General features: G+C 53.9%; 58 protein-coding genes (1 of these 58 cut by a window edge). 22 read left to right on the top strand and 36 right to left on the bottom strand.

The genetic code is table 11. The features are described from left to right. Both B880_RS0114760 and B880_RS0114755 read left to right on the top strand, forming a co-directional pair. Positions 1-1,401, top strand: the 3' portion of a protein-coding gene (locus tag B880_RS0114760; protein WP_017348208.1) for a GMC family oxidoreductase. Its footprint begins 369 nt before the window's first position; 1,401 of the gene's 1,770 nt are visible here — the last part of the coding sequence; the start codon falls outside the window, past its left edge; its stop codon occupies positions 1,399-1,401. Between the two features lie 11 nt (positions 1,402-1,412). Continuing rightward, entirely contained in the window at positions 1,413-2,675 is a 1,263-nt protein-coding gene (locus tag B880_RS0114755; RefSeq protein WP_017348207.1) for a c-type cytochrome, read from the top strand. Positions 2,676-2,746: 71 nt separating this feature from the next. On the opposite strand, the gene B880_RS0114750 is transcribed toward B880_RS0114755, so the two are convergent. From B880_RS0114750 to B880_RS25660, 6 genes are all read right to left on the bottom strand, one after another. Then, positions 2,747-5,146 carry a membrane-bound PQQ-dependent dehydrogenase, glucose/quinate/shikimate family gene (locus B880_RS0114750; protein WP_036646074.1) on the bottom strand — a complete coding sequence of 800 codons (2,400 nt, stop codon included), beginning with the start codon at positions 5,144-5,146 and terminating at the stop codon, positions 2,747-2,749. A gap of 307 nt (positions 5,147-5,453) precedes the next feature. Continuing rightward, a complete protein-coding gene (ydfG, locus tag B880_RS0114745) occupies positions 5,454-6,203 on the bottom strand; it encodes a bifunctional NADP-dependent 3-hydroxy acid dehydrogenase/3-hydroxypropionate dehydrogenase YdfG (RefSeq protein WP_017348205.1) in 750 nt (249 codons plus the stop codon). Positions 6,204-6,217: 14 nt separating this feature from the next. Then, entirely contained in the window at positions 6,218-6,403 is a 186-nt protein-coding gene (locus tag B880_RS0114740) for a tautomerase family protein (protein WP_017348204.1), read from the bottom strand. 3 nt (positions 6,404-6,406) lie between these two features. Continuing rightward, positions 6,407-6,964, bottom strand: a complete 558-nt coding sequence (locus tag B880_RS0114735; protein WP_017348203.1) for a YbhB/YbcL family Raf kinase inhibitor-like protein — start codon at positions 6,962-6,964, stop codon at positions 6,407-6,409. Positions 6,965-6,982: 18 nt separating this feature from the next. Next, positions 6,983-7,276 (bottom strand): putative quinol monooxygenase, encoded by a 294-nt coding sequence (locus B880_RS0114730; protein WP_017348202.1) that lies wholly within the window; start codon positions 7,274-7,276, stop codon positions 6,983-6,985. Between the two features lie 17 nt (positions 7,277-7,293). Continuing rightward, on the bottom strand, positions 7,294-7,875 hold the full coding sequence (locus tag B880_RS25660) for a cupin domain-containing protein (RefSeq protein ID WP_017348201.1): 582 nt from the start codon (positions 7,873-7,875) through the stop codon (positions 7,294-7,296). Between the two features lie 167 nt (positions 7,876-8,042). On the opposite strand from B880_RS25660, the gene B880_RS0114720 reads away from it, so the two are divergent. Beyond that, positions 8,043-8,375, top strand: a complete 333-nt coding sequence (locus B880_RS0114720) for a PadR family transcriptional regulator (RefSeq protein WP_017348200.1) — start codon at positions 8,043-8,045, stop codon at positions 8,373-8,375. Position 8,376: 1 nt separating this feature from the next. Beyond that, positions 8,377-9,006 carry a hypothetical protein gene (locus tag B880_RS0114715; RefSeq protein WP_017348199.1) on the top strand — a complete coding sequence of 210 codons (630 nt, stop codon included), beginning with the start codon at positions 8,377-8,379 and terminating at the stop codon, positions 9,004-9,006. Here the strand turns inward: B880_RS0114715 and B880_RS0114710 are convergent. From B880_RS0114710 to B880_RS0114700, 3 genes are all read right to left on the bottom strand, one after another. After that, a complete protein-coding gene (locus B880_RS0114710; protein ID WP_017348198.1) occupies positions 9,003-9,839 on the bottom strand; it encodes an aldo/keto reductase in 837 nt (278 codons plus the stop codon). The two genes, B880_RS0114715 and B880_RS0114710, sit on opposite strands and share 4 nt — an antisense overlap. Then, positions 9,836-11,164 carry an NTP/NDP exchange transporter gene (locus B880_RS0114705; protein ID WP_017348197.1) on the bottom strand — a complete coding sequence of 443 codons (1,329 nt, stop codon included), beginning with the start codon at positions 11,162-11,164 and terminating at the stop codon, positions 9,836-9,838. Before B880_RS0114705 ends, B880_RS0114710 begins: the two co-directional genes overlap by 4 nt. Positions 11,165-11,323: 159 nt before the next feature. Continuing rightward, on the bottom strand, positions 11,324-11,902 hold the full coding sequence (locus B880_RS0114700) for an XRE family transcriptional regulator (protein WP_017348196.1): 579 nt from the start codon (positions 11,900-11,902) through the stop codon (positions 11,324-11,326). Positions 11,903-11,965: 63 nt separating this feature from the next. Here B880_RS0114700 and B880_RS0114695 point away from each other — a divergent pair, with 63 nt between their 5' ends. Together B880_RS0114695 and B880_RS0114690 are read left to right on the top strand one after the other, a co-directional pair. Further along, entirely contained in the window at positions 11,966-12,463 is a 498-nt protein-coding gene (locus B880_RS0114695; RefSeq protein ID WP_017348195.1) for a GNAT family N-acetyltransferase, read from the top strand. Positions 12,464-12,539: 76 nt separating this feature from the next. Beyond that, positions 12,540-13,184, top strand: coding sequence for a RipA family octameric membrane protein (locus B880_RS0114690; RefSeq protein ID WP_017348194.1), 645 nt, complete (start codon positions 12,540-12,542; stop codon positions 13,182-13,184). Between the two features lie 34 nt (positions 13,185-13,218). On the opposite strand, the gene B880_RS0114685 is transcribed toward B880_RS0114690, so the two are convergent. From B880_RS0114685 to B880_RS0114670, 4 genes are all read right to left on the bottom strand, one after another. Continuing rightward, the gene (locus tag B880_RS0114685; protein ID WP_017348193.1) at positions 13,219-14,316 is read right to left on the bottom strand and encodes an alkene reductase; all 1,098 of its coding nucleotides are present in this window, start codon (positions 14,314-14,316) and stop codon (positions 13,219-13,221) included. Between the two features lie 121 nt (positions 14,317-14,437). Continuing rightward, positions 14,438-14,641: a hypothetical protein gene (locus B880_RS0114680; RefSeq protein WP_017348192.1), complete on the bottom strand. Its 204-nt coding sequence runs from the start codon at positions 14,639-14,641 to the stop codon at positions 14,438-14,440. 3 nt (positions 14,642-14,644) lie between these two features. Further along, positions 14,645-14,911: a hypothetical protein gene (locus tag B880_RS0114675; protein WP_017348191.1), complete on the bottom strand. Its 267-nt coding sequence runs from the start codon at positions 14,909-14,911 to the stop codon at positions 14,645-14,647. A gap of 205 nt (positions 14,912-15,116) precedes the next feature. Beyond that, a complete protein-coding gene (locus tag B880_RS0114670; protein ID WP_017348190.1) occupies positions 15,117-15,950 on the bottom strand; it encodes an oxidoreductase in 834 nt (277 codons plus the stop codon). 108 nt (positions 15,951-16,058) lie between these two features. Here B880_RS0114670 and B880_RS0114665 point away from each other — a divergent pair, with 108 nt between their 5' ends. Continuing rightward, a complete protein-coding gene (locus tag B880_RS0114665) occupies positions 16,059-16,997 on the top strand; it encodes an AraC family transcriptional regulator N-terminal domain-containing protein (protein ID WP_017348189.1) in 939 nt (312 codons plus the stop codon). Positions 16,998-17,143: 146 nt separating this feature from the next. Continuing rightward, a complete protein-coding gene (locus tag B880_RS0114660) occupies positions 17,144-17,866 on the top strand; it encodes an alpha/beta fold hydrolase (RefSeq protein ID WP_017348188.1) in 723 nt (240 codons plus the stop codon). A 113-nt stretch (positions 17,867-17,979) separates the two neighbouring features. Here B880_RS0114660 and B880_RS0114655 read toward each other — a convergent pair whose 3' ends face one another. Then, positions 17,980-18,633, bottom strand: a complete 654-nt coding sequence (locus tag B880_RS0114655; RefSeq protein WP_017348187.1) for a LysE family translocator — start codon at positions 18,631-18,633, stop codon at positions 17,980-17,982. A gap of 136 nt (positions 18,634-18,769) precedes the next feature. Here B880_RS0114655 and B880_RS0114650 point away from each other — a divergent pair, with 136 nt between their 5' ends. Beyond that, positions 18,770-19,465: a DJ-1/PfpI family protein gene (locus B880_RS0114650; RefSeq protein WP_026042669.1), complete on the top strand. Its 696-nt coding sequence runs from the start codon at positions 18,770-18,772 to the stop codon at positions 19,463-19,465. A 245-nt stretch (positions 19,466-19,710) separates the two neighbouring features. Continuing rightward, entirely contained in the window at positions 19,711-20,628 is a 918-nt protein-coding gene (locus B880_RS0114645; RefSeq protein WP_051005706.1) for a Kdo hydroxylase family protein, read from the top strand. A gap of 70 nt (positions 20,629-20,698) precedes the next feature. Here B880_RS0114645 and B880_RS0114640 read toward each other — a convergent pair whose 3' ends face one another. The 7 genes from B880_RS0114640 to B880_RS0114610 are packed head-to-tail and all read right to left on the bottom strand — an operon-like array spanning position 20,699 to position 26,798. Continuing rightward, positions 20,699-21,628: a hypothetical protein gene (locus B880_RS0114640; protein ID WP_017348184.1), complete on the bottom strand. Its 930-nt coding sequence runs from the start codon at positions 21,626-21,628 to the stop codon at positions 20,699-20,701. Between the two features lie 48 nt (positions 21,629-21,676). Further along, positions 21,677-22,111, bottom strand: coding sequence for a hypothetical protein (locus B880_RS0114635; protein ID WP_017348183.1), 435 nt, complete (start codon positions 22,109-22,111; stop codon positions 21,677-21,679). Further along, positions 22,111-23,109 carry a hypothetical protein gene (locus tag B880_RS0114630; protein ID WP_017348182.1) on the bottom strand — a complete coding sequence of 333 codons (999 nt, stop codon included), beginning with the start codon at positions 23,107-23,109 and terminating at the stop codon, positions 22,111-22,113. The genes B880_RS0114635 and B880_RS0114630 overlap by 1 nt, the downstream gene beginning before the upstream one ends. A gap of 4 nt (positions 23,110-23,113) precedes the next feature. Further along, the gene (locus B880_RS0114625; protein ID WP_017348181.1) at positions 23,114-23,383 is read right to left on the bottom strand and encodes a hypothetical protein; all 270 of its coding nucleotides are present in this window, start codon (positions 23,381-23,383) and stop codon (positions 23,114-23,116) included. Next, positions 23,383-23,658, bottom strand: coding sequence for a hypothetical protein (locus B880_RS0114620; RefSeq protein ID WP_017348180.1), 276 nt, complete (start codon positions 23,656-23,658; stop codon positions 23,383-23,385). Before B880_RS0114620 ends, B880_RS0114625 begins: the two co-directional genes overlap by 1 nt. Further along, positions 23,645-26,440 (bottom strand): FtsK/SpoIIIE domain-containing protein, encoded by a 2,796-nt coding sequence (locus tag B880_RS0114615; protein WP_017348179.1) that lies wholly within the window; start codon positions 26,438-26,440, stop codon positions 23,645-23,647. Before B880_RS0114615 ends, B880_RS0114620 begins: the two co-directional genes overlap by 14 nt. A gap of 13 nt (positions 26,441-26,453) precedes the next feature. Continuing rightward, positions 26,454-26,798 carry a hypothetical protein gene (locus B880_RS0114610; protein WP_017348178.1) on the bottom strand — a complete coding sequence of 115 codons (345 nt, stop codon included), beginning with the start codon at positions 26,796-26,798 and terminating at the stop codon, positions 26,454-26,456. Positions 26,799-27,795: 997 nt separating this feature from the next. Here B880_RS0114610 and B880_RS0114605 point away from each other — a divergent pair. Together B880_RS0114605 and B880_RS0114600 are read left to right on the top strand one after the other, a co-directional pair. Beyond that, positions 27,796-29,289, top strand: a complete 1,494-nt coding sequence (locus tag B880_RS0114605; protein WP_017348177.1) for a UbiD family decarboxylase — start codon at positions 27,796-27,798, stop codon at positions 29,287-29,289. Between the two features lie 106 nt (positions 29,290-29,395). Beyond that, complete coding sequence (locus tag B880_RS0114600) at positions 29,396-29,839, top strand: MarR family winged helix-turn-helix transcriptional regulator (RefSeq protein ID WP_017348176.1); 444 nt, start codon at positions 29,396-29,398, stop codon at positions 29,837-29,839. A gap of 35 nt (positions 29,840-29,874) precedes the next feature. Here B880_RS0114600 and B880_RS0114595 read toward each other — a convergent pair whose 3' ends face one another. Genes B880_RS0114595 through B880_RS0114580 form a run of 4 tightly spaced genes read right to left on the bottom strand, consistent with a single transcriptional unit; the run spans position 29,875 to position 33,340 of the window. Next, positions 29,875-30,099 (bottom strand): hypothetical protein, encoded by a 225-nt coding sequence (locus B880_RS0114595; protein WP_017348175.1) that lies wholly within the window; start codon positions 30,097-30,099, stop codon positions 29,875-29,877. Beyond that, the gene (locus tag B880_RS0114590; RefSeq protein ID WP_017348174.1) at positions 30,096-31,796 is read right to left on the bottom strand and encodes a sodium:solute symporter family protein; all 1,701 of its coding nucleotides are present in this window, start codon (positions 31,794-31,796) and stop codon (positions 30,096-30,098) included. The genes B880_RS0114595 and B880_RS0114590 overlap by 4 nt, the downstream gene beginning before the upstream one ends. A gap of 33 nt (positions 31,797-31,829) precedes the next feature. After that, positions 31,830-32,471: a nucleoside/nucleotide kinase family protein gene (locus B880_RS0114585; protein WP_017348173.1), complete on the bottom strand. Its 642-nt coding sequence runs from the start codon at positions 32,469-32,471 to the stop codon at positions 31,830-31,832. Continuing rightward, positions 32,468-33,340, bottom strand: coding sequence for a sugar phosphate isomerase/epimerase family protein (locus B880_RS0114580; RefSeq protein ID WP_202813422.1), 873 nt, complete (start codon positions 33,338-33,340; stop codon positions 32,468-32,470). Before B880_RS0114580 ends, B880_RS0114585 begins: the two co-directional genes overlap by 4 nt. A gap of 163 nt (positions 33,341-33,503) precedes the next feature. Between B880_RS0114580 and B880_RS25080 the strand changes: the two genes are divergently transcribed. The 3 genes from B880_RS25080 (at position 33,504) to mazF (ending at position 35,363) form a co-directional block, all read left to right on the top strand. After that, positions 33,504-34,670, top strand: a complete 1,167-nt coding sequence (locus B880_RS25080; protein ID WP_017348171.1) for an ROK family transcriptional regulator — start codon at positions 33,504-33,506, stop codon at positions 34,668-34,670. Between the two features lie 115 nt (positions 34,671-34,785). Further along, positions 34,786-35,037, top strand: a complete 252-nt coding sequence (locus B880_RS0114570; RefSeq protein WP_026042667.1) for an AbrB/MazE/SpoVT family DNA-binding domain-containing protein — start codon at positions 34,786-34,788, stop codon at positions 35,035-35,037. After that, positions 35,031-35,363, top strand: coding sequence for an endoribonuclease MazF (gene mazF, locus B880_RS0114565; protein ID WP_192841085.1), 333 nt, complete (start codon positions 35,031-35,033; stop codon positions 35,361-35,363). The genes B880_RS0114570 and mazF overlap by 7 nt, the downstream gene beginning before the upstream one ends. Positions 35,364-35,554: 191 nt before the next feature. Here mazF and B880_RS0114560 read toward each other — a convergent pair whose 3' ends face one another. After that, the gene (locus tag B880_RS0114560) at positions 35,555-35,965 is read right to left on the bottom strand and encodes a helix-turn-helix domain-containing protein (RefSeq protein WP_157060562.1); all 411 of its coding nucleotides are present in this window, start codon (positions 35,963-35,965) and stop codon (positions 35,555-35,557) included. Positions 35,966-36,444: 479 nt separating this feature from the next. On the opposite strand from B880_RS0114560, the gene B880_RS0114555 reads away from it, so the two are divergent. Then, positions 36,445-37,065: a response regulator transcription factor gene (locus B880_RS0114555; RefSeq protein WP_017348167.1), complete on the top strand. Its 621-nt coding sequence runs from the start codon at positions 36,445-36,447 to the stop codon at positions 37,063-37,065. Here the strand turns inward: B880_RS0114555 and B880_RS0114550 are convergent. The 3 genes from B880_RS0114550 to B880_RS0114540 form a co-directional block, all read right to left on the bottom strand. Beyond that, the gene (locus tag B880_RS0114550; RefSeq protein WP_017348166.1) at positions 37,062-42,626 is read right to left on the bottom strand and encodes a trifunctional serine/threonine-protein kinase/ATP-binding protein/sensor histidine kinase; all 5,565 of its coding nucleotides are present in this window, start codon (positions 42,624-42,626) and stop codon (positions 37,062-37,064) included. The two genes, B880_RS0114555 and B880_RS0114550, sit on opposite strands and share 4 nt — an antisense overlap. Further along, positions 42,623-43,006, bottom strand: coding sequence for a response regulator transcription factor (locus B880_RS0114545; RefSeq protein ID WP_017348165.1), 384 nt, complete (start codon positions 43,004-43,006; stop codon positions 42,623-42,625). The genes B880_RS0114550 and B880_RS0114545 overlap by 4 nt, the downstream gene beginning before the upstream one ends. Positions 43,007-43,087: 81 nt before the next feature. Further along, positions 43,088-43,780, bottom strand: coding sequence for a hydrolase (locus B880_RS0114540; protein WP_017348164.1), 693 nt, complete (start codon positions 43,778-43,780; stop codon positions 43,088-43,090). A 253-nt stretch (positions 43,781-44,033) separates the two neighbouring features. Between B880_RS0114540 and B880_RS0114535 the strand changes: the two genes are divergently transcribed. From B880_RS0114535 to B880_RS0114525, 3 genes are all read left to right on the top strand, one after another. Next, the gene (locus B880_RS0114535) at positions 44,034-45,911 is read left to right on the top strand and encodes an amidohydrolase (protein ID WP_017348163.1); all 1,878 of its coding nucleotides are present in this window, start codon (positions 44,034-44,036) and stop codon (positions 45,909-45,911) included. A 94-nt stretch (positions 45,912-46,005) separates the two neighbouring features. Beyond that, on the top strand, positions 46,006-47,634 hold the full coding sequence (locus tag B880_RS0114530; protein ID WP_017348162.1) for an MFS transporter: 1,629 nt from the start codon (positions 46,006-46,008) through the stop codon (positions 47,632-47,634). 57 nt (positions 47,635-47,691) lie between these two features. Further along, the gene (locus tag B880_RS0114525) at positions 47,692-48,513 is read left to right on the top strand and encodes an alpha/beta fold hydrolase (protein ID WP_017348161.1); all 822 of its coding nucleotides are present in this window, start codon (positions 47,692-47,694) and stop codon (positions 48,511-48,513) included. A 47-nt stretch (positions 48,514-48,560) separates the two neighbouring features. On the opposite strand, the gene B880_RS0114520 is transcribed toward B880_RS0114525, so the two are convergent. Together B880_RS0114520 and B880_RS0114515 are read right to left on the bottom strand one after the other, a co-directional pair. Continuing rightward, complete coding sequence (locus B880_RS0114520) at positions 48,561-49,943, bottom strand: APC family permease (RefSeq protein ID WP_017348160.1); 1,383 nt, start codon at positions 49,941-49,943, stop codon at positions 48,561-48,563. 154 nt (positions 49,944-50,097) lie between these two features. After that, positions 50,098-50,931, bottom strand: coding sequence for an AraC family transcriptional regulator (locus B880_RS0114515; RefSeq protein WP_017348159.1), 834 nt, complete (start codon positions 50,929-50,931; stop codon positions 50,098-50,100). Between the two features lie 207 nt (positions 50,932-51,138). Here B880_RS0114515 and B880_RS0114510 point away from each other — a divergent pair, with 207 nt between their 5' ends. The 3 genes from B880_RS0114510 to B880_RS0114500 are packed head-to-tail and all read left to right on the top strand — an operon-like array spanning position 51,139 to position 54,080. Continuing rightward, positions 51,139-52,278: a tyramine oxidase subunit B gene (locus B880_RS0114510; protein WP_017348158.1), complete on the top strand. Its 1,140-nt coding sequence runs from the start codon at positions 51,139-51,141 to the stop codon at positions 52,276-52,278. A 35-nt stretch (positions 52,279-52,313) separates the two neighbouring features. After that, the gene (locus B880_RS0114505) at positions 52,314-52,736 is read left to right on the top strand and encodes a RidA family protein (protein WP_017348157.1); all 423 of its coding nucleotides are present in this window, start codon (positions 52,314-52,316) and stop codon (positions 52,734-52,736) included. Between the two features lie 51 nt (positions 52,737-52,787). After that, positions 52,788-54,080, top strand: coding sequence for an NAD(P)/FAD-dependent oxidoreductase (locus B880_RS0114500; protein WP_017348156.1), 1,293 nt, complete (start codon positions 52,788-52,790; stop codon positions 54,078-54,080). 156 nt (positions 54,081-54,236) lie between these two features. Here B880_RS0114500 and B880_RS0114495 read toward each other — a convergent pair whose 3' ends face one another. The 5 genes from B880_RS0114495 to B880_RS25655 all read right to left on the bottom strand — a co-directional run. Beyond that, positions 54,237-55,199 (bottom strand): D-2-hydroxyacid dehydrogenase family protein, encoded by a 963-nt coding sequence (locus B880_RS0114495; protein WP_026042664.1) that lies wholly within the window; start codon positions 55,197-55,199, stop codon positions 54,237-54,239. Continuing rightward, positions 55,168-55,608, bottom strand: a complete 441-nt coding sequence (locus tag B880_RS25075) for an RHS domain-containing protein (RefSeq protein ID WP_017348153.1) — start codon at positions 55,606-55,608, stop codon at positions 55,168-55,170. Before B880_RS25075 ends, B880_RS0114495 begins: the two co-directional genes overlap by 32 nt. 150 nt (positions 55,609-55,758) lie before the next feature. Further along, positions 55,759-56,001, bottom strand: a complete 243-nt coding sequence (locus tag B880_RS25070) for a hypothetical protein (protein WP_237761016.1) — start codon at positions 55,999-56,001, stop codon at positions 55,759-55,761. 431 nt (positions 56,002-56,432) lie between these two features. Then, positions 56,433-56,864 (bottom strand): Imm26 family immunity protein, encoded by a 432-nt coding sequence (locus B880_RS0114480; protein WP_017348150.1) that lies wholly within the window; start codon positions 56,862-56,864, stop codon positions 56,433-56,435. Further along, positions 56,861-57,379: RHS repeat-associated core domain-containing protein (locus B880_RS25655; RefSeq protein WP_337589568.1), on the bottom strand; the 519-nt coding region annotated here is incomplete at its 5' end. The genes B880_RS25655 and B880_RS0114480, both read right to left, overlap by 4 nt.

Raw genomic sequence — 57,379 nt, 5'->3', positions numbered from 1 at the left:
GACGCCCACTTCAAACCGGGCCAGTTGGATGAAGAGCTGCGTATCGCGGACTTCCCGGTTGACTGGCAAGAACTTGAGCCGCATATGGATTTCTTCGACCAGGTGTGTGGTTCTTCAGGTGAAACCGGCAATTTACGCGGCGTTATCCAGCCCGGCGGCGATCCCCTGGAGGGACCGCGTTCTAACCCGTTCCCAAATAAGCCGCTGGAAGACAGCCTCAACAGCGCCCTGTTCCGTAAGGCCACTGCGGAAATGGGTTATCACCCTTACTCTATGCCCTCGGCCGCTGTTTCAGTGCCTTATACCAACCCGTATGGTCAACAGCTTGCACCTTGCAACTATTGCGGCTTCTGCCAGTTCTACGGTTGCGTTAACTATTCTAAAGCGTCCCCACAGACGGCGATCCTTGACCGCCTGAAGTTGATGCCAAACTTCGATTACCTCACCCATGCCAACGTTATCCGCGTGGAAAAACAGCCCGATGGCAAAACGGCCAGTGGTGTGACGTATATCGATGGCGAGGGCAATGAAGTGTTCCAGCCCGCTGACATCGTCATTCTTGCCACCTTTGGTCTGAACAACGTCCGTTTGTTGCTGAACTCCGGTATTGGCGAGCCTTACAACCCGATTACGGAAACCGGTGTCGTGGGGCGCAGCTACACCCACCAGTACGGTGGCGGATACACGCTGTTCTTTGATGATATGGAATTCAATCCTTTTGCCACCGCAGGACCGACCGGCACGGTAATCAGTGACTTCGGCACCGGCAATATCGATACCTCGGCACTGGGCTTTATTGGTGGCGCGAAGATTTACAGCTCCCAGCCTACCGGCACACCGATGGCAGCACCCGTGCGTAAAGGCGCACCGGCCTGGGGCACTGGCTGGAAAAAAGCGTTGAAACAGAGCTATGGCCACTCCATGGGCGTCAAGCTGGAAGGCAGTAACATGGCGACCCGTGGCAACTACCTCGATCTCGACCCGGTTTATAAAGATCGTTTCGGCATGCCGTTGCTGCGCGTGACCTATGACTACGTGCAGAACGATCTGCGGATGTTGCAGTTTATGAAGGAGAAGATGGAGGCAATCACCAAACACCTCAATCCGAGCCAGTACTCGCACAACATTCTGAAGATGGACAGCCACTTCGCCAGCTCGCCGAACTACGTCAATACCCACAACGCCGGGGGCGCGATCATGGGTAGCGATCCTCGCACTTCGGTACTTAATCGCTACTTACAGTGCTGGGATGTTCATAACGTGTTCGTGCCTGGGGCTAATGCCTTCCCACAGAACTTCTATGCCAACCCGACCGCCGCCGTTGCCGGGCTGACCTACTTTTCGGTAACAGCCATTCGCGAGCAGTACCTGAAAAATCCTGGCCCGATGGTACAGGCATAAGGAGCAAAAGGATGAAGACAACTTTGCGTTATCTGGCCGCGATGACATTGCTGGCACTGGGACAATCGGCCGCACATGCGGACGATGCTGCGCTGATTAAACAAGGTGAATACCTGGCCCGTGCCGGAGACTGCACGGCCTGCCATACCCTCAAAGGCGGTGAAGAATTTGCCGGTGGCCTGGCGATCCACAGTCCAATGGGGATTATCTACTCCACCAATATAACGCCAGACCCTGAGGCGGGGATTGGGCAATACAGCGAACAGGAGTTTGCTGATGCAGTACGTAAGGGGGTTCGTCGTGATGGCAAGCACCTCTACCCGGCAATGCCATACCCAGACTATCGCGGCATTACCGACAGCGATATCCATGCGCTGTATGTTTACTTTATGAAAGGCGTGAAGCCGGTTGCGGCGAAAGCTACGGCGACTGATTTGATGTTCCCGTTCAACCAACGTTGGGGCATGGTGTTTTGGAACTTTGCCTTTGCAGAAGATAAAGACTATCACCCGGTCACGCCAGCCGATCTGGACCGGGGCAAATACCTGGTGGAAACACTGGGACACTGCGGTAGTTGCCATACCCCAAGGGGGATTGGTATGCAGGAGAAGGCGCTGAATGACAGCAGCGATACCTACCTGTCGGGGGGAGAACTCAACGGCTGGCCAGTCCCTGCTCTGCGCGGTATGCCAGGCTGGTCGGTGAAAGATATCACTGACTATCTCGCGACCGGACGTAACGATTTTGCCGCCGTAGGCGGTGAGATGACCGGTGTGGTTGAACACAGCATGCAGCACATGTCTGATCCAGACCTGCAAGCGATTGCCGGTTACCTGAAGTCACTGCCTGCCGGGCCACAGGTGAACTACCACCGTCAGGATGCGGACAAAGCGACACAGCAAACGGTGGATACCCTGACGCAGGGCCAGAACCTCAGCGCCGGTCAGTTGTTATATATGAACAACTGTGAAGCCTGTCACTGGACCGACGGTAAAGGTGCCAAAGGGATCTTCCCACGTCTGAACGGCGGTGATGTGGTGCTGGAAGAGAACCCCAATGCGCTGATCAACATCATCCTGCAAGGTACGGAAACCCCGTCAACGCCGAAAGCGCCGTCGGTGCTGACCATGCCGGGCTTCTCTCATCGTTTGAGCAATAAGCAGGTGGCAGACCTTGCGACCTTCGTGCGCAGCGGCTGGGGCAACAATGCGCCACCGGTGACGGAGAAAGACGTGCGGAAGGTGCGTGAAGCGCAGGAAGCTGAGCAGAAGTAAAATGTGGGGCGGCTGTATTGCCCCACAGGAGAGTAATACAAGCCGCTGCCCATTTGAGCAGCGGCTTTTTGTTATGACTTATTCGGTAATGCGTAAGCGATAACCGAGTCACCTTCCGGCGTCATCATACCGTGGTGCCCCCCCGCCATGATGATAACGAACTGCTGACCGTTCACTTCATAGGTCATTGGGGTCGCCTGACCGCCCGCTGGCAATTCATCTTTCCACAGCGTTTTACCGCTTTTCACGTCGATAGCGCGCAGATAGTCATCGGTGGTGGCACCGACGAAAGCAACGCCACTGCGTGTGGTCAGCACGCCGCCGTTGTTTGGCAGCCCAATCTGCAGTGGCAGCATTGAGTGCAGACCCCATGGACCATTACGCTCAGCGGTGCCTAACGGACGATCCCACAGGGTTTTACCGCTGGTCAGATCGATAGCTTTGATCATCCCAAACGGCGGCTGCTTACAAATTACACCAAGGTTAGACACCCAACCGGTATTCACATCCTGACCGTAAGGCAGGCCTGCCTGCGGACGGTTGCGGCCCGGTGGTGGGTTTTTATAGCGCGCGTCTCCCATCCAGAAGACACCCAACGCATCATCAACGGCGCGCGGCACCAGCTTCGAATAACTCGGCAGATCGTTGTAGTTTTCAATGATCACGCCGTTGTGCACATCCACCGAGATACTGCCCCAGTCGGAACCGCCGTTGTTGCCAGGGTACTCAATCCAGGGTTTGTCCGCACTCGGTGGAGTGAAAATGCCCTGATAGTTAGCGGAACGATACTGAATACGACACGCGAGCTGATCAAACGGCGAGATCCCCCACATCATCTGCTCAGTCAGGTCAGGCTTTTGCGTGTGGCTGTACAGCGAGCGTTTTTGCGTTGCCGCACGCTCAGCAGGCTCGACACCGCCCTGAGGCGCTGGCTGCTCTTCCACTTTATGTAATGGCTGACCGGTACGACGATCCAGTACCCACAGGTCACCCTGCTTGGTGGTTTGAATCAAGGCTGGCACCAGCCCTTTATCGGTCGGGAAATCCACCAGACTTGGCTGTGCCGGGGTGTCATAATCCCAGACGTCGTTGCGGATAAACTGATAGACCCAACGTGGTTTACCGGTGGTGACGTCCAGCGCAGTCACGGAAGAGCTGTATTTAAGCTCCTCTGCGGTACGGGTCGAGCTGTAGTAATCCCCGGCGGAGTTGGCCATTGGCAGATACACCAGGCCTAACTTCTCATCCGCGACGGCGGTCGACCACATGTTTGGCGTACCCGGCGTGTAGGTTTTCCCCTCGGGTGGCGTGGTGGTGATGTCTGGCTGTTCCATGTCCCAGGCAAAACGCAGCTTACCGGTAACGGCATCATAACCGCGCACCACACCCGAAGGCGCTGAACGCAATTGCCCATCCATCACCTGCTGGCCCGTGACCACAACACCACGTACCACGGTTGGTGCGGCGGTGACAGAGACCATGCCTGCTGGCCACTTGCCCAGCCCCTGCATCAGATCCACAAAGCCGTGATCGCCGAAATCTTCACAAATGGCACCGGTATTCGCATCCACCGCCGCCAGTTTTGCATCCAACGTACCGACGATAATGCGCTGTGCACACTGCTGACCCGCAGTCGCTGCCGGGTCGGCATAATACGCCACACCGCGACAGGCTGAGTTAGGTGGTGAAGACGTTGCAGGCGTTTTTGGATCGAACATCCACTTCTGCTTACCGGTGGCCGCATCAATGGCAAAGATCTTATGGCGAATGGTACAGCCATAGATCGCATCGCCCACTTTAATGGGCGTCAGTTCATTACCGAAGTTGGCGCTATGCGCTTCACCGGTATGATACTCCCATACGCGTTTCAACTGGCTGACATTGGCCGGTGTGATTTGCTGCAGCGCTGAATAACGCTGGGCTCCGTAGCCACCACCATAAGTCGGCCAGTCCTGTGCCGCGGGGGTGGTCTGCTCATCATAATAGTGACCCGCCGGGGTGCTGTTTGCCTCAACCTGCCACGGCTTTTGCGCCAGCGGGACGGCAACCACCAACCCCACCACCGTCAGCACCAGAACAGCGATACCATAGCGACGATAGCCCTTTGCACCATCGCGATGATATTTTGGCATCAGCAAGACGGCAAAAATGAGGTACACCAGCGGTAAATCCAGGCGCGGCACCAGCGCCCAACCATCCAGACCGGATTCCCATAAAGACCACACCAGGGTGGCAATAAAACTCAGCGTATAGAGATATAAACCAGACGCACGGCGCAGAAACACCAATATACCGGCAATCGCCCAGACCGCCCCCGCTAATACATACCAGGCACTGCCATGCAGTGTCAGGAGTTTATAGCCGGGCACCACTAAAATAATCCCTGTCAGAAATAACAATAGGCCAAATAGCCGTAACCCGAGGCTTCTCAGGCGTGACGGCTGCGCGGCAGCAGATGCAGATTCGTTCATGTTAGCGCTCTTTGAATGGAGTGTTCGATTAAACGACATGGCAACGTTGCAACATTGCGAAACGTTTAATAACCTGATATTTATGTGGGAATCAATGCGTTAACATTTCACTCACACTTTTACAATCTAGGTATCCATTCCGATGGCGTCAATCCGAATAATTTATATAAACTATTTAAATAATTAGATAGCGCTCTTTTATCACGTTATTTGGCTGAAATTCAGATCACCATAAGAAAATATGGTCATTTTTTGATAAAAAAAAGCCGCCTCCGGTCAGGAGACGGCTTTAAATAGTGAGAAACCACTATTCAGCTTTCACCACACGCAGCCCGCCATAGGTCTGACACACCGGCATCATTTCCAGCGTATTAATATTGACGTGCGCGGGCAGTTGCGTCACCCACCATACCGCTTCAGTAATATCTTCCGGTGTCAGCGGCTGAGTATTGGCATAGGTCTGCGCCACTTTGTTCTCATCGCCTTTGAAACGTACGCTGGAAAACTCAGTTCCGCTGACCAGACCCGGCTCCAGGTTTGTCACCCGCACGGCAGTGCCTGCCAGGTCGGTGCGTAAGTTGAGGCTGAACTGACGTACAAAAGCTTTACTGGCCCCGTACACGTTGCCGCCCGCATAAGGCCAGCTCCCCGCCGTAGACCCCAGATTCACTACGTGCCCACGATTACGCTCCACCATGCCCGGCAGAATCACCCGCGTCATATGCACCAGCCCGGTCACGTTGACGTCGATCATGGTGTTCCAGTCGTCTATGTTGGCCTTCTGTGCCGGTTCCAGACCCAGAGCCAGACCCGCGTTGTTGATCAACACATCGATCTCACGCCACTCCGCAGGCAGTTTTTCCATTAACTGCGCCACGGCTGCACTGTCGGTTACATCCAGCACGCAGGGATAGAGGTTCTCTCCTGCCAACGCTCGCAGCTCATCCAGCTTCTGCTGACGACGACCAGTCGCGATAACCCGGTGGCCTTCAGCAATAAAACGCAATGCCAGGTGCCAGCCAAACCCGGCGGTTGCACCACTGATCAATACCAACATCTTTTATCCCTGCTTCAAAGCGCGGTGAACGGTACACCACCGCGCGATTTATTTTCTTTTGGGGTTTCAACTAATGAAACCACGATATATTCATCAGCCACTGACAGGCTCTCTTTCACTGCGAGGTACAGTTTCTGCATTAACTGCTCTTTTTGCTCACGCGTACGGCCGCTGGCCATGTGTACGACAACTTCTGGCATCGGTTATTTCCCTTTTGCTGGCAGAATAAACTGGCCGACTAAACCGGCCGATCCAAGATTGTGACCTTTCAACGCCGCCATCACCGCTTCACGCGTCTCACCGTGTGCCAGTGCATCGGGTGCCAGGTCGGTGGCGATCAGGGTAAAGTTATAGTTGTGGATATCTGACACGGCTGGCGGGCAAGGACCGAAGTAACCCTGGATCTGCTTACCGTTGGTTCCCGCGATATAACCCCGGTTTTGGCTGAGATCTTCACGGTTGAAAGCGTGGCGCTGCGCGTCGATGCCATAACCAATAAAGTGCGTCATTCCCAGACCATTTACGCCTTGCGGATCTTCAATCAACAGCACATAGCTTTTGGTGCCTGCGGGTTCACCCTGCCAGCTCAGCTGCGGGGAGAGATTACGGCCAGGGCACTGACCACCGGCTCCCATTGAAACAGGAAGTGGACCGGCGTTATGAAAATCGGTGGAATGCAGTGTGAAGGGGGCAGCCAGTGCCGCCGTGCTGCACAGTGTTACGCCTGCCAGAGCAATCATCGCCTGATGCATCACTTTCATGTTCTCAACTCCTGTTGGTTATACATCAACACAATGAATGTCTGGCTCGCCCACCAGTAACGGCTGGGTGTCCGCCAGCAACTGCTGGAAATGCGGTTGTTCGAAGTGGAATAAAATCGCGGCATCGCTGTGCCAGGTTTCATGGATCAGAAACACACCGGCCTCCTCCACACTCTGGTACAGGTCATAATGCATATTCCCTTCTTCCGCCCGGCTGGGCGCTACGCAGCGCTGAATCGCCGCACGCAGTGCTTCAGCTTTCCCTTCCTGCGCGACAAACTTTGCCACTACACGTTTCTGTTTTTGCGTCATTCGCTTGAAATCCCTGATCAAGTGGTAAGGAACTGGGTGCCAAAGGCCTGCATCATTTTGCGACTGGCAGCAGAGAGTTTGGTGGCACTCTGGCGGCACTGTGCGCTGGCAGAGAGCGCGCTGCGACACACATCCCAGCTCTGTTTTTCTGGATACCAGGCCTGGGTCTGAAACCGCGGGTCGGCGCTCAGCAACTGTTGGCCCGTCCCGGCGGGGAGGAACAGCAGGTCCCCCTGACGGAGCTGAACCTGTTTTCCCTTCTCGCCACCGGTTTGCATCACGCCCGTTCCTGCGGTGACCACGTGCAGCACATGCGCCTGACTGTGGAAATAGGGTTTGGCAAAGGGTTGTCCCTGCCACTGCATGCGCCAGCCGCTGCGTTGCAGTTTGGCTTTTAACGGGTCATCTGGCAGCGCGCGGCGAAAGTGGACGACGGGCAAACCCGGATGGTTAGGCACCCAATCTGCTGGCTGGGCATACCATTGTTCTGCCAGCTCAAACGGGGATGGCCCTGCGGCATTGGCTCCCCAACTACGCCAGGCGGGTAAAGTCAGCGTAGTCAGGGTTGAGATCTGTAAAAAATGACGTCGGGTTAGCATTACTCTGCCTCCTTGACCCATGAGTGCCCAGCACCTGCAAACAGGTATTGCGTAGCACGCTACATACTTAGATAATCAATGCCTAGATAAACTAAGTATGAAACATCATGAAGTCAAGATGCTATAGTACGAAGGTTTGTAACTTAGTGGATGAGTGAGCCAGAAACATGAGAAGCAGTGCCGACGACAATCTTAAGAGCCACATTGAAATGGTCATTCTGGCTGCGCTGGAACGCGGCCCGCGTCATGGCTATGCGCTGATTGAGTTGATCCATCAGATCACTAACGGTGTCCTGGCCTTTCAGGAAGGTACGGTTTATCCGTTACTTCACCGTATGGAACAGCGGGGTCTGATTGCCGCTGAATGGGAAATCGCACCGTCAAAGCGCAAACGCCGCGTCTACCAGTTGACGCGTGAAGGCACCACTGAGCTCCTGAAACAGCGCCAGGCATGGGACAATTATAGCGGTGCCATCGGAGCACTGTTGCAGAGGCCTTGAGATGTCCGATTTCCACGATTATCCCCCCGCTGCCCGCGATTACCTGTTACAACTGCGCCAGGCGCTGAGCTTCGCGCCGCGCTATGCCGCAGAAGTGTGTTCGGAAGTCGGCGATCACTTCATGGAAGCGATCGAATGCAGCGATCAACATCCTGACAGCGCTGCGTTAAACGCGACGCAACGCTTTGGTTCACCGCTGTTACTGGCAGCAGAGTTTTCTACCGTGCTAATCACCCGCAAATTACGTCACACCCTGCTGCTGAATATGGCGGTGATGGTCGTGATGATCGTCGCGGTGTTCAGCTGCTTTGCCGGTCGCCAGGGTGGAGCCGGGGCCATCGCTGCCTGTTTAAGCGGCGCGGTCGCCTGGTCAGGACTGTTGCTTATCCAACGTAACCAACTCAGCGGCGCACAGCTTTATCACTGGTTATGTACTCCGATGATCGCCTGCCAGACCACCTGTTTTGTGATGATTTTAGGCCTGGTATGGAACCTCACCCATTTTTCGGGTGGATCGCCACTGTGGGCGCTGTTTGATGTCACCGTCGTAGCCATGATGGCATTGCGGATGCTGCACCTGCGGCATCACAGCCGCAGGATGTGTCTGCTGTGGCGTCAGATGATGCCTTAACGGGTTTCCAGTGGCACTTTCTGCGTAGGGGGTGGGAACGCCACGTCCATAGCTTGCAAATCACCACTTTCCAGCGTTAACGCCAGTGCCTGCGCATTTTCGCGGATGTGCGCTGCCTCCCCGGACTCAGGGATGGTCAAAATGTTGTTATGGCGAATCACCCACGCCAGCAAAACAGAAGAGGGACCGGTGTGATATTTGGCCGCCAGTTGAGTAATCAGCGGATGGCGGAGCAGTGACGCGCCTTCCCCACCCAGAGGTGAGTAGCCCATCAGCGCCACCTTGTGCTGCGCTGCCCATGGCATCAAATCGAACTCGATCCCGCGGCTGGCCGGGTTGTAAAAAACCTGATTCACCGCACAGCGCTCACCGTTTTCCACGGCAAACAGATCCTGCATATCGCTGACGTCAAAGTTGGAAACGCCCCAGGCGCGAATTTTTCCCTGCTGTTTCAGTTTTTCAAATCCTTCCACGGCTTCAGACAAGATACTGCCGAAGCGCCAGTGCAGCAGGTAGAGATCCAGCGTGTCGGTCTGCAAGCGCTTCAGGCTCGCATTACATGCCCGCTCCATCATCAAACGATTGGCATTCCAGGGATACACTTTCGACACCAGGTACACCTTGTCGCGCAGTCCGGTAATGGCCTTACCAATCAGCGTTTCGGATTTTCCACGGCCATACATTTCCGCCGTGTCGATCAGCTTCATCCCAACGTCTAAGCCGGTACGTAACGCCGTGATCTCTTCCTGTTCGGTGTGCCGTCCCTGGCCTAAATGCCAGCTTCCCATACCAATGGCAGGCAGCGCCTGGCCCGTGATGTTGACTGTGTTCATGCAATTTCTCGTGTTTTCGGGTGAATAGTGTTGGCTTCAAGCCGCTGCTGACGCCGTCCCAGCCACTGGCTGTTTGCCAGCCAGACCAGCGAAACCGGGAGCGCGAGCCACATCAGCGTTGCGGCGGGTAACCCCAGTGAACCGGAGAGTGTCCAACTCCAGGCACCCACCTGATCGCCTGCGCGGTACACGGCAGTATCAATAACGTTCTTCGCTTTGTACTTGTCTTCGCGGCCAAGCACGGTAAACAGCACTTCACGTGCCGGACGAGCAAAAGCAAAGTTGCCCGCGCGACGCAGTACGGAAAAGGCAATCACCGAGGCCATCACCGGCCACAGAGAGAGTGAAAGAAATCCCAACAGGGAGAACAGCGGCAATAATCCCAGCACTAGCGGTGTGCCATAGCGTTGCAGCAGACGGCTGGTGAGAAAAATCTGCGAAAACAGCGTAAGCAGATTAACCACCAGATCGGTGGCGGCAAAGAAGGTGGTGCGTTGGCTATCCAACTGAAACCACTGCTGAACTAACTCCGCCTGACGAAAATAGAGCAGCGTCGAAGTGATGGAATAGAGCAGCATGTAGAGGCAGATATTCAACAGGTAGGTGGATCGAAAAATCGCCAGGATACCTGACCAGATGCTGCCCCCCAACGGTCGTTGCACCTCTTGCGCTTCTTGCTGTGCCAGATGGGTGATCCGGCACAGGCGACCGGCACAAAACACCGCCACTTCCAGCAACACTGCGGCGATCAGCAACAATCCGCTGGTGCTGAGATGATGAGCCAACAGTGTCGCCAGTGCAGAACCCCCAATCGCCCCCAGCGTCGCCCCTGCGGCAATCAGCCCGAACAGGCGAGTGGCCCTTTCACGCGAGAACAGATCGGAGACCAGTGACCAGAATACGGACACCACATACAGGTTAAACACCGAGACCCAGACAAAAAAGATCCGCCCTACCCATACGCGCTGTGACGCGGGTAGCCAGTACATTAGCGCGGCGAAAATCAGCAGATGGAGCAGGAAAAAACGATACACCAACGGAATAAAGCGCTGGCGTGGCAGATTACGGGATAAAGCAGCAAAAGGCAGATTCAGACATAACATGGCAACCAGCGTCGCGCTAAACAGCCACTGTAAATTGCGAACTCCACCATCGATCCCTAATGTATCGCGCACCGGGCGCAGCACGTAGTAACAGCAGAGTAGGCAAAAAATATACAGCACGCTCCAGAGCAGCGCCCGCACCTCTTCAGGACGGACACCAGCAAACCGGGTTTTTTGCGCTGGATTTTTAGCGGCGTTGGGGGCGACGGCGGATGGGAACATCTTCACTCCTGTGTAATCAAAAGGCAGACTCACTGTCTCACTTATACCTATACAATCTAGGTATGTGAGCCAGTGCTGTCAATTGATTAGCGCAGTTTTGAAGATGCGGAGAACTTATCTCTATGAATTTAAAGTAGTATTTCCTTGTAAGCGAACCTGTCAGTGATTTTTCAGTACCATGACCGCATAGCGACATGCGGTATCGGACGGATTAATAAACACGCAGTCCATAGGATCGCCCAGTTCCAGGCAGTCACCACAGTGCAGTTCATGCGTCACTGTCCCCTCTTTAAACCACAGCGTCCCTTCCAGCACCCAAATGAGCTGACGGCGGGAAAAATACGAGATGGCAGGCATCGCGATCTCTGTTCGCGCAGGAAGATCCACATTCACCACATCCAGCGGGATGTTGCCTGGCGAGACATGACGACGCACATAACCGGTTTGCGGATCTTTCCATACGGGTTGCTGCTGGTGTTTAAGCAAAGTCCCATTTTGCATTTCACTTTGCGCAATCAGCTGCGACATACTCATATCGAACGCACCGGCAAGACGTGAGAGTAATACCGCCGTTGGGCTGCTTTCACCCCGCTCGACTTTGTGGATCATCGCGCGTGAAACGCCGGAGTGCTGCGCCAGATCGGTCAGTGACCAGCTACGCTGCTCACGCTCAATACGCACGCGCTGGCCGATGCGTACGTTAATATCATCTTCTTTACTGGACAACTCATCTAACATAGTGGATAACTACCATAGTAAAACTTTTATCCACTATAGTGAATGGTCAGTGAGGTGTCCACGATGTTAATCAGGCAGGCCCGTGAATCCGACGCAGTCGTTATTACCCCTATTTATAACCATGCGGTGCTGCATACCACTGCGATCTGGAATGATACCCCCGTCGATGTGGCTAACCGTGTTCAATGGATGAAAGATCGCCAGGCCACGGGCTATCCCCTGTGGGTGGCCACTGACGAGCGGGACCAGGTGATGGGTTACGCCACCTATGGCGACTGGCGGCCCTGGGATGGCTACCGTTTTACGGTTGAGCATTCGGTCTATGTACACCCCGATGCGCAGGGCCAGGGGGTAGGCAAACGACTGATGCAGCAGCTGATCGCCTCAGCCAGAGAACAAGGCAAGCACGTGATGGTTGCGGGCATCGAATCGGGCAATACCGGGTCGATCATCTTGCATCAAAAACTGGGTTTCACTGAGAGCGGCACCCTGCGTGAAGTCGGCACCAAGTTTGGCCGCTGGCTGGATCTGACCTTTATGCAGTTGAAACTGGGCGAATAAAGTCACCCGCGTAACTGGATTATCTCCCCCTGCTCGCTACAATGGCGACTTCGATATTGAAACGGCAGGGAATCAGGTGAAAATTAACGTAGAACAGGAAGATGCGGGTTTTATTCAGCGCTTTTTTGCACAACCCACAGCAGAGGTTGATCCGCACTCTGAACAAGGTGAACGTCTGCGCCACGCGCTGAATAATGCTTATCAACAACAGCGGTCTGAAACCGATCGTGAATGGAAAACCAGCCTGACCTTTATTGTGCTGTTTCTGTTTCTATATATTTTACTCGGCGCTTCACTCACGTTGAACCTGTCACCCAAACCCGGCGATCGCAAAACCATTGAGATCGCCCTGGAAGCGGTTCCCGTTCTGCTCTCATTCTCCGGTTTCTTTGTGTCGGTATTGTTCGTCTTTTTTGCCCGTGGCTGCGCTCGCCGCAAAAGCAACTGGGAACGTACGTTAGGGGTGCTGGAAAAATACAGTGGCGGAGAGATGTACAACCAGACGCTGCAACGGGGTGCTACCACCACCGATTATTCACTCTCCGCCATTAATATTGCCCTGGCGCTGTTTATTTGTGTCACCTGGGTGGTGATGTACAACTATTTCACCTTCACCACCAGCGGAGTGATCGGCAGCGTGATTTCACTGTTTATCACCACCATGGTGTACGTGATTCTGGATATTCAGCTGTTAAAATCTTCCCGCGCTCAGGCCGAATAAATCCACTTCCCCGCATGCCTGCGGGGAATTTCTCCTACCCGGCGTTAGGGTAATCGGTATAGCCTTTGCCGTCGCCGCCAAACAGCGTAGACATATCGGCTATGGGTGCCAGCGGCAAATGATGTGACAGCCGCGCAGGTAAATCAGGATTGGAAACAAAAGGCCGACCAAAAGCCACCAAATCCACTAATCCCGCCGCCAGATAGCGCTCCGCTTTCTCCTGAGTGTAATTCCCGGCGACAATTAAACGTCCGTTGAAGGCTTCACGTAACTGGTGACGGAAGGGTTCTGGCACCGTGGGGGCATCATCCCAGTCCGCTTCGGCCAGGTGGATATAGCCAATCCCCTGCCCGCTGCACCACTTCGCCAGTGCCAGAATGGCATCAATCGCCTCTGGATCATTCATCCCTCGCTGCGTAATAAACGGTGCCAGGCGGATACCGGTGCGTTCTGGACCAATGGCCGCGCTGATGGCCGTCAACAGTTCCTGCGCAAAACGAATGCGGTTTTCCAGCGGGCCGCCGTATTGGTCAGTACGGTGATTAGACGTGCGGCGCAGGAACTGATCCACCAGATAGCCATTGCCGCCGTGGACTTCAATCCCGTCAAACCCCGCTTCAACCGCATTGAGCGCAGCCTGGCGATATTGCGCAATTGCGCGCTGGATATCCTGCTGCGTCATCTCGCGTGGCACCGGGCAATCAATCATCTCCCCCTGCCCGGCAGCATTGACAATCCACACCTGACCATCAAACGGAATGGCAGAAGGTGCCAACGGTTTGCCATCCGCATGAAAACTGGGGTGTGACATCCGCCCCACGTGCCACAGTTGGCAAAAAATCGCGCCGTTGGCCGCATGTACCGCCTCCGTCACCTGTTTCCAACCGGCGATTTGCTGCGCCGAGTGGATACCCGGCGTCCAGGAGTAACCCTGTGCTTCGGGCGCAATTTGCGTGGCTTCCGTGACGATCAGCCCAGCGCTGGCCCGTTGCGCATAATACTCGGCCATCAGCGCGGTCGGCACATTGCCTGGCTGCGCGGTGCGGGCGCGCGTCATCGGGGCCATCACGACACGGTTTTTCAGGTGCAGAGCGCCGAGTTCGAGAGGTTGCAGAAGTTTTTGCGTTGCCATAGTGATACTCGCTGTGAACAATGGGTTTGAGAGCCAAAGTAGCGATGGCCATTAAGCGAGTAATAGACATTCGATGCGCAGCCTAAAAAACCGCACATCTGGTTAATTCAGTCGGTGCTTATCAGCCTTTGCGGCGACCTTTTCTATCGTAGAAATAGAGGGCGGGAAAATAAACCAAAGATAACCAGGCAGTCAAAAGATTACTGGTTTTTACCGGTTCATGACGGATAAAGTCGTTCACTGTCAAATTCACCGCATTAGCAACCTGAAGCGCCATAACCAGAATGAAAATAACCGTGATGGTACGATGAGAGGGCTTAAACATCCGTTACCTCGGGTGAGATGAGAAGTAAAACTTTATGACCGGAAAGCAAATAACAGCCAGCGTGGTTATCACTGCCAGGGTCTGTTTCTCCGCTCGATTATCACGTAACCTTGCAATAATACCGGCCAGCGCCCCCGCCAGAATCACCATCACATAGAGGGATAAAAAACGCGGTGAAAGCAGTGAGGCCGTGCTGGGCAGCGAAAAGGAGAACAGCGCCCCCATCCCTGCCACCACTAACGGCGTTTTATAAGCCACCAAACCCTGCATTTTACTGTCCTTAATAAAATATTTGTGGGTGCGTTATCCTATCAATACGCCTGTAAGAAATACAAATCTTATATCTGGAATAAAAAACCCGTTTTATGCCAGAAAGGCGTTAATATTTTACAGCAAAATAGCAGGTAATTTTTACCCCCTGTATTTGTAGGGAAAATAAGCCCGCTTCGCGTCAAAGCGGGCTTTATATTTAGCGTTAGCCATCGGTAGATCGGCTGACACCTTCCCACGCGTCTATCTGCTGATTTAATGCTGTCAGCTTTTGGCGTACCAGACTCAACGCATCACTACCTAATAATAAATGTGCGGGTGGATTTGGGTTTTCCATCAACGCCAACATCACCTGGGCGGCTTTCACCGGATCGCCCAATTGTTTGCCACTTTTTTCCTCGCGCGCCTGACGAATGGGATCAAATAAGGCGTCATAATCAGGGATGCTCCGCGCACTGCGCACCATCGAACGGCCTGCCCAGTCGGTGCGAAACGACCCCGGAGCTACCGCCGTCACCGCGATATTAAACGGGGCCAGCTCCTGGCTTAATGTTTCTGATATCCCTTCCAGGGCAAACTTACTGCCACAGTAATAGCTGATACCAGGCAGCGTGATGAAGCCGCCCATGGAGGTGATATTGATGATGTGCCCTCGACGCCGCTGGCGCATAAAGGGCAACACCGCTTTGATCATCGCCACGGCACCAAAGACGTTCACATCAAACTGGCGGCGCATTTCGTCCAGTGAGGACTCTTCCATCACCCCCTCATGACCGTATCCGGCATTATTGACCAGCACATCAATCGGGCCAATGCGACTTTCAACCTCCGCAATAACCGCATCGATAGCGGAAAAATGGGTGATATCCAGTTCACAGGCAAACGCATTTTTCGCATGCAAAGCCTCAAACGTCGTTTTTGCCGCGGCGTTGCGCACGGTACCAATCACCCTATAGCCACCGGCTAACGCCACCTGCGCCAGCGCGCGGCCAAAACCACTGGAGACTCCAGTGATGAATATCGTTTTAAGATGAGACATTGATAGCACTCCATGAGTAAGCAGGTAGTGCATGATATTCTTGCCCTGGGTATGCTATAAGGCCTTTTCTGATGAATTGATTGCCCAATCTTATGAAGGCGCTGTTTGATGATGCCTGAAGACTCACAACAGCAGATGGTGAATCTGCTTAAAAAGCTAGCCCCGCAGGAGGGTTACACTCTCACGGCCCTCTCTGATGTGCGTATCCTGCGCTCCGATCGCCCGCTGGCCCGCACACCCGTGCTGTATGACCCTGGCATTGTGATCGTTTGTCAGGGTTCGAAGCAGGGGTTTTTTGGCGATCGGGTTTATCTTTATGATGAACAGCACTATCTGGCGGTGTCCGTGCCAGTGCCTTTTAGCATGGAAACCGCAGCCTCGGCGGAGCATCCGTTGCTGGCCATCTATATGCATCTGGATTTCAACCTTGCGACGGCGTTGCTGTTGCAGTTAGATCAGCAAGAGATCCCGTATGAAACCAAAGCGGCCCAAAGCATGATGTCGAGCCTGATGGATGAGGCGTTCCGGCAGGTGATTCTGCGCTTTCTTAACGTCCTGAATCTTCCGCTGGATGCGGCCATCCTTGGGCAATCATTGGTGCGTGAAATTTATTATCGCGTTTTGACTGGCCCACAGGGCAGCGCATTGCGGGCCGCTCTGAATTTACAGGGGCACTTTGGCAAAGTGGGCAGGACGCTGAGCTATATGCACGCAAACTATGTGCAACCGCTGACGCTGAGCCAACTCGCCGCAGTGGCCGGCATGAGCGTCCCCACGTTTCACACCCATTTTAAGAGCATCACCCACCAGTCGCCGATGCAATACCTGAAATCAGTCCGTTTGCATCAGGCGCGTATGTTAATGGTCCGTCACGAGATCACTGCCTCTGCCGCCTGTTATGCAGTCGGCTACCAGAGCGCTTCGCAGTTTAATCGAGAGTTCAAACGCCTGTTTGGCCTCCCCCCAGCGGAAGAGATCAAACGTATGCAGCGCAATTTTGCCGTACCGCCAGCGCAGTTGGCTTCGGCGTTTGTTTCTTCGCATTGAAATTTGATCTCACGTCGAAATGATCAGGTTGAAAAGGCAGTTTACCTCGGTGGTGCCTGTTTCAGATAAACCGCCTAAACTTGGACCTTATGCCTTGTGGTATGTATACTTTTCATCCACATAAGGAATGTAAGTAAGGAAGAGAGATGAACCGGACGTCAGAAGTACCTCAACTCGCTTATTGTTCAGCCGGAAAAGGCCCTTTGGTCATTATGCTCCACGGCCTTTTGATGGAGGGAAAATCCTGGCAAGAGAATGGCTTTATTTCCGCGTTTAGCCCCTTCTTTACCGTTGTTTGTCCGGATCTTATTGGCCACGGAGAGAGTGATAAACCCGCAATTCAGGAATGGTATACCCGAGATAATCAGGCATTAGCCATCGTCAACCTCATGGATGAATTGGGTTATGAAAAGGCACATATCATCGGCTATTCCGCAGGTGCCTGGTTGGCAACTGGGCTGTTAGCGCTTTATCCAGAAAGAGTAGAATCCGTTATTTTAGGCGGATGGGATTGCATTCAGGGGATGCCAGCATCACTGAGCTTCGAGATTTTTATGGCTTATGCCCGAGAAATAGCACCAGAGCTCACTCACTCCATGTCACCTGCCGATGAAAAAAGTGTCGAATACTTTTTCAATGAACTCAAAAAGCAGACAAAAGGTGATGATAAATTATTGATGCAGGGTATCCCCGCCTTAGTTTGGGCAGGCACTCGCGATCCTTATTATGCGCCGATGGCAGAATTAGCAGAAAAACATGCCATTCCATTGATTTCAGGCCAGGGTGATCATTTGAGTGAAGTCAATACACCTGATGGCTCAACGATTGGCAGGATTTTGAGGTTTATTAGAGATCAGAGTGTGGTTTAAAGAAAATATGTCAATATTGCCGGAGGTGTCCTACTGATCCTGTTTTCATTACATACCCTGATTCACTAAACCACCGGCGAGAATTGAACACTAGCTCACTTCGATATCGAGGCTTATTCTCCAGGCTTCGATACGACGCCAGCGCCACCGAACAACATACGAATACCCAGCCCAAGCATCACCACACCGGTGAAGCGTTCCTGCCATTTGAGAAAACCGGGGTGTTGGCTCAACCAGTTACCAAATGAGCCTGATGCCATGGCGACGGAACCTAAAGACAAAATGCCCGCCAGCTTCTGGATACTGCCCAGCACAAGCAGTTGCAGCCAAACCGGACCGGCGGCAGGCTCGACGAACTGGGGAAGAAAGGCAAACATGAACAGTAAGGATTTTGGATTGGTCAGGCTGTTCAGCGCACCTTGTTTAACCGCATCCCAGTCAGAAATTTTGGCGGTTTTTTGCAACCGGGTATCGGTGCCTGAGGTGGCAAGCATTTTGATGCCCAGCCATATCAGATAACCTGCCCCCACCCATCTCAACAGATCCAATGCAAGCGGCCAAGCGTGCACCACCGTCACCAACCCTAGCACCAAAAAAGAGACCTGCACAAACCCGGCAATAAAGACATTGCCCAGCACTGTGAGCAACGCAACACGTCTGCCCTGACCCACACCTCTGGCAATGGTCAACATCATGTCTGGCCCCGGAGAAATCTCCAGTAGCGTCAGCGCGAACAGAAAAGTGATAAAGGTTTCAGCAGAAGGCATGGTCAAAGTGTCCGAACACGATTTTTTGCTACGTTACCTTAGTGCTGGCAAAGCCGAAAGCGGAACCTGTTATCAGCATAGGGTTGCCTTTGCTGAAGTAAACGTCATGATATGGCTTTACGCTAAGAGGGACATCATGAGCGATTCTACCAGTACGTCTATTGGGCTACTCCTTTTCCCGGCGCTAACTCAACTTGATCTCACGGGTCCGTATGAGGTTTTCGCACGAGCGCCAAACACTAACGTTCATCTCATCTGGAAAAATCTCGACCGGGTCATTTCTGATCGAGGTATGGCGATACAGCCAACAACGACATTCGAGGCATGCCCAAAACTGGATGTCATTTGTGTCCCTGGTGGCCCCGGCCAGATAGACCTGATGGAAGACGAAGAGGTGCTTTCGTTTATCCGTATTCAGAGTGAACAAGCAAAGCTGGTGACTTCAGTATGCACAGGATCGCTGGTGCTGGGTGCCGCCGGATTGCTTGAAGGATACAGGGCAACGACGCACTGGGCCTCTCTGGAACAGCTCGCATTATTAGGTGCAGAACCAGTGAATGAGCGCGTAGTGCGTGACCGCAACCGTATAACAGGTGCAGGTGTAACTTCAGGTATCGATTTTGCGCTTAACGTGGTGTCCGAAATGTATGGCAGTGATATAGCGCAGAATATTCAACTACATATGGAATATGACCCCGCACCACCCTTTAACTGCGGCTCTCCACGTACAGCACCTGCAGAGCAGCTAAGAAAAGCGCAAGAACAGGTTGCACCATTTATTGAGAAGCGGCGACTGGCTACTCTAAAAGCCGCTGCCCGGCTTAAGAAATAAGTGCATTGAGAAAGAGTAAAACTGCCTTTTCAATATTCAATGCCTGCTTTTTCACTTAGCAGGCATGACCCTGGTTCACCTCTCCTTCCTGAGCAACGCGCTGCTTCTGGCCGTGAGCTCTACAGCGCTTCTTAAACGATAGATGAACATGATTCATTGAGGAGGTATCTGTTCATTTGGGCTGGAAATAATAGCACTTAAATTTAAAAACACGTTTGAAAAATACCTTAAGTTATGTGCTATGAATGAGCGAGGATATAAACGTGCCCAGTACTGAAAACTTTTATAATAATACTGTTTTGTCGCTACCTCTTGCGAACTGGAGCGGTAGTCCTGATCTTCCGATGTCGGCAGTTAATGCCCTTGAGACAGGAAAAGTCATCTTCTTACCTAACCTCAATTTTTCACTGACCCGTGAAGAGTTACAGTTACTTGACCCTGCAATCGTTGATCCAAAACGTAAAAATATCAGTTATCAACCACTGAAAAAGAGAATTGCAGGGGTAGCCACCAAAGAGCACGAACCGGCTATTGCTGCACTCCTGGAGCGGCATTATCATGCGTGCCTGCAATTGATTGCGGCAATTTTTCCCGAGTATCAGCAGACACTGCACACCCCGACGAACAGCCTGCGATTGCATCCGGTAGCGCAATGGACAAATAACACGTCATGGCGGAAAGATGATCGCCGCTTGCATGTTGATGCGTTCCCTTCACGCCCTAATTATGGCGAACGTATTTTGCGTATCTTCACCAATATTAATCCAGGCACAGAGAATCGTTCGTGGCGAGTGGGAGAAACATTTCCGACGCTGGCACAAAAATTTTTACCACGCCTGAAAAGCTACTCTCCGTTTCTCAGCAAACTGCAAAATAGCGTTGGCATCACCAAAAGCCTCCGAAGCCATTACGACCACTTAATGCTCCAGCTGCACGATGCCATGAAAGCAGACGCTGATTATCAGAAAAACGGTCCCCAGATTGCCATCGAATTCCCACCCGGCAGCAGCTGGGCCTGTTTCTCAGATGGCACCCCGCATGCCGCTATGGGCGGGCAATTTATGCTGGAACAAACGTTTCTGTTGCCCGTAGACGCCATGAAAGACCCTCAGCACGCACCGCTGAAAATCCTTGAGTCATTAATGAATAAGACTTTAATTTAAAAGGCTCGCCTTTCTCCGGCAAGCAGACGTGAGATCCCCCTGGCTGTAAACCACCAGGGGGATAATAGCTTTAACGCTGATTCAGCTGTTCTTCCATCCTCTCTGCCAACGGCAGCAACTGCCCCTGAGCGTGAATGGCAAAGGTTGCCAGCCGCACCGCACCCTCACCCTGCACCTGTGCCAGAGAGGTCGCAAACGTCTGATAATGCGCGCTGGCGATCAGCGCGCTTTGCTGCGCCATCAGGCTGCTGTAAAGCCCCAGACCTACTATTAACGTAATACCCAGTGAAGCCAGCCGCACCCGTCGCTCCTGTTGCGGCAGCAGTGTGGCAATCAGCCGTCCGGCAAGCAGGATCAGGCTCAGCGCATTAAGCAGGATCAACACGCTACCCAAGGCAACCGTCAGTCCACTGCTGTAGATCAGCCCCATCACCTGGCGCTCGGTTTCCCGATCCCACTTCAGCGGCCGCGCCTTCAACGGAGTGGTCACACCGCTGGCCAGTTGCAGGCTGCGTAAAGCCAGCAGTTCGCCGTCCGGCACAGCCTGGTCCTTAACGCCAAAGACAGCGGCCAGTTCGGGTAGGGACTTGTTAGCCAGCAACTTATTAACACCGAACACAGTGCTCTTCTGCGTAGTAGGCATTTCCGCCACACGATCGGAGATAAAATGCAGTACCCAGACCTTGGAAGCCCAGGTCGTGCCCGCAATCAGCGTGAGTGCCAGCAGGATAATCGCCAGCCCGTGTGCCTTAATGCGTTTCAGCAGAGGCTCAAGGACCAGCGTGACCAGCAGAAGCAGCGTGCCGCTGGAGGCCATTAGCCAAAATATCAGCGGCGTGTTGCGGAAAAAGTGGATCTCACGGGCGTCGTACAACGCGGTGAGCGCAAAAGCCAGCCACAGCAGTGTCACCAACATGAGCACCAGGTTAAGCGAAAACGCCGTCCAGGGTCGGCGAACAGCGGGTTGCGTCAGCTGATCGTCGAGCGGAGAGAAAGTCATGAGTAGTCCTTTATGGGAATAAATCCGTGGGAAGAGAATGAAGCCGCCTTAAACGGGCGGCGTACCCAGCGAACCAATCAGATGTTCAGCATCACTGGCGCTGTATTCAGCGTTCTGCATCGCCATTGCGGCACGTTCGGCGTAGTCGCTGGCACGCTGTTGCAGCATCAGCGATTCAGTGGTCACCTCTTCCAGTGCGCTCATCGTCGATCGCGCCTGATGCAGATGATCCTCACCATTACCGATCGCCTGCTGCGCCGCATGCAAGTTCAGGCGGGCACGCTTGAGAATTTCCACCGCCTCCCAGGATATCTCATTGAGACCCGGCTGATGCGCTTTCTGAAACTCCAGCGAACGGCTGTCACTCCAGCGGCGCAGCAACTCTCTGGACTCATCGTGGTACTGATTAACCTGATGAGAGAACAGCATGGTATGTTCCTCCACCAGGTTATAGATCGACTGGATCTGCAGGGATGCGTCCATTACAGGCCCCCTGTGCTGTTGATTTGGCGCAGCGCTTCAAACGCATCACCCAGTTCTTCACGGGCGCGCCACTGGCGGCTCTGATACTCCTCCAACGCGCCCTCAAAAGCGTAGTGCCCCTGCAGTGCATCGGCGACTTCATCCTCCGCCTGCGTGGTGTGCTGGCTGGCGGTCTGATGCTGTTCGCTCATCTGCTCTGCCAGTCTGCTGCCGTGCTGTGCTTGCTGCCAGGCTTCATCTGACCACTGTAACGCTTCGCGCGCGCTGTGGCTGGCCTGACTGGCACGATCGCGCGCCTGGTCAGCATAATGCAGCGCCTGTTCGGTTTTATTCACCCCCTCTTCGCAACTACGGTGGCGATGAAGCGCGTCGTTCAACCTGGCGATGGCATCCTGCAACAGTGCCTTACAGTGATTAAGTCGCTGCTGGGCGCTCTCAACCTCACGCATCGCGTTGTTGACCCGTGAGGCTTCCGAATTGCAGTTGGGCTCCACCCGTTGCCCTTTCGAATCGGTCGTGTACGAACTCGTACAGCGGTTATAGGCACTGCGGGCGTAAGTCAGCGCATCTTCAGCATTGCTGTAGTGCAACTGTGCCGTGGTCACCTGCCCCTCAGCGTGCGCCTGGGCAGTACGGCACTGCGCAACCAGCTGCACCGCGCGGTCAAGCGCCGCTCGCCACTCAGCGCTGGCACGCTGGCAGCGCTGATAGACGCTGGCCGCATGGCGGTGGGTCTGCGCTGCACGTTCTTCAGTGCTGTTAGCCAGCTCACGCACCGCGTGGCTTTTTTCCTGCACGTCGTTCAGATGCTGGGTAGCATCGTCGATCTGACTGGAGACCAGCGCAACGCCCTCTTTAAAATCGGCCACCACGTTGTCTGCGCGGTGGAAGTGGCCCTTGTTCTCCTGCTGCACCACGTTAAAGTTGCGGCTCCAGTCCATCAGCTCCTGCTCGATCTGGTCGATAAGAAACTGGGCTTCACGCGGGGTTTGTGTCATTCCGTTAACCCTCTGATTGAGATTGTGCTGTCAGTTGTTCAAGGATGGCGTCCAGCCGCGGCAGAATAAGATGCAGGCGCTGCGCCTGCTGTTCAGCGCGCCGACTGGCACGTTGAAACTGCTGGTGAAACGCCTCAGCGCTCTCCCCCTGATAGGCCTGGCGCAGTCGATGCCAGGCGGCAACCAGATTTTCATGGCGGAGCTCAACATCTTGCAGGCGGCGGGCGATGTCGTCACGATAGCTGCGCAGCTGTTCGATCTGTAGTGCGCTCATCAAACTTGTCCCCGCAGATAGCTGGCAATCTGCCGCAGCTTGACGGCCAGATGTTCATCCAGCTCAGGAGCGTCAGTTTTCAGATAGGCATCATTTTCAGCCATGCACTCTTCAAGAAGCACGGCGGTAGCCTGATGCTGTTCATCGCACCACAGGTCGCGCAGCAGGGTAAAGCCCTCCTGCAGGCTCTTCTGCTGACCGCTCAGCGCCTGGTGGAATGCCTCCAGCTCACGCTGGAGGTTTCTCATGAGCGGATAGCTTTCATTCAGTGACAAAAGAGACTCCGGTGAATGTGCGATCCAGCATCTGTTGCAGCAGCTCGCGGGTCTGCTCACGGCCGATGTCGTGATCGAAGGCATAACTGCTGAACAGGTTACGCGCGCGGTCGCCCTTCACCAGGTCAACGTACATCGCCGCCAGCGGGTGCTCGGTCATCTCTTCAATCTGCGTGGCAGCCAGTGAGGCGAACAGCGTCATGGAGTCATCGGCGCTGAGCTGCTGTACCACGCGGTGGATAAAGTCACGGCCGTCGCGAGAAGGGTTCATAAAGCTTTGCAGCGCGGGAACCGACTCGGCGGAGACGATCACATGGCGCGACCGGTCACTGCCGCGACGGAGCAGGTCACGCCACGTAGCCCACAGACCACTTTCCGGCGCACCATAAGGGTCATAACCGTCAACCAGCGCGTTAATACGGTCAGGCTCACAGACAACCAACAGCCCCTGACGGGTATGGGCGGCGTCAGCAAACGCGGTCAGCGCCGCTTCCGCGCCCTCCGCGTCAGCGATGGTCACATTCGCACCCAGCCCCTGCAGGTACTCTGCGGCGGTACGCACAATGCCGCCACCCGGCAGATAAGGGTCCAGCGCGTCGATCACCGTCAGGTCAATCTCCTGCGGCGCTACGGTCGAAGGCAGGCCAATGATCATATTCGCCAGCATTGCCGCACGCAGTTCGGTACGGGCACCGACCATCAACAGGTTCTGGCCACGGCCGCGACGCAGGGTGCAGAGCGCGTGGGAGCGCACATCAAAGTTGCGCCCCAGCCACAGACCAATCGGCTTGCCAGAAGGCGTCCACATCCGTTCTTCAAAGCCGCCATCGCGCAGCGGCGTGGCGGCAATGCGCTGCAACTCTTCCACCGATGGCGGAGCAAGTTGGTACTTCATCACAAAGGCGTTATCGGCCAGGGTGCTGGCCATGGTGCCGTCCAGCATTATTGGCCGTGGTGCCTGCGGACCTGCATGGGCGACGATGCCCTCAATCACCGTTTCCAGCGTTTGCTGGCTTTCGTCAGCACCTTGCCCGTCATCGCGTCGTGCCAGGCGTGCGACGGCACCACGATGGTTGTCGCCATCACGACCAGACTGCGCGTTAATCACCAACTCACCAGAGGCCGCGAGATCGCGGATCAGGCGTTTACCTTCAGCGCCAAACGCAGAGATGGTCTGGATATAATCCTGCGCCAGTGAGAGCGAGGCACGCAGGTGGATCTCATTGAAGTTGCTGCTACGCATCCCTTCCACATCAAAGCGTTGTGCACACAGCAGCAGGTGAGTCCCCGCCGCACGCCCCATGCGCAGGATCGGCCCGAGTTCGTCCATTCCCGCCTGCGGATCGCCTTCGAATATCAGCTGATATTCGTCGATGATCATCAACATACGCGGTAACACCTTGCCGGTTTTACTACGATAAGCCGCGAGATTATTCACGTTCTCATCTTTGAACAGCTCGTAACGGCGCTTCATTTCGGCATGGAAGTCAGCCAGAATCTTACGTGCGATCGCAGGGCGAGTGCGTAACGAAACCACTTCCGCATGCGGCAAATCTTTGTAGAGCTTGAACTCGACGCCATGTTTGGCATCAAGCAGGTAGAGCTTTAGCTCTTCTGGCGAGTAGCGGCTGGTCAGCCCAGAGATAATCACGTGCAGCAGGTGCGATTTACCGGAGCCGACCTGACCGGCGATCACGCCATGTGCCACTTCACCGGAGGCATGGTGCTTACCAAACAGGATATTCAGACGCTCACCGACCGGCGTCTCAATGCGCTCGGCTGAACTGGCAGTCATCATCTCTTCTGCGCTGGCCAGCGCGTTGAAGCTGTTGCTGCTCTGCTGGCGGTTGCTGGCACCGGCCTGGTCGAGCAGTTTCTCAATCTGTTCATGGCTGGCGAAGTCTGGGATCAGCAGCCCACTCTTTTCACGACAGTCAATGACCACCGCATTCTCAAACGCTTTCATATCGAAGTCGCGTGGCAGCGGGGATGAGGTGTTGTACTCCAGCACCAGATGGCGACCGGCACGAGGGCCTGAAACGCCGATGCGCGTCAGTAGCTCCAGCGCACGCGGCTCTCGCTCGTAGGCCGACGGGAAGTCAACCACGGCGACGATCTCAAAAGATTCACCGGAACGGCTCTCTTTCGGCAGATCGAGGAAACGCCCCGCGCCACCGACGACGCGCTGGTTAATACGCTGGATATCCTGAGTGATGGTGTTAAGGGTTTCGCCGATGGTATTCCCGGCCTTGCGCGTGCGTGGCAGGCTGGCCTCAAACGGGAAGGTCGCCCCGAGGCCTTTCGGGTCAAATAAGGTAAAGGTGGAGCTACCGGGCAGCAGCGTGGCGGTACGCAACACGATATCACGCTGCAAAGCGCGTGAACGCTCAAGGCTCTCGTTGTCAGTGAGCAGGATCACCGCACCCTCCGCCCGCAGCAGCGGCTGGTAGATCACGCGGAAAGCGTATTTCCCGTCAGGTTTCTGAATCGCCACCTGGCCGTACAGGTAGTACTCCAGCGGCGTGGAGTCGTTGTCTGCCTTGAACAGATCCCAGAATTCACTCGCCCACGGTGCGCACAGCGGCAGCGGTATCTGGTCATACAGCGCTCTGACTCGCGCCTCTTCGGTGGCAAACTGCCGGTCCAGATCCGGTTTCAGCAGCGGGATGGTGCTTTGCAAAAAGCCTACCTGTTTACGGATATTCCCTTCCAGTGCGTCAATCGACTGGCGAGTTTTAGCAAGTTCCGCACGCAGCGCGGCGGAGCCGGATGTTGAGTTCATCGACTTTTCCCAATCAGAAGACAAGATAGAGTACCCACAGCACAACGATGCCACAGATGATCAGCTTGGTTTTTTTCTGGCGTTCGGCTTTTTCAGCCTGTGCCAACTGCTGTGTTAACTGATGGTAGTGGCTTTGCTGCTGGTTTAGCTGCTCGCCGAGCTGGCCAAGGGTAGCCACTGACTTTTGCACTTCAGCAAAGTCGAGTTGCTGCGCTTCTGTCGGGTTAGTCGTGCTGAACTTACTGAAATCATTTGCGAGTTTATCGGCAGCAGCTTTGGTGCGCTGGTACTGCTGCTGTGTCGCTAGCACGTCCTTAAATGAGTTGCTGAACTCGTTAACCAGTTGTGATTGCTGCATTGTCAAAATCCCTGTTCTGCAATGAAACGGCATCCCGTTATTCGTTAAATCAGCAAGTTAAACTTGCCTTTTTCGCCGGTCCGCCGGACGGGGTAATACCACTATAGAACCGTAACGCCCTCTGGAAGCCCACAACGATGCCCGGCCAGAGGATCACTAATTACCTTATAGCGTAAAAAAACCGTTAAATATTGCTAACTGAAGTAACTAACGTCAAGGAATAATTCTTATTTGGCTTTTGAGGAATCTCTTAACCGGCAGGTCGACCGGATGGCTGGAGACGCGCATATAAAGAGCTGAAAACTGAGTTAACATCAGGGCTATCACCCCTGATGACATCCTCATGCACTCATGTCAAAACAAGGACTGCGAATATCAATAAGCTCCCGCCACTAAAATGGCCGAAATTTACCGATGAGACTGCGCGACCATCTGGGCGACGACATTGTGGAGAAATCGAAGTATTGAAATATCCTTACCCGGAGCCACCCAGCATGCAGCCGCGCCCATTTTTTTTACACCTTCTTTGACCAAAGCATGCTGGCGACTTTTCAATCAGTTATCGCTTATTTGCGCTCTCTTTAGGGCTTCTGCGCTGCACACCAACTACGCATTTTGTAAGCAAATAGTTCAGTTTTATTGACGATTAACCACAATGATATTAATGTGCGTGCACAAGCACATAGTTGGTTTTCATTAAAATTCAGTGCTGAAACAGTTAAATGGCGTCATTATTAGAATCTACCAACATCAGGGATATTTATTAATAAAGACGTTGGGGCGGTAGCAGGCAGATAAGCCCGCACCACACCTGACCGTGAAACAATAATACCCCCTCACTGAAGCGGGTGCCGGATGGCCGTTTGCTGCCCAGCCCCGCCTCAGTATTTTTTTCGGTGCGACGAAGTGTGTACGAGCCGGATGCAGCGCCCTACCTTGCCTCATGCTTTCCCCCTCGCCGTAACCCTCAATCCAACCCTACCCAGCTGGAGAAGCTATGAGTCTCAGGGAAAGTGCGCTCGACTTACGTTGTTTTTTGCTGGAGCTCAAACGACGTGACGACCTGACCGAAGTGAATGTAGAAGTGGATGCAGATCTGGAAATCGCGGCGATTTGCCGCCAGGTGTATGAAAAACGTCTGTCTGCCCCGTTATTTAACCAGATAAAGGATGCACTGCCTGGCAGCCGTGTTCTGGGTGCGCCAGCAGGCATGTTACGCGACAGCGCAGTGGAGTACAGCCGTCTGGCGCTGCACTTTGGTTTACCCGCAGAAACTCGCCCACAACAGCTGGTGCAGGCCATACGTCAGGCGATGAAAGCCACCCCAATCAAGCCGCGCCAGGTGACTGGCGGCCCGGTCAAACAGCACCGCTGGCTGGGTGATGAGGTGGATTTAACACGTCTACCCGTACCCATGCTGCACCAGCAGGATGGCGGGCGTTATATCGGCACCTACGGTTTCCACGTGGTGCAATCTCCTGATGGCAACTGGGATAGCTGGAGTATTGGCAGGCTGATGCTGGTGGATGGCAAAACCCTTGCTGGCCCCACCTTCCCGACCCAACATATTGGCATGATCCGCGAAATGTGGACGCAACAAGGCAAAGCCACCCCCTGGGCGTTTGTGCTTGGCGCACCGCCCGCTGCGATTGCCGTTGCCGGAATGCCGTTGCCCGCGTTTGTCAGTGAACCCGATTACATCGGCGCACTGCTGGGTGAGCCGCTGGAGGTGGTGCAGGCCGAAACCAACGCATTGTGGGTGCCTGCCAATGCAGAGATTGTCATTGAGGGCGAAATCAGCCTTGAAGAGACGGTGATGGAAGGGCCGATGGGGGAATACCATGGTTATCAGCGTGATACCGGTAAGCTACAGCCCGTGTTTCACGTTACCGCCGTGACCTTCCGCGAGCGTCCTATTCTGCCGATCTGTGTGGCTGGCGTGCCTGCTGAAGAAAATCACACTATCTGGGGAACCATGATTGCCGCTCAGGTGCTGGAAGACCTTCAGCAAGCCGGGTTACCGGTTGAAATGGCGTGGTGTTCGTATGAAGCGGCTTCCTGCTGGACCGTTCTGGCGATCAACACGCAAAAACTGGCCGGGATGCGTACCAACGCAAAAGTGCTGGCGGACCAGATTGCCCATGCCTATTTTGACTCTCACGCCGGTTATCTGGTGCCGAAAGTGATCGTGGTCGGCGACGATATTGATATCACCAGGATTGAAGAAGTGGTATGGGCTTTGGCTACCCGTGCGCATCCGCAGCACGATTACTTCCCCTACCCCGATAAACCCGGCTTCCCCCTGGTACCCTATCTGAATGCTGCCGATCTCGCGGCGGGTAAAGGCGGCAATATGGTGATCAATTGCCTGTACCCTGAGCAGTTTGAGGGCAAAATGCGTGCGTCAACGGCTTCATTTGCCCACAGCTATCCAGACGCGTTGCAACAACAGGTGCTGGACCGCTGGCAGGAGTATGGCTTCAACCGCTGAGTCGTTTAAGCCCGGTTTGGCTGACCGGGCTGGACGCATCTGGCGAAAGGCACTAGTATTATTTCCTTTTAAATCAGGGACATTTCCTGAGTAACTTGACGCTAACATGACCAAATTTTCTGCGGCTGGGCTACCGCTCAGCCCGATATTTTCTATCACTAACATCACGCGTAATCGCGAGCGCTACCTCACGGGTGCACTGGCATCGATTGGACTTACGCTGGCGGAGTGGCGCGCGCTGCGCATCATGCACAGTTTTGCTGAGGCGATCCCCATGGGCGTATTGATTGCGCACTCGCAAACTGACCGCTCCGCATTAGGCAGAACCGTTGATCGGCTGGTGCAGCGAGGCTGGGTGGAACGCATTCCCGACGCCTTGGATAAACGGGCTTTTCTGGTGCGAAAATTATCCAGCGCCGATGAAATCTTTGAACGGGCCTTCCAGCTGGTGGGCGCTTTTGATGCCACTCTGCAAGTCGAACTGACACCCGAGGAACAGGCCGTATTGAGTGGCGCGCTAGAAAAAATAGAACGACTCTCCGACCAGTAAAGAGATTGCCCACGCAGATGGCGTGGGCCATCGCGTTAATGCAGCGGCTGTATTCGTTTCCACCACCAGAACAGTGCTGCCACCACCAGCATCGCGATACCAATCCAGAGATTAATCGGCATCCCCTGGGCTTTTTCCAGATCCTGCGGCGTATCCAGCCAGCCCACCAGGGTCAAAATCACCCCATACACCCCAATTACCCAGCTAATTAGCGTCCGTAAGTCAAATAAGCGACGGCTGCCGTCTGAAGCTCCACTCATAATTGACTCCTCCAGTGCATAATCCATAAAGTCAGCGCCACCACGGCAATCAGTATCACTCCTCCCATCACCACAGGTGAACGATACCAGGGCACGGCAATCTGCGCTTCATGGGCATCCGGTGAGTTCGGGTCGGCCAGACCCCAAATCAACCCGCGCAACTCTTCTCGCTGACGCGGCGCAGTGAACAATGTAATGACTAACGTCACGACCGCGGTACAAATAAAGGCGGCAATCGCCCCGTAGAAGTTTGCCATTTGCGCACTAAAGCGTGCTGGCTCCATAATCCCGCCCTGATAGAACCAGGCCATGTGCGGCGCGGCAAAGTGCGCAATCGCAGCACCAATACTGCCTGCCAACATGCCACAGAATGCCCCCCAGGGTGAGGTGCGCCACCAGCTCACCCCAATCAGGAAGATGGTGAACAACGGGGTGTTAAAGAAGGAGAATAGCATCTGCATATAGTTCTGGATATTGTTGTAGGATGCGGCGATAAATGCCGTGCCCACACTGGCCACAATCCCCACCACCGTAGCGATACGTCCCACATTCAGGTAGTAGCTATCGCTGCGGTTTTTCGCCAAATAGGGCTTCCAGATATCCCATGTGAAGACGGTATTAAAACCACTGACGTTAGCCGCCATACCCGCCATGAACCCGGCAATCAGTGCCGTCACCGCCAGCCCCAGAACACCATTTGGCAACAGCGTCTGCATCAACGCCGGGATCGCATTGTTGAAGGCAGGCCCGCCAGATTTACCCAGTCCCGGGATCAGTACCAGCGCAATCATGCCCGGTAATACGGTGAACAGCGGCAGCAGCAGTTTTGGCATCGCCCCAATCACCGGCGTCATACGCGCTGCGTTGAGGCTTTTGGCGGATAAGGCACGCTGAATTTCGGCGAAGTTAGTGGTCCAGTAGCCAAACGCCAGCAGGAAGCCTTCCCCCATTGCAATACCGATCCAGTCACCGAGTGGATTGCTCCAGTGCCCAACTGAAGTGCTTTCCCAGGTATTCAGATGCGCAGCGGGCAGATGCTGTGCCAGGCCACTGAAGCCGCCAACGTGATGTAATCCGATGATCACAATCGGTGCCAGGCCAAACAGAATGACAAAGAATTGCAGGACTTCACCGTAGATTGCCGCCGACAGCCCACCCAGCACGATGTACAACAGCACAATGAATGCCGATACCGAGATGGATAACATCAGCGGCCAGCCCAGCAGCAGTTGTACGATCAGCGCCAGCGCATAAAGGTTAATCCCGGCAATCAGGATCTGCGAGACGGCAAAAATCAACGCATTGAGTAAATGCGTCGCCGGATTAAAGCGGCGGCGCAAATATTCCGGCACGCTGTGCACGCGGGATGAGTAATAAAACGGCATCATCGCCACACCGAGGAAAATCATCGCCGGTATCGCCCCAATCCAGAAGAAATGGATCGCCGATGCGCCATACTCAGCACCGTTGGCGGCGTTGCCGAGGATTTCCAGCGCCCCCATATTTGCGGAGACAAAGGCCAGGCCACAGATCCAGGCTGGCATACTCCGCCCTGAGAGGAAAAAATCACCGGCAGTGCGCGTGGCGCGCTTAACTAACAGCCCCAGCACAATAATCACCGCAAAATAGATCAGCGGAAAACTGTAGTCGAGCAGCGAGAGATGCAGCAACGCCTCTCCTGATGTTGAAGCCTGCATAGAAAACCCCTTTTTTGCAGGAAGTAAGCGCGATCAGTCGTTCAGCGTCAGGCAACGATCGGCACGAGTGCGACTGGCAATGATGCGACGGGCGTTAGGGAGATCCGTTTGAGCAATCCAGTCCCTTGCCGCCTGCTCGCTGCGCCCAAACTGCATATGGCGTGCGAGTAGACGCTGGAATTCCAGCTCTTCATCCACATCGAGAAACCAGCAACTGTCGAGCAGCGCGCGCACGCCCTGCCAGGGTTCATCGCTGAGCAGCAGATAGTTGCCTTCGGTAATGACCAACGGAATATCGCCCGCCACACCAATTTCACCGGCAATCGGCTCTTCAATTTCACGATGAAAAGCGGGCGCATACACCCGGCTGTCACTGAGTGGCTGGCGCAGCCTACGCAATAAGGCCTGATAACCGGCGCTGTCGAAGGTATCGGGCGCGCCTTTGCGCCCGGCGCGGTTTAGGCGTTGCAGCTCAAGGTTAGCCAGATGAAAACCATCCATCGGGACCACAACCGCCTGACCCGACAATGCCTCACACAGGCGCTGGGCGAGGGTTGACTTGCCGCTGCCCGGTGCTCCGGCAATCCCGAGGATCTGACGTCCGCCTCGCGCCAGTAGCTGCTGGCAATCTGCCAGCAGTTGGTCAAAAGTGACCTGCTCTGAATGGACACTCATGCGCCTTGTTTCCTGCTGGCTTGCAGATGCCCGTCAATGAAGCGACGCGCATGGCTGGCCAGGTCAAAGCCATCGCTCCACAAATTGCGCCAGATTGAGAGATCGACCGACAGGCCGCGTGACACCACCGCAGATGAGAAGCTCTCAAAGGCAATCGGCCCCTGGTAGTTAATGTGCGCCAGTGCATGGAAGAAGCTCGGGAAGTCGAGATGGCCTGAACCCAGGTAGCCACGATGGTTTTCACCAATGTGCACATAACCGAGTTTATCGCCACACGCCAACACCGGGCTGTAGAAGTCCGCCTCTTCGATGTTCATATGGTAGATATCCAGGTGCACTTTCAGCTGTGGCGAGCCGACCTGTTCAAGAATTTCCAGTGCCTGTTCCGTGGTGTTGACCACGTTACTTTCATAGCGGTTGACGATCTCCAGCCCCAGCGTGATGTCGTACTGCGCCGCGCGATCGGCCACCCGCTTCAGGGAGTCCACCACGTTACGTCGCCCCTGTGCGCTGACCGGCTGCTGATATTTGCCGAAGGCGCTGTAGAGGCCACCACACAGGTACTTCGCACCAATACGTGAAGCCACTTGCAGGCTCTCTTCCAGCAGTTGCACGCCGCGCGCAACCACGACCGGATCTTCGGAAGAAACATCCGCATCAAAGGCCAGACCCCGTGAACAGCTCACGCCCATTTTCTCCGCCACCAGTAACTCGCGCAGGCCATCCTGATCGAAATCAGTCAGGTCATGGAGCGAAAGCTCAATAAAATCATAACCCGCACGTTTGCTCTCCGTTACAATTCGCGCTACTGATTTTGGCGTGAGATCGCCAGCCCATACCAGGGCATGTACACCAACAGGATTCATCATCTTCTCCATTTGTTAACACCGCAGGCGGCGGTGACGACACAACTGACTTATGCGTAAAAACTACCAATAAGTATGCTTTTGTCAAAAATTTACGCAAAAGAAATGGAAAAAAATGTGATGAAGCGCTATTTTTTGCCACATCAACCTCTGGAGTGGTAGGGCTATGCAATCTGATTCATTAAGCATCTCTTCAACCGGCGCGGGTGCCATTCTGTCTCTGGTGCGCTCGGGTCAGGCCACAACGCGCGCCGCGCTGATGGCAGTGACCGGACTTTCGCGATCCACCATTGGCCAACGCCTGGACAGGCTGATTCAGGCCGGCTATCTGCAAGTCATCAGCACCACCATTTCTACCGGAGGGAGACCCGTTGAGGCGCTTCAGGTCAACCCCGACTATGGCCTGCTGCTGTTGGCTGCCGTTGGAGCCAGTGGGTTTCGGGTTGCCGTCACGGATTTTTGTGGTCGAATGCTGGAAGTCCACAGTGAAACCTGCGCCATTACTGCTGGCCCGGATGTCATCCTGTCCCGTATCCGTACGCTGTTCTTGCAGCTGTTGCAACGCACCCCACAGGGGAAAAGTGCCCTACGCGGTATCGGTATCGGTCTGCCCGGCCCTATCGACTTTGTTCATAAGGCCATTGTTCAGCCGCCGATCATGCAGGGTTGGGACAATTTCTCGGTGCCGGGCTTTTTCGCTGCGGATTTTCCCGTACCGGTGTTGATGGATAACGACGTAAACCTGATGGCGCTGGGTGAACACCGCTTCAGCTACCCGGCGGAGCAGGACTTGCTGTATCTCAAACTCGGTACCGGTATCGGCAGTGGGATTGTGATGTCAGGCAAAATTCAGCGTGGGGCATTGGGTGCCGCGGGGGATCTCGGCCATTGGTTCCTGCCAGACTGGCGCAGCCAGCAACCTTTGCGCACCTGTCGGTGTGGTAAACAAGGCTGCCTGGAGGCCTACTCGTCCGGCTGGGCATTATGCGACGAGTGGCAGGTTGAGTCAGTGCGGATGCTGATGCTACACGCCGATCAGCCCGCCTTACGCCAACGCTTGCAGGCCGCTGGCGTGCATCAAGGGGAAGCGCTGGCCATGGCGATCAATTTGCTCAACCCTGCACGCGTGATTGTGGGTGGAGAGTTGCTCAATGAACCGCTGCTCGCCTCACTGCGTGAAACGGTCTATCTGCGTTCTGGCGCACTCTCTACCCGTGCTTTGCACATTGAGCAGGGGCCATTAGGAGAAAATGCGGGGTTGTACGGCGGCGTTGCGCTGGTGACGGATTACTTGCTGTCACCGGCGTTGGTAGATGCGGTTTGTCTGCGTTGAGATGCCTATAACCGCCATTCTGGAAGCCGGATTCCAGATTCGTATCAACATCGTTGATACGATAAAGGTTGCTGCGTATACTTGTATCAACTTTGTAGATACGTAGGGTGCAAGAATGCGACAGACCATTAAACGTTGGGGCAATAGCCCAGCAGTACGAATCCCAAGCCAGTTAATGCACGCGATGTCACTTGATGTGGATGCTGAGGTTGAAATTACAGTGGTATTCGACAGTGAAAACAAGCCACACCTTATGATTGAACCGGTTGAGCAGGCCCCCACTCTCGCGGCGTTACTGGCTAAAGTGACGCCTGAAAATATCCATTCGGAAGTTTTTACCCGTGAAACTGATAAGGAATCCTGGTGATGGGTTATATTCCGGATGCCGGAGATATCGTCTGGATGCATTTTGATCCCCAGGCAGGTCATGAGCAAGCAGGCCATCGTCCTGCTTTAGTGCTGAGTCCGAAAGAGTACAATCACAAAATTGGCCTGCTGATTTGTTGTCCACTCACGACAAAAATTAAAGGCTACCCGTTCGAAGTTACCCTATCCAGCCAGGCTGGAACTGTTGTGTTAGCGGATCAGATAAAAAGCCTGGACTGGCGTGCTCAGGAAGCAGCGAAGAAGTGTAGTGTCATGCCGACAGAACTGGAAGCGGTAAGAAAAATTGCCCGGCTACTGGTAGGGTAAAAACCGACCAACGTTCTCCAGCATCGCTCTCTTAATACAATCATTTCCAGCAATGCCATTGCTAAAGTCATTATTGTTCTGATAATGACTACATCATTTAAAATAACGATCAGAGTATGCCCACCCAAACGCGGTTATTTTAATCACATATTAAAACCGCCCTGAAAGTGACACTCGTCAGGGCGGTTTTATCAGGCGACCATGGGCAGTAACGCGGTCTGGAGCGGTTGCAGTAGCTGGTCCAGGTGCTCCGGCCGGTCGGCGTAATCACGGCGGACGTCAGTGGGCGTACACCCCAGATAACGGCGGAACAGGCGCGTTAAAGATTGCTGACTGGTGAAACCGTTATCCAGCGCTATGGTCATGATTTTACTGTCAGTTTCTGCCAGGGCATGCGCCGCATTTTGCAGGCGTCTGTAGCGAATATACTCAGCCAGTGAGATGCCGGTGATCTGACGAAACTTCCGTTGAAAGTGCCAACGGGTATAACCACTTTTTTCTGTCACGACGCAAGCTTTCAGCTCATCATCAAGGTGATCATCAATCCAGGTCAACATATCAACAACGACCTGGTTCATAACATTGGCTTGATTAATTTTCACGTTGTACCTCTGGCCTGAAATATGGGAAACAGTGACGTTGCCGATGGTGTACAGGTTATAATTTTGTGTCTTAATAAACTGATTCAATAATAACACCGAACATACCCACAACTTATTCAAATAATTTAACCGTATTCACTGAATAAACTGAAAATGGCACTATTGCGTGAGTGACCATCCTGTGGTCGTGAATTTGTTACGCATAACATGTTAATTTTGTTGTTAAAACCTACTCTTCTCCCGCAAGGCTGATATTTCAGATAGCGCTCAGCGCCGTGTTCTGTTAATACTTTCAAGGTACAGTTGTAAACGCTTTACCGGATTTAGCATTAACTAACACATTGTTTATTATGAGCAATGCGATTTGGTTGTGTATTTTTGGTGATAATGATTATCATTATGTTACATTGTTCCCTTTGGCGCTTTTGCCACCTTTTACGCCTGTCAGTTCACCTTTTTCGACTTTGCAGAGGCGATTTATGAATCCTGTTATTTATGTGGTTGACGATGACGCAGCAGTCCGTAATGGCTTGCAACGTCTGCTGGAAGCCGAAGCGTACAACGTCTGTATTTTTGCATCTCCGCTCGATTTTCTTGCTCATCCCCTGCAGGCGGTGCCGGGTTGTCTAATCCTTGATATGAATATGCCGGAAGCGGATGGTTTTACGGTGACCGCCTCTTTACGGGAACGGGGCCACACCATTCCCACCATTTTTCTGACCGGCTTTGGCACCATTCCCGTGACGGTTAAAGCCATGAAGGCTGGCGCATGGGAGTTCCTGACTAAACCCGCCGATCCAGAGAAACTGCTCCAGAGCGTGGCAGAAGCGATCCGTTTGTCGGCTTCCGCACTGAGCGAAAATCAGGAAACGCACCAACTCACACAGCGCTTGCACTCCTTAACGCCGCGCGAGCGGGAACTGATGGAGTTGGCGGTCAGTGGACTGCTCAATAAACAGATTGCTACCGCGATGGGCGTCAGTGAAATCACGGCGAAAGTGCACAAAAGGCGCGTGATGGAAAAGATGCAGGCGCGATCCCCCGCCGATCTGGTCCGTATCGCTGAGCGACTTAACCTGTTCAAAACTCAGGTACATTAATCTGCCTCATCCTGTCGTAGCGGCAGGGTGAACCAGAACTGGCTGCCATGCGGTGCTTGCTGGCCCACCTGCAATTTGCCGTTATGGCGCTCAATAATGCCATTACAGATGGTTAACCCCATCCCCATCCCCTGCGGTTTAGTGGTATAGAAAGAGTCAAATAACCGTTTCATCACCTCCGCCTCAATCCCCACGCCGTTGTCTGCTACGGTAAAGCACAGTGTTTGTGCGTCCGGGTTGGTGGTTATCAGGCTAAGAATACGTGGCCTGTCCTCATTGCTGTTGAGTGCGTCGATGGCATTAACGACCAGATTGAGCAGCACCTGCTGAATCTGAATATTGTCACACCAGATGTGCGAAGCCTGCGCCTGCAAACGGTTATCAACAATGATCCCCTTGCGTTCCAGCTCACTGCGCGACAGTAAAAGGATATGCTGGGCAATATCATGAATATCAGCCACCGCGAAAACAGAAGCCTGATTGCGGGTTAAGGCTTGCAACCCACGAATAATATTGCCCGCGCGCTGGCCTTCATCCGCGATATCTTTGAGGCCAATACGGACATTGTCGCTGTAACCTTCCCCACGATTGAGCCAGCGCAGGCTGGCCGCCGCATTGGTCACAATTGACATCAATGGCTGGTTGATTTCATGGGCGATAGAGGCGGTGAGTTGCCCCACGGTGGTGGCGCGTGAAACGCGAGCCAGCTCAATTTGCGCGGTACGCGTGGCATTCTCGGCCATGCGCTGCTGGGTGATGTCCGAAATGATGCCGTAATACTCGATGACCTGGTCATCTACCCGCAGCGGATCGCCAATGCCCAGCAAATAACGGCACTCTCCGTCCGGCCGCAGGATACGAAACTCCGCGCGCATGGTGACGCCAAGTCGCACGCTGTCATAGACCAGTGTGCTGATACGTGCATGATCTTCACTGTGCACACGCAGCAAAAAGTCTGCCATTGAGAGTGCCTGTTGCCCCTCTTCCAGTCCGAGGATGCGCGCATATTCCGCGGAAACCGCCATCAGATCCTGCTGGAGTTCCCAGCGCCAGCTGCCGGTATGGCTGATCTGCTCTCCCAGCATCAATGAGGTCTGGCTGGCACGCAGCGCTTTTTCTACACGACGCCGCTGTTGGTTTTCGGCAGTAAGCTGGCTATACAGCCTTGCGTGCTCAATGGAAACCGCAGCCTGCGCCGCCAGAGTACGAATGATGCGTGAGTGCTCCGCCGTGAACACATCCGGCAGCAGGCGATTTTCCAGATACAAAATGCCCACCATTTGACGTTGACGGAACATCGGCACACACAAAATTGCCGCTTCCGATGACACCAGATAGGGGTCATGACTAAATGGACTGAACACTTCCGGGCTCGCCGTACGAATTTCCAGCCCGGTACGGATGACCGCAGCCACCACCGAGAGTGGCAGATCGCCGCTGGTTAACGGCCTGCTGGTGATCTCTACCGCCACGCCATCTGCCGTCATCATCGCACTGGCTTCTAACCAGGGCGCATTCCCCTCATCAACGCGCAGCAATAATCCACGCTGTGCGCCCGCCCGTTCCAGTAACATAGTCATCAAAACATGCAGCAAGCGGTCGGGATCGATCTCTTCGGTTAAGGCGCGAACCGCTTTCACCACACTGTCGAGATCGCGTGCGGCTTCACTCGCCATTAACGGCACCGTATCAGAGTGCGTTGCAGCCGCACTGCCGGAGAGGTGCGGAGAGTGGCTCTCCATTTGCGTGACTTTGGCCTGCGCTCCCCACTCTCGCCAGCCCGACAGCGCACTGCGGCTGTAGGCATCGGCTGCAACCTGCCAGTGATTTTCACGCGCGAAACCGGCAGCCAACTCGCAGGACAACGCATAGATATGGCTAAACTGGGCTTCTCTGGCGCGCTTAATCGCCTGTTCATAGTGCGCCAATGCGGCACCCGCGTTGCCATCCAGACGCGCAATTTCGGCGGCAATTAACGCCAGCTTATCGCGAAACAGCCCCGGATTTTCCTGTGCCCAACGCGCAATTTTCAGGTAGTGATCGTCCACTACAGCGCGCTGAGCGGCGGTCATGATCGGGCCACGAGCGGCGACGCGAATCAGACATAAAGCACGATAAAAATGGTAATCGAACAGATGAATATGCGCCGGTACCGTGGTACTGAAAGGTGCCGCGCGCTCGAGGCAATCCAGTCCCCGATTGAACTGGCCGGTGAGGCAAAATGCCATCGCCCGATACAGCCAGAACCAGAACTGCATCAGCGGGGCCTGCCCAGGGCTGCTTTTGCTGACGGGCGCGGGCAGCAATGATGACGGGATTGCCTGCTCCGCACTCAATTCATCCTGTGGGGTTTGACGCAGAAACATGACCCAGGCACGCTGGATCAACAGCACATTTTCCACATCATGGAAGCCGGCTTTCCGCACAAAGGCCAGCCCGCGTTCAATGCTGGTGAGCAGACCATCCAGATGGTCGCCTCGGGTAATAAAGTTGATGATTTGATGACGAATGGCAAAACAGGCCGAAGTGGGATCGCCCAACGCCACCGCCGTGGTAAATGCCGCCTTGGCCGAGGCCACGACGCTAGCGATCGGCTGAGTCCAGACTGCAATCAGGTCCAGCGCCAGCAGGGTTTGTGCCTTGACCCGGTTGTAAGCGTGAGTGTTAACCAGTTTGCGCGCCAGCAGCGCGTACTGATAACCCGTGCTGTAGGCCTCATAGCGATGCCCAAGCAAAACCCCAAACCACGCCATGGCCGGACAAGATGCTGCACACAGGCCGTGTTGCAGGGTCAGGGTTAAAATCCGGCACAGCAGCAGGAAATGCAAGCGCGGACAGGCGAAGGTGGCAAAGACCGCTGCGCTATTCAACAGCGCGATCAGCGCCTCAACATCGGCATTTTCGATAGCCGGAAGGCGGGAAAATGCCGTTTCTGCATCGTCCCCGGTTAGCAACTGCAATGTTTGCCACGCCGCATCACACTCTTCGCTGGTGGGATGGCGATGCAGTGGCTCGCCAAACACCTTTAACCACCCCATGATGGTATCGAGAGCCAGCCAGAGATCGGACTGCCGCATCTGGATTTCCGCCAGCAAGCAGGCCGCGACAGCTTTGTCACGCAAACTGCCGGGTGCCAGCAACGTCTGTTGGCAAAGTTCCCAGGCCTGACCCAGATTACCCAGCAGAAATTCACATTCTGCCTGGAGCAGGTCTAGCTGCAGCTGCACCGTTGTTTCATCCGGCAAACACAGCTGACGCACCGTATGCAGGTAACGCAACGCGGTAAGGTAATCCCCGCGTGCTTTAGCTTGCTGCACAGCCGTGATACCGGCCTGAATAAACTGTGACTGCTGAGCCGACTCCCGCGCCAGATTTGCGGCAACGGCGAGCGCATAAAGCAGCTGGTCCAGCGTTTCACTCTGCGGCTGGCGGCCATAGTCTTCCAGCAGCAAAACCGCAGCCCGCAGTTGAATGGGCTGACGCTGCGCCAGATTCGTCAGTGCCAGTGCCATATCAAAGATACGTTCGTGGGAAAAAAACCACTGTTCTGGAGTAACGGTTAACAAGTGCAGGCCAGCCATCTCCTCTAACTGTGCCTGCACCTGTTCAACAGGGCGTGCGGAGAGCCGGGCGGTGAATGCCACACTGGCCTTACGGCCGATAACCGCCAACGTCGCTAACAGTTGACCAGCAGGTGCCGACAGCCGATCGCGCTGCGCCAACGCCATGCTGGCAATATGTTCACTGACCGAGCGCTGATGCAGCGCGGTAAAATCGATCAGCCAGCCACCCGCGATTTTATCACGCTGAATGGTGCCCTCTTCCAGTGCCGAACGGAACAACTCACTCACCAGGCGAGGATTACCGCCGGTTCGCGTATGGATCAGCTGTGCCAGTTGACGTTGTTCATCTCTGGCCAGAATACCGCGCTGCGCCAGCCAATGGGCGATGGCGCTCACTGAGAGTAAATCCGGGGTAATCACACAGGGCCCGGAACCCGACTGCACAAGCTGACGTCGCGTCTCCTCCATGCCATCCCGCACAGCCACCAACAGTAACAGCGGCACCACTTTGCTATGGCTAAGCAGCAACATCAGCAGTTGTCGGCTGGCAGCATCGGCGTGATGAAAATCATCCACGATAATCGCCAGGGGCTGATCCTGACGGGTGAGCGCTTTAATCAGGCAGAGTACCATGCGACTAAAGCGGGTCTGATCTTCAGTAAAGCCGTGTTCAGTGGCAGCAGGTGCAGACTCCAGCAACGCGCCAAGCTCCGGCAACAGCGCTAGCGCCAGATCGATATCGCTGCCAAGGGAACGGGTGATACGCAGCTTCCAGCGCTTTACTTCCGCTTCCGGTTGACCCAGCAAGTGCAGGATCAGCGAACGGAAGGCCATCGTGACCACGGCATAGGGGCGCATCGGGGATAACCTGTCGCCCTTCGCCACAGCTAACAGGGCATTTTGCTGTTGGAGAGATTTTATCGCGCGGGAGATCAAGGCAGATTTCCCCACGCCTTCCGCCCCTTCGATCAACACCAGTGCCGGACTGCCGCTGGTTTTTACTTGCTGCCACCGCCCGGTAATCGTGTGCAGATCGGTATCCGCGCCCCCCGGCAACGGCATGGCAAGATCATCCGTGCGGTAGTCCTGCTGGGCGGGAATAAAGGGGGCAATTTCCCCCTGCAGCTGCAACATGTTCTGGCAACGCTCAAGATCGGCCATCAGCCCCTCCACCGATTGATAGCGGTGCTCGGGTAGTTTGGTCAGCAGGCGTAACACCACCGCAGATAACATTACCGGGATATCTGGCAGGAGTTCATGGGGTGGGCGCGGTTCCGATGCAATGTGACAATGCATCCATTCTGCTGCGCTGCCTTCACTGGGTGCAAAAGGCAGCGAACCGGTTAACAGCTCGTACAATACAATGCCAAAACTGTAGAGATCGCTAGCATAACTCAGCACACGTCGGGTACGCCCGGTATGCTCAGGGGACATATAAGCCAGCGTGCCACCCGCGCCAGGCCAGCGCATCTGTGGCACCAGCTGCGATGTTTCACTGGCAAGTCCAAATCCGGCCAGCCGCCAGCCACCCTCTTCCTGATGAAAAAAATTACCTGGCTTGATGTCACCATGAATCATGCCGTGGCGGTGTAGTTGCTGTAATGGCAGGCACAAGCGTAAGGCAAGATCGATAAACTCATGTGCGGTGCGTGCCGGAATGCCGATGTATGCCTGGAGCGTTTGGTAGTGAAACCACGGATAAAGCAGCGCGAACTGCCCATGATAAAAAGTGTAGGCCAGCGGCAGCAGTGCCCAGCGCCCGGAGATACTGTCTCGCAGCGCATACTCATGCCGTAACAGCGGTGTGATTTGCTCGACATTCGCCTCGCTTGCTGCGGTAGCAAGGATCAAACGATGCCCGGAAACGGGATCGGTCGCGCTGGACCAGGCAATCCCGCCCTCCTGAGCGATAAGCGTGTAGTGCATATCCTCAGAGAGTAATGTCACCTGCTGTCGGTGTGCATCGTGGGAGTAGATTGAGAAATCCAGTGTCTTCATGCCTCTCCTGCCTCAATGCACTGTCGAATATGACTTAGCAGTAACTCTACATCAATCGGCTTCGGGAGCCATGTGATGGCACCCAGGTGTTGGGCATACCACAACATATTTTCACCCCCGTGGCCGGAAAGAAAAATCACTGGCGGGGGTGGTCTCTCACCTTCAGCCAGCGTTCGGTAGAGTTCAAAGCCACTGATGCCGCTGAGAGAAATATCCAGCAGCATCAGTGCGGTGTCTTGCAGCACGGTGCTATCCGCCAGCAAAGCTTCACCACAGTCATATAGCTGCGGTTGATAGCCTTCTGCCGCCAGCAGGTTACTCAGCCCGTGACGAACGGCGCGATCGTCATCGACAATAACAATTCGAGCTACCTGCTGCATGACACCTCCCTGAACGATTCACTCTCCAGCATACCGAAGCTTCCAGGTGGTGCAACGTCCTGGAAGCCGTCACGTCACAACTTAACGCACGGGTGCCGCAACCGGAGCCAGCGTGCGATGCTCACTGGTCTGGCGCGAAGGCGCTTTATGCACCATGGTGTAGGCATAATCTACGCCCATGCCGTACGCGCCCGAGTGCGTTTTCACGATATCCATGACGGCATCATAGGTTTCGCGGTGTGCCCAGTCACGCTGCCATTCCAGCATAACTTGCTGCCAGGTTACCGGGATCACGCCCGCCTGGATCATACGCTGCATCGCGTAGTCATGGGCTTCTTTCGAGGTGCCGCCTGAAGCATCTGCGACCATGTAAATTTCATAATCGCCTTCAAGCATGGCGCACAGCGCGAAGCTGTTGTTACAGACTTCGGTCCACAAACCGGCGACAACCACTTTTTTCCGGCCATTCGCTGCCAGGGCATCACGCACTTTCTGGTCATCCCAGGAGTTCATGGAGGTGCGTTCCAGAATGTCTTGACCTGGAAACACGTCCAGCAGTTCCGGATAGGTATTGCCAGAGAAGCTCTCGGTCTCAACCGTGGTCAGAATGGCGGGGATATTAAATACCTGTGCTGCTTTGGCTAACGCTACCGTATTGTTTTTCAGCACCTGGCGGTCAATCGACTGGACGCCAAACGCCATTTGCGGTTGATGATCGATAAAAATAATCTGGCTGTTATGCGGGGTCAGTACTTCAAGTTTTGCGTTAGTCATGCGTTTACCCAATAAGGTTGATGAAAAAGGATGTCCTTAAAACCAGCAACAACAGTGGGCATAACGGCACCCCACTGCCTGATTGCAGTGTAGGGGGCATTCAACACGCCGGGTATTATCCAGGTGTATACCTATACTTTTGTATAACTAGACGCTGAATCCGCCGCCTGCCAATAATTCTCCCCATTCAGGTGTGCCTCGGTTGTTGTTCTCGCGACTGCCCGCCTTATTTCACTATCAGCAAGGAGAAGTTATGGTTGAGCTTGGTAAAGCAGAACTGATTCTGACCAATGGTCAGTTTCACACCGTTGACCGCGAGAATCCGCAGGCGGATGCCGTTGCCATTCGTGACGGCAAATTTCTCGCCGTTGGCACCCTGGCCGAAGCGATGCAGCACCACTGTGCCGGCACCCGCGTGATTGATTTACAGGGCCATGCGGCCATTCCGGGTCTGAATGACTCGCACCTGCACCTGATTCGCGGTGGGCTGAACTATAACCTTGAGCTGCGCTGGGAAGGGGTTCCCTCTCTGGCCGATGCCTTGCGCATGTTAAAAGAGCAGGCATTACGGACGCCTTCACCGCAGTGGGTGCGCGTGGTGGGTGGCTGGACCGAATTCCAGTTCGCTGAACGCCGTATGCCTACGCTGGATGAGATCAACGAAGCCGCGCCAGATACCCCGGTATTCATCCTGCACCTTTATGATCGTGCCTTGCTCAACCGCGCGGCGTTAAACGTGGTGGGTTACACCAAAGACACCCCTAACCCACCAGGGGGCGAAATCCAACGCGACAGCAATGGCAACCCAACCGGAATGCTGATTGCGCGCCCGAATGCGATGATCCTCTACGCCACGTTGGCAAAAGGCCCCAAACTCCCACTGGAATTGCAAATCAACTCAACGCGTCAGTTTATGCGTGAGCTTAATCGTCTGGGGTTAACCAGCGCGATTGATGCCGGTGGCGGCTTCCAGAACTATCCTGATGACTATGAAGTGATTGCCCATCTGCACGCGGAAAAGCAGATGACGATTCGCATTGCCTACAACCTGTTTACTCAGCGCCCCGGTCATGAACTGGAGGACTTTGAGAAGTGGACAGATATGCTAACGCCAGGCCAGGGCAGCGACTACTTCCGCCACAACGGTGCCGGTGAGATGTTGGTGTTCTCCGCCGCTGACTTTGAAGACTTCCTTGAACCGCGCCCCGATCTGGCGCCGGGTATGGAAGATGAGCTGGAACGTGTAGTACGTCATCTGGTTGAGCATCGCTGGCCATTCCGTTTACACGCCACCTATGACGAATCAATCAGCCAGATGTTGGACGTCTTTGAGAAAGTCGATCGCGATATTCCTTTCAACGGGCTGCACTGGTTCTTCGATCATGCGGAAACCGTGACGCAGAAGAATATTGACCGCATCAAAGCCCTGGGCGGCGGTATTGCCGTACAGCACCGTATGGCGTTCCAGGGTGAATATTTTGCCGAACGTTACGGGATTGAAGCGACGCGTCATACGCCGCCGGTTGCGCGCATGCTGGAAACCGGTGTGCCGGTTGGCCTTGGCACCGATGCCACCCGTGTCGCCAGCTACAACCCGTGGACCGCGCTCTACTGGTTGGTTTCCGGTCGCACCGTCGGCGGCATGCAGATGTATGACGTGAATGCCCGCCTCGATCGCGATACCGCACTGATGCTCTGGACCCAGGGCAGCGCCTGGTTCTCCAGCGAACAGGGCAAGAAAGGCCAGATAAAAGTGGGGCAATTAGCCGACCTTGCGGTGTTGAGCAAAGACTATTTCCGTGTTCCGGAAGAGGAGATCAAAGGCATTGAATCCGTCCTCACCGTGGTAGACGGCAACGTGGTCTATGCCGCAGGCCGCTTTAACGGCGAAGCGCCTCCTTCACTGCCGGTGCTCCCGGACTGGTCTCCGGTCGTTAAAGTACCAGGCCACTACCGCAGCGCGCCACCGACGGGGGCAACCCGTGTCGGCTTACAAACCCAAGTGCATCATTGCAGTGGTCCATGTGGCGTCCATAGCCATCAGCACGACATTGCGCGTCGTTCGGATGTCCCGGTATCGGATGATACGGCTTTCTGGGGTGCGCTGGGCTGTAGCTGCTTTGCCTTCTAAGATTTCACTAAATCATGACCTGTTTTAGCCCCGCCTGTCCGGGGCTATTTTCCCGCCGCCATTACTGCTAACACCTCACGGGAGGAGCCTGAGCATGACCCAGGCCAATGATCTACACCTGACAACACCTGAAGAACCCCCTGTGGCGGCATCTCATGCCTCCCCCTGGGCACCGTTAAGCCAACGCGTGTTTCGTATGCTATGGATTGCCACCGTTGTTTCCAACGTGGGTTCATGGATGAATGATGTGGGCGTGAACTGGACAATGCTCTCGCTGAGTGCCGATCCTCTTGCGGTCGCGCTTGTCCAGGCCGCGGGCAGTTTGCCGATGTTCCTGTTTGCCCTGCCTTCCGGCGTGATGGCCGATATTGTCGATCGCCGTAAATACCTGCTGTTTTCCCAGGTTTGGGTCTTTATTGCGGCGGCGGGCCTGGCGGTACTCTCCTTTACCGGCCATATCACACCGCTGGTGTTACTGGCAGCCGCGTTTCTGCTCAGCACCGGCGCGGCGATGAGCTCACCGCCCTTCCAGGCCGTGGTGCCAGACCTGGTGAGCAAATCGCAGCTAGGTCCGGCGATTGCCCTTAACTCGCTGGGAATTAACATCAGCCGCGCCATCGGCCCAGCGCTGGGGGGATTGGTGCTGTCCTTCGCCTCTCCCTGGTTGGTGTTCGCCCTTAATGCCCTCTCGGTGTTGGGGGTAGCCTGGGTGCTTTACCGCTGGAAAGCGGAACCCAACGTGCAGCATCTGCCACCGGAGCACTTCTTCCCGGCGGTGCGTGCCGGGATCCGCTATGTGCATGCCGCGCCGGTATTACGTAACGTGCTGGTACGAACCGTAGCCTTTTTCCTGTTTGGCAGCGCAGGCTGGGCACTGTTGCCCCTGGTGGCACGTCGCGAACTTGGCCTTGGTCCTGGGGGTTACGGCATCATGCTGGCCTGCATTGGTATCGGAGCCATTACTGGTGCGGTGCTGCTGCCACGGATGCGTAAAAAGCTGAATGCCGACCAACTGATGGTGGCTGCCAGCATCCTGTTTGCCGCCACCATGCTGGCGCTGGCCTACGTGCGCCATTTCTGGCTGCTTAATGCCTGCGAATTCTTCACCGGCTTCGCCTGGATTATCGTGCTCTCCACACTCAACCTTGGTGCGCAACGCAGCGCGGCTAAATGGGTAAAAGCGCGAGCACTGGCGGTCTACCTTAGTCTGTTCTTTGGTTCAATGACGCTGGGCAGCGCCATCTGGGGCCAACTGGCTTCCCACTACTCGATCCCAACGTCTCTGTTGATCGCAACCGTGGGCATGTTGTTAGCCAGCACCACCGTGCTGCGCTGGCGGCTGGATAAAGACCCCGATCTGGATCTCGACCTGAGTACACACCTGCAACAGGCGTTACCGGAAATCAAAGGCCATCATGACCGTGGCCCGGTGATGGTCAGCTATGAGTATCAGGTGGCAGAAGAGAACACCCACGCCTTTATCCGCTGCATGCAGGAGATGCGCCGCGTGCGCCGCCGCAGTGGTGCCATCAGTTGGGGAATTTATGAGGATGTCGCCCGACCTGGGACATTCGTCGAAAGCTTTATCGTCAATTCGTGGATTGAGCACATGCGCCAGCTGGAGCGCTACACGGTTAACGACTGCAAAATTCAGCGCCGAACCCAGGAGTTTCACCTGTCGGAAACCCCGCCGGTGGTACGTTATCTGGTTGCGCCGCATTAACCGACTACGCTTTTCTAACCATGGGCACTATTTTTTTCACATCATAAGGGTCTTACTATGAGCACGATTAAAACGCAGGATGGTACGCAGATTTATTACAAAGACTGGGGCAAGGGCCAACCGGTTCTGTTCAGCCATGGCTGGCCGCTGGATGCGGATATGTGGGACAGCCAGCTCAATTTCCTCGCGGAAAATGGCTACCGTGTGATTGCGTTTGACCGTCGCGGCTTTGGTCGTTCAGAGCAACCGTGGGAAGGGTACAACTACGATACCTTCGCTTCTGACATTAACGATCTGATCACCGCGCTGGATCTCAACGATGTGACGCTGGTCGGCTTCTCAATGGGCGGCGGTGACGTCAGCCGCTATATCGGAACCTATGGCACTGCACGGGTTAAAGCACTGGCCTTACTGGGTGCTGTCACCCCGATCTTTGGTAAAACTGCCGATCACCCGGAAGGTGTTGATATGTCGGTCTTTGACGGCATTAAAGCCGGCCTGCGTAAAGATCGTGCCCAGTTCATCAAAGATTTTGCAACGCCATTCTATGGCACCAACGCCGGTCAAACCGTTTCTGAAGGTGCACTGACCCAGACGCTGAACATCGCGCTGCTGGCCTCTTTAAAAGGCACCCTGGATTGCGTCACCGCCTTCGCGGAAACCGACTTCCGTCCAGACCTGGCAAAAGTGGATGTTCCTACCCTGATCATTCACGGCAGCAACGACCAGATCGTGCCATTTGAAGCCACCGGCAAGCTGGCACATGCGCTGATCAAAGGCTCTGAGCTGAAAATCTATGAAAACGGCCCGCACGGTTTTGCGTTAACCCATGCTGATGCGCTGAATGCCGATCTGCTGGCATTCCTGAACAAGCTGTAATCACAACGGGGAGCTCATGGCTCCCCGTATTCAACCTACAAACCGGCTCAGGCAATTGCCCGACGACGCCAGGAAAGCATGTAGCCCAACAGGGCACAGAGTGCGATCAGCCACGGAATAAAACGGATCAGCACTGAATCACTACCGCTCATTAATTGCAGATTTTCCACCATCATCACCAGCGTGATCCCCATCAGTACCAGCGCTCCCAGCGGTGCCCAGAAAATTTGCCACTTGCTGAACTCGTGCTGATTACGGGCAAAGTAGGCCACCACCGCAGCGGAAACCCCAATTTGCAGTAGCAGGATACACAGGGTGGCAATGGCTGAACCAAAGGCGAAGATGTGTAGCATCGGATCGAGATTCACACTCCCCATCCCTGCCAGCAACAACATCGACAGCACACCATGCAGATGGCTCGCATTATGCGGTGTGCCATTGACCGGGTGGGTTTTACATAACTCTTTCCAGATCAGCCCATCACGACTGATGCTGAACAGATAGCGCGAAATATTGTTATGGAAGGCAACCGTCGCGGCAAACAGGCTGGTGATCAGCAGCACCGACATGGTATCTACCGCCCACTGTCCAACGTATTGACGCGTAATATCAAAAACAAAGTTGCCGGGATCTTTACTCGCGATGACCACTAACTGGTCAAAGCCATAGGCCTGAACCAAAGACCAGCTGGTAAAGCAGAAGAACACGGTGATCAGCAACAGCGCACACACGGTAGCGCGCGGTACGGTTTTTTCCGGGTTGCGGCACTCCTCGGCATAAATCGCGGTGGATTCAAAGCCAACAAACGAGGCGATGGCAAAGATAAAGGCGATACCGAGGTTGCCATGCATAAAGACCGAGGGTTCAAACGAGGTGAAATTCAGCGGCCCGGTTTTCTTCACCAGCAGCATGACATCCGTCACCAGGACAATCGCCACCTCTGCCAGCATCAGGACACCGAGAATTTTTCCGCCCACTTCCACCCGACGGATACCCAGCATCCAGGCAATCAGGGTGAACAGCATACTCAGCACCCACCAGGGTATATTCAGGCTGAAATGTTGTTGAAGGAACTGTGCGCTGAAGAAGCCCAACATCGCCACCACCGCCAGTTGAATCGCAATGTAGGCGAGAAGCGCCAGAATGGACGCAGAGGATCCCCAGCCTTCCCCCAGTCCCTGCTTGATGTAACTGTAAAAAGCCCCTGCGCTTTTCACATACCGGCTCATGGCCAGATAGCCCACAGAAAACAGCATCAAAATCAGACAGGCGGCAATATAGACCACCGGAATACCGCCGCCGTTCCCGGTAAAAATCGCGACCGGTAATCCTCCCACTACGCCCGTCAGCGGTGACGCTGCGGCCACCACAAAAAAGACCAGTGAGAACAGCCCCAACGTATTTTTTCGAAGACCAGTATTATTACTCATCGCCAGCGCCTTATGGGTCAGTGGATATTCAACAGAAATGTTTTCTGTTTCTATTTACTGACTGCATCATTTCGCAGCGATAAAGTTTGCGATAGAAAAAAACCGACAGACACCCTGTGCAAACCCTGCACCACAACGGCGCAATTGCACCTTTTTAGTGAAAGCGTAAACGCTCACCCCAAATATTACCGCCGATACGTCGTTGATAATCCAGTGGCGTGGTATTCACCAGTTTTTTAAATTCACGCAGGAAATGTGATTGATCGCTAAATCCTAAATCGAGAGCCATATCACTAAATGACAGCCCATCGGCATGATGAATACTGTTGAGGGCTGACTGGCAGCGAATAGCACGGCAAAACGCTTTTGGAGAGAGGCCGGTATCCTGACGGAACTGACGCTGAATGGTGCGGCAGGTGTAGCCGGTTAACGCTTCCAGCTCTTCGATACGCAGGTTGCCATTTTGTTGGCAAATCATGCCGATCGCCTGAGCGGTCAACGTAGAGGGCTTGCGGGTGATACCTGGCGTAAAGTATTGATTAAAAATCGCCATTTGCTGGCTTAAGTCCTGCGCCTGCACGATGCGTTCAAAGGCCAGACGGCCTTTTGGCACCACATCAAACAGATTTATTTCGTGATTCGTCAGCTCTTCCGCACTGATATCCAGGAAATCCGGGATGACGCCGGGCGCAAAACGCACGCCAAAATAGGGGTGATCGCAGTTCATGTCTGCCGCTCTGGCTTCCAGCGTGGTGCCGCAGACGCGGGCAGCCGGGTTATCAGGATCACAATCAAACAGAATATCGATACAGCCATCAGGCACCGCATAAGTCATGCTGGCGTCATGATCGACCGTGAAACGATAAAAATGAGAAATCACCGGATTATCCGATGGAATCAGTGAATACTGCTGGGCGGCGCTCATAACAAACCAAGGTTGTTCCGGGCGTAATGGTTTTTTTGGCGATGTTTTTCTTTTTACTGTCATCACATTATTCCTGGCATGGCCGAGAGTTTAACTTTTAAAGATGCAATTTATATACCAGTGCATTTTCTCAACCGCGTTCCCTGTCGCAAAAATACAATACAGTGATTGCTCTCCCGCGTTATTCATTACGTTATCAGCACTTGCACTGGGCCTGATCGGCCAAAACAGAGGCGCAGTGTAAACATTCAGTCAGAAGGATGCCGGGATATGTCTCACAGTACTAAAATCGATTTTATCTACCTCTCCGAGCCAGACATGATCCGCGCTGGCGTGACCGATATGCCCGCCTGTGTGGATACCATGGAGGAGATGTTTGGTCTGCTCTATCACGGTGACTATCGTATGGCCGGTTCAAATAACGATTCACACGGCGCGATGGTGACTTTCCCGGAAGAATCGCCTTTCCCTACCATGCCAAAACCCACGGCCGATCGCCGAATGATGGCGATGCCTGCCTATCTGGGCGGCAATTTCTGCACCGCAGGCGTTAAGTGGTACGGCTCAAACATCGCTAACCGCGAAAAAGGCCTACCGCGTTCGATTTTGATGTTCACCCTCAGCGACGCTGACACCGGTGCTCCTCTGGCGCACATGTCCGCTAACCTGCTTTCGGCCTATCGCACCGGTGCCATTCCTGGCGTTGGCGCGCGTCACCTGGCGAGACGTGACGCGCGTGTTGTCGGCCTGATGGGCCCCGGCGTAATGGGTAAAACCACGCTTGCAGCCTTCATGGCCGTGCGACCGCAGATCGATACCCTGAAGATAAAAGGACGCGGGGCTAAAAACCTCGACCTCTTTATCAGCTGGGTAAAAGAGACCTTCCCACAGATCACCACCATTCAGGTGGTGACGGAGATTGAGGAGTTGGTGCGCGGTTCCGATATCGTCACTTACTGCAACTCAGGCGAAGTGGGCGATCCGGAAAAATACCCGCTGGTGAAGCGTGAGTGGGTAAAACCAGGGGCGTTTCTTGCCATGCCGGCCTTGTGCAATATCGATGAGGGGATGGAACAGCCGGACGTGCGCAAAGTGGTGGATAACACCGGCCTGTACCACGCCTGGTTTGAGGAAGTGCCAAAACCTGCCCATAAACACATCCCGATTATCGGCGTGAAATTCATGGATATGATCGCCGAAGGAAAAATGCAGGCTGAGCAGTTAGAAGACATCGGCAAGATTATTGCCGGTGACGCCGCAGGCCGTGAGAACGACGAAGAGATCATCATCATGTCCGTGGGTGGCATGCCGGTTGAAGATGTGGCGTGGGGCACGATGGTGTACCGCAATGCGCTGAAAAACGACATTGGCGTGAAACTCAACCTGTGGGAAACCCCAGCACTGCGCTAAGCAACTCTTATTGACTGATTAACAGGAATAACATTATGACCCGCATCGTAAAAGTAAAAACCGGTTCTATTTTTGAAGAGAAAGCCAGCTACTCACGCATCGTTGCCGTAGACAACTGGATCTATGTTTCTAACACCGCTGGACGTAATCCTCAGACCAAACAGATCCCTGAAGATGTCGCGGAGCAGACCCGTCAGGTGTTTGCCAATATTGAAGCGGCCCTGGCTGCCGTTGATGCTTCTCTGGCGGACGTGGTGATGTCACGCGTTTTCATTCAGGAACCTAAAGATACTGAAACCGTGATGGCGATTATTGGCGATAAATTCCGTGGCATTAACCCGGCAACCACCGTTACCTGCCCGCCACTGGGTTCCACGGTGTACAAAGTCGAGTTGGAAGTCACCGCTTATCGTGGCGCGGGTGCCGCTGAAGTGGAAGAGATCACCATCGCTCTGTGATGGCAATGAGGGAGCAGGCATTGCTCCCACAGCATGTAGAAGGTGTGTGTTATGGGTCCTGAAATTAGCGCTGTAGAGACCTCTTCAGCCTTTCCTCAAGCCACTACCGTGGTGATTATCGGTGGTGGGATCGTCGGTTTAACCGCTGCGTTGACGCTGGCCGAACGCAATATTCCTGTCGTGGTTCTGGAAAAGGGGCGTATTGCAGGCGAGCAGTCATCACGCAATCTCGGGTGGGTGCGCAAAACCAGCCGTCAGGCCGACGATATTCCTCTGGCACTGGCCTCTGACCGGCTGTGGGCAGAAATGCCGCAACGCATCGGCAGCGAAGTGGGTTATCGGCAGGCGGGCATCATGTTTATTGCCCGCGACGAAAAGCAGATGGCGATGCATGAGAAGTGGGTGAACGCTGTCAGCCATCTCGATCTCGGTTCTCAGTTGCTGACGGCCGATCAGATCGCTCAACGCGTCCCCGGCGGCAAAGGCAACTGGGCAGGCGGCGTTTTCACCGCCAGCGATGGGCGTGCCGAGCCAACGCTGGCGTCCAGCGCCATTGCGCGTGCAGCCATGGCAAAAGGTGCCGTGATTATCGAGAACTGCGCGGTGCGCACGTTAACCACGCAAGCAGGCAAAGTCAGTGGGGTTGTCACGGAACGTGGCGAGATTCGTTGCGATCAGGTGCTGTTGGCCGGTGGGCTGTGGTCACGCCGTTTCCTGGGCAATTTAGGCATCTCGTTGCCGACATTACCGTTGATCTGCTCGGTGCTGCGTACCCGCCCGATGGAAGGCCCCACGGACATCGCCGTAGGTGCACCTGACTTTTCGTTCCGTAAACATCAGGACGGCGGTTTTATCATCACGCAGCGTGGCGCACTCGATGCACCGTTAACGCTCGATCACGCTTTGCTTGGCATGCAGTATCTGCCGCAGCTCCGTGCCGCGCGCGATAATCTGCGTATTGGTATTGGCCGTCACTCGTTCCGTGACCTGACCCTGAGCCGACGTTGGGGTGCGCAGAGCCGCACGCCTTTCGAGCAAGTCCGCGTAATGGACCCGAAGGTTAACCCTGCCTTGAATCAGGAAGCGCTAAATAACCTGAAAGCCGCCTGGCCCGCGTTCCAACAGGCTGAAATTGCCGCAGCCTGGGCGGGAATGATTGACGTAACTCCAGACTCGAACCCGGTGATTGGCCCGGTAGCAAAAATTCCCGGTCTGACGCTAGCCACCGGTTTCTCCGGTCATGGCTTCGGCACTTCACCGGCCGCCGGACAACTGGCAGCGGATTTAGTCGCTGGCATGACGCCGATTGTCGACCCAACGCCTTATCGGTTTGAACGCCTTTAATACGTTCGACAACACTGACGATGATCACGCGACAGGCTTAGAGGCCTGTCGTTTTTTATTAGCAGGATCGTTCAAATCCTACCTTGGGACATTAAAAACTGTTTTGCAGAAAACGAGACTGAAGTGAACCTGCACTTTTTATCCTGTCTTCCTTGATTAGTTGAGTTTTCTTATTGCGGAGCCTTTTATCCAGCCATCTATATTTTCAATGGCTTGAGTAAAATAGGTTACGTAGTTGGAATCACTGACATACCCAAGATGCGGTGTGGCCAGTAAATTTCGGCAATGCCGATAATCAGATTCAGGGCTTAGCGGTTCCTGTTCATAAACATCAATCGCCGCACCCGCAATCTTATTCGCCGTTAAGGCATTAACGAGTGCGCCCTCTTCAATCAGAGCAGCACGTGAAGTGTTAATGAGTAATGCCGTTGATTTCATGGTGCTAAAATCTGATGAAGTTATCAGCCCTTTGGTAGACGGACCGCTGACCAGGTGAAGGGTGATCACATCGGAAATTTTCAGGATCTCTTCTTTGCTCTCGACGAAATTGACATCTTCCTCTGCCGCCCTGTCAGAAGTCAGATTTGGGCTCCATGCATAGACATGCATGCCAAAGGCTTTGGCAAACTTAGCAACCTGCTTGCCAATTTTCCCCAGGCCAATAATGCCAATGTTTTTCCCATTTAGCGTTGTCCCGACGGTTTTCTGCCATGAATGGTAGATTGATACATTATTTGCTTCAGCAACAATGTTGCGCGCCAAAGCCAGCAAAAGACCCCATGTTAATTCTGCAGGAGGTTGGCTACTGCTTTGTGTTCCACAAACTGTAATACCAAGATCACTGCACGCTGCCATATCAATTGAGGAATTTCTCATTCCGGTGGTGATAATTAACTTTAAATGGGGAAGTGCCTGAAGAAGTTCTTTTCTGAGAGGGGTTCTTTCACGCATAGCAATGAGAATATTAACATCTTTAAGCTTTTCCAGTAGCGCATGTTGATCGGGGATATTAACCGTCAGGCTTGCAATATCTAAAAATCCCTTAACAGCTGACCAGTCCACAATATCCAACGCTACATTTTGATAATCATCGAGAATAACACATTTGTACTTTGCCACTTGATAATCCTTTGATAGTTAAATCAACCAACAATAGGCATTTCGCTTTCGGGCTTGTGAAGTGCATGCTGTCCGCGTCGTCGTACCGGAGCAGAGTGTAGTGCAGCGCGGTTTCCCGGTCCAGGTACTGGCCCTGCATCCGCAGGTTGTCTTCCCGCACCGCCGCCGAGTTTATCTCACCCCACGCCGTGTCCACCCGGCCCCAGGCGTCGTTCACGATGCGCCACACCTCCTCCCCGTTGCTGTCGCTCAGCTGCTCCGGCGTCCCGTCCGGGCGGGTGTGATACCAGTAAATCCGCGTGTACTCCCGCGCCCTGTCCGGCGTGTCGATGCGGGCCAGCGGCACGTAGCTGTCCGTGTCGCGGTAAACGTATGCCGTGCTCCCGTCCCGCCGTATCTCCTGCACCATCCGCAGGCCGTACCGCGCAAAGCGTATCCGGTAAGAACACCACCAGATGCCAGAACCGGTTGGGGTTCAGCAGAAAAAATGATACTTTCTAAGCTAAAACCGATTAAAAAATGCCGAATAATGATTATTCGGCCATTTCGAATAAAGTTTTTAATTATAGACACCTTTTTCCTCGGCTTTTTCTATAAATAGATCTTGAAGGTTGCCTTGAATTTCACTTTCTTTATATGTAACAGTAAAGTCACCATCAATGTTATCAGGGAAGTGTGAGCCATCTAAAGTACCTAGAATTACAGAAGCACTATCCGCCATAATAACATCAATAAAATTAAAAACATCATTCCTCTCTGATTCGCTCAACCCAGAAAGTGCTTTCCTAGCTTTTGCATACACATCAACATCAACATCAACATCAACATCACCATTAATGTTTTTTTTAGGGAGTTCCTATAACGTTCCGAGTTATCCTCTAAGAGCCCTTTAAAGATAGCATCTACAACTTTTTCATCAAGATTCATATTCATCACCTTACCTCAGGATGCATGAACTTATTTAAGACTATGATTTATATGAGTTTTGAATATTGCCATTATATATTCCAAAGAAGCCACATGGAAATTTTGAGCCATTTTCATAAAAACCATATCGAATGACTGCAAGGTAAAACTCACCATTAGCGCATCTAAATTATAATTCCACACCCAAGATTATTCGTTCGAAAAAATAACCTTTTAAATATTAAAACAATAAGTCACTGTAAAAGTTTCCACACGGCATATATAAATGGCCGGGAGGGTTTTAAATAGTTCCCTCCCGGCTTGTAATTATATGCTCGTTAATATGTTGTCGACAAGTTCAAAACCTGACACACCCATAGCTGTATAGTTAGGATACTCAGCAATAGGTATGCGTCTAATCTCTGTTTCACCATTATAGAGACCGCCAGCATAATTAAACACTTTCAGCTCCACCTCGTCTTCAGTTAAATCAACACAATCAATAACCTTCCATAAACCGTTACTAATATTTTGATTGCCTGTAAATAAAACTTGTGTTTTCTTACCAAACTTTTCAAAAGATATAGGTTTTATAATTCCATCATTGATAAATATTTCATCGTGTTGTATAGATAACACGCAAAAAGAAATTATCTTTTTAAATTTTCCTTTTGGTGCAAAAACAACCTTGCAAATAGCATACTTACCATTACTTAGAGGGATAACGAAAACATCACCTTCTTTATATTTTACTTTCATAAGCCATTACCTTTCAAAATAGAAAGAGCATCATTCAACACTTTACCACCCCAATCACTGCTGTGCCCAGCAATATCATACATTCCTGCGTTAGGATTATTGGGACTATAGGATCTGATTTTATTTAACAAGTTAGTCATAGGATTTTTAGATTGAGCTTTACCGTTAAGATCCATAATCCTTTGCTCCAAAAACTTGGCTTCAGATTTGGTCAGGTTATTATCAAATATAGTCAATTGTTCTAAATTAGATTTCCCCGAGGTATTAGCATGTATATTTAATCGCGATGGTGCATCACCACGACCAACATACAAAATACTTTTCCCATCATGTAGAACATACAATCCTTGGCCGTTTACTGGATCATAGTTTTTCCTCGTACCACCAGATTTACGGGTAGAAGGCAGCCCTTTGCAAGGCGTCAACCCCCACGGATCCGCCCAGTTAACCGGATCCGGCGCATACGCATACAGGTTCAGCCCCCCCGCCAGCCCTATCGGATCCGGGCTGATAAA

The organism is Pantoea sp. A4, from assembly GCF_000295955.2.
Classification (GTDB): Bacteria; Pseudomonadota; Gammaproteobacteria; order Enterobacterales; family Enterobacteriaceae; genus Pantoea; species Pantoea multigeneris.
Note: the sequence above shows the minus strand (reverse complement) of the source record. Positions and strands in the feature narration are given on the sequence as shown.

Coding starts and splice junctions, on each gene's coding strand:
- B880_RS0114755 (WP_017348207.1), top strand. CDS start 1,413: ATGAAGACAACTTTGCGTTATCTGGCCGCGATGACATTGCTGGCACTG.
- B880_RS0114750 (WP_036646074.1), bottom strand. CDS start 5,146: ATGAACGAATCTGCATCTGCTGCCGCGCAGCCGTCACGCCTGAGAAGC.
- ydfG (WP_017348205.1), bottom strand. CDS start 6,203: ATGTTGGTATTGATCAGTGGTGCAACCGCCGGGTTTGGCTGGCACCTG.
- B880_RS0114740 (WP_017348204.1), bottom strand. CDS start 6,403: ATGCCAGAAGTTGTCGTACACATGGCCAGCGGCCGTACGCGTGAGCAA.
- B880_RS0114735 (WP_017348203.1), bottom strand. CDS start 6,964: ATGAAAGTGATGCATCAGGCGATGATTGCTCTGGCAGGCGTAACACTG.
- B880_RS0114730 (WP_017348202.1), bottom strand. CDS start 7,276: ATGACGCAAAAACAGAAACGTGTAGTGGCAAAGTTTGTCGCGCAGGAA.
- B880_RS25660 (WP_017348201.1), bottom strand. CDS start 7,875: ATGCTAACCCGACGTCATTTTTTACAGATCTCAACCCTGACTACGCTG.
- B880_RS0114720 (WP_017348200.1), top strand. CDS start 8,043: ATGAGAAGCAGTGCCGACGACAATCTTAAGAGCCACATTGAAATGGTC.
- B880_RS0114715 (WP_017348199.1), top strand. CDS start 8,377: ATGTCCGATTTCCACGATTATCCCCCCGCTGCCCGCGATTACCTGTTA.
- B880_RS0114710 (WP_017348198.1), bottom strand. CDS start 9,839: ATGAACACAGTCAACATCACGGGCCAGGCGCTGCCTGCCATTGGTATG.
- B880_RS0114705 (WP_017348197.1), bottom strand. CDS start 11,164: ATGTTCCCATCCGCCGTCGCCCCCAACGCCGCTAAAAATCCAGCGCAA.
- B880_RS0114700 (WP_017348196.1), bottom strand. CDS start 11,902: ATGTTAGATGAGTTGTCCAGTAAAGAAGATGATATTAACGTACGCATC.
- B880_RS0114695 (WP_017348195.1), top strand. CDS start 11,966: ATGTTAATCAGGCAGGCCCGTGAATCCGACGCAGTCGTTATTACCCCT.
- B880_RS0114685 (WP_017348193.1), bottom strand. CDS start 14,316: ATGGCAACGCAAAAACTTCTGCAACCTCTCGAACTCGGCGCTCTGCAC.
- B880_RS0114680 (WP_017348192.1), bottom strand. CDS start 14,641: ATGTTTAAGCCCTCTCATCGTACCATCACGGTTATTTTCATTCTGGTT.
- B880_RS0114675 (WP_017348191.1), bottom strand. CDS start 14,911: ATGCAGGGTTTGGTGGCTTATAAAACGCCGTTAGTGGTGGCAGGGATG.
- B880_RS0114670 (WP_017348190.1), bottom strand. CDS start 15,950: ATGTCTCATCTTAAAACGATATTCATCACTGGAGTCTCCAGTGGTTTT.
- B880_RS0114665 (WP_017348189.1), top strand. CDS start 16,059: ATGATGCCTGAAGACTCACAACAGCAGATGGTGAATCTGCTTAAAAAG.
- B880_RS0114660 (WP_017348188.1), top strand. CDS start 17,144: ATGAACCGGACGTCAGAAGTACCTCAACTCGCTTATTGTTCAGCCGGA.
- B880_RS0114655 (WP_017348187.1), bottom strand. CDS start 18,633: ATGCCTTCTGCTGAAACCTTTATCACTTTTCTGTTCGCGCTGACGCTA.
- B880_RS0114650 (WP_026042669.1), top strand. CDS start 18,770: ATGAGCGATTCTACCAGTACGTCTATTGGGCTACTCCTTTTCCCGGCG.
- B880_RS0114645 (WP_051005706.1), top strand. CDS start 19,711: ATGAGCGAGGATATAAACGTGCCCAGTACTGAAAACTTTTATAATAAT.
- B880_RS0114640 (WP_017348184.1), bottom strand. CDS start 21,628: ATGACTTTCTCTCCGCTCGACGATCAGCTGACGCAACCCGCTGTTCGC.
- B880_RS0114635 (WP_017348183.1), bottom strand. CDS start 22,111: ATGGACGCATCCCTGCAGATCCAGTCGATCTATAACCTGGTGGAGGAA.
- B880_RS0114630 (WP_017348182.1), bottom strand. CDS start 23,109: ATGACACAAACCCCGCGTGAAGCCCAGTTTCTTATCGACCAGATCGAG.
- B880_RS0114625 (WP_017348181.1), bottom strand. CDS start 23,383: ATGAGCGCACTACAGATCGAACAGCTGCGCAGCTATCGTGACGACATC.
- B880_RS0114615 (WP_017348179.1), bottom strand. CDS start 26,440: ATGAACTCAACATCCGGCTCCGCCGCGCTGCGTGCGGAACTTGCTAAA.
- B880_RS0114610 (WP_017348178.1), bottom strand. CDS start 26,798: ATGCAGCAATCACAACTGGTTAACGAGTTCAGCAACTCATTTAAGGAC.
- B880_RS0114605 (WP_017348177.1), top strand. CDS start 27,796: ATGAGTCTCAGGGAAAGTGCGCTCGACTTACGTTGTTTTTTGCTGGAG.
- B880_RS0114600 (WP_017348176.1), top strand. CDS start 29,396: ATGACCAAATTTTCTGCGGCTGGGCTACCGCTCAGCCCGATATTTTCT.
- B880_RS0114595 (WP_017348175.1), bottom strand. CDS start 30,099: ATGAGTGGAGCTTCAGACGGCAGCCGTCGCTTATTTGACTTACGGACG.
- B880_RS0114590 (WP_017348174.1), bottom strand. CDS start 31,796: ATGCAGGCTTCAACATCAGGAGAGGCGTTGCTGCATCTCTCGCTGCTC.
- B880_RS0114585 (WP_017348173.1), bottom strand. CDS start 32,471: ATGAGTGTCCATTCAGAGCAGGTCACTTTTGACCAACTGCTGGCAGAT.
- B880_RS0114580 (WP_202813422.1), bottom strand. CDS start 33,340: ATGATGAATCCTGTTGGTGTACATGCCCTGGTATGGGCTGGCGATCTC.
- B880_RS25080 (WP_017348171.1), top strand. CDS start 33,504: ATGCAATCTGATTCATTAAGCATCTCTTCAACCGGCGCGGGTGCCATT.
- B880_RS0114570 (WP_026042667.1), top strand. CDS start 34,786: ATGCGACAGACCATTAAACGTTGGGGCAATAGCCCAGCAGTACGAATC.
- B880_RS0114555 (WP_017348167.1), top strand. CDS start 36,445: ATGAATCCTGTTATTTATGTGGTTGACGATGACGCAGCAGTCCGTAAT.
- B880_RS0114550 (WP_017348166.1), bottom strand. CDS start 42,626: ATGAAGACACTGGATTTCTCAATCTACTCCCACGATGCACACCGACAG.
- B880_RS0114545 (WP_017348165.1), bottom strand. CDS start 43,006: ATGCAGCAGGTAGCTCGAATTGTTATTGTCGATGACGATCGCGCCGTT.
- B880_RS0114540 (WP_017348164.1), bottom strand. CDS start 43,780: ATGACTAACGCAAAACTTGAAGTACTGACCCCGCATAACAGCCAGATT.
- B880_RS0114535 (WP_017348163.1), top strand. CDS start 44,034: ATGGTTGAGCTTGGTAAAGCAGAACTGATTCTGACCAATGGTCAGTTT.
- B880_RS0114530 (WP_017348162.1), top strand. CDS start 46,006: ATGACCCAGGCCAATGATCTACACCTGACAACACCTGAAGAACCCCCT.
- B880_RS0114525 (WP_017348161.1), top strand. CDS start 47,692: ATGAGCACGATTAAAACGCAGGATGGTACGCAGATTTATTACAAAGAC.
- B880_RS0114520 (WP_017348160.1), bottom strand. CDS start 49,943: ATGAGTAATAATACTGGTCTTCGAAAAAATACGTTGGGGCTGTTCTCA.
- B880_RS0114515 (WP_017348159.1), bottom strand. CDS start 50,931: ATGACAGTAAAAAGAAAAACATCGCCAAAAAAACCATTACGCCCGGAA.
- B880_RS0114510 (WP_017348158.1), top strand. CDS start 51,139: ATGTCTCACAGTACTAAAATCGATTTTATCTACCTCTCCGAGCCAGAC.
- B880_RS0114505 (WP_017348157.1), top strand. CDS start 52,314: ATGACCCGCATCGTAAAAGTAAAAACCGGTTCTATTTTTGAAGAGAAA.
- B880_RS0114500 (WP_017348156.1), top strand. CDS start 52,788: ATGGGTCCTGAAATTAGCGCTGTAGAGACCTCTTCAGCCTTTCCTCAA.
- B880_RS25075 (WP_017348153.1), bottom strand. CDS start 55,608: ATGGTGCAGGAGATACGGCGGGACGGGAGCACGGCATACGTTTACCGC.
- B880_RS0114480 (WP_017348150.1), bottom strand. CDS start 56,864: ATGAAAGTAAAATATAAAGAAGGTGATGTTTTCGTTATCCCTCTAAGT.